Here is a 57,671-nt window from a genome sequence, read left to right on the forward strand (position 1 = left end):
GCCGAGGCTCCGAGCACGGCGTCCGGCCACAAGCACGACACCGGAAACCACTACGTCCGCTACATCGCCGGCGACCTGGTCGACTGGTGGGCGGACAACAACGGCGGAAGTGACGGCGACACCTGGGACTCGTACTACGGTACGCGCAAGTGCTAGCCTCGCCCACCGCTTGAATCAATTACCGTGGTGCGGGGGGAAGTTCACCCCGCACCACGCGTCCCCCACACCAGAAGGCGAACCAGGAATGCGCCATCACCTCACGTTACCGCTGGCCACAGTCGCCCTGACGGCGCTGATGCTGTCGGGTTGCGCCACGACCGAGAGGGAAGCGGAGGGCCCCGCTCCCGGGGCGGAGCGGTCTGCGGACTCCCGTGATGCGATGAGTGATCTGCCGGTCGGAACTCCCACCCCGTATTCCGATCTCAAGGTCGGCATGTGTTCCAACTTCCAGGGAGATGTCCGCTCGGACCAGGAAGTCGGCACGGTGGACTGCGCGACGCCGCATCGATTCGAGATTCTGTCCGAGGCCGAGATTTCCGAAAGCGGGGAAAGTCCGTTCCCCGGTGATCGCGGTGTCATGGATGCCATGCGCACCCTCTGCGCTCCCGTGCTGGACCCCCTCGTTTCGAAGAACAAGGGATCCATGATCGGACTGCTCTTCGTGCCGCTCAACAAGGATTCCTGGGAAGCCGGGAACAGGACCGGCTACTGCTCCATAACTTTCCCCGAGCCCAGAACCGGAAAGATTGGCAAAGCCGCGTGACGCAGGAGCCCGAGCACACCGGGCCCTCCGACGCGCTCGTCCGCTTCGACGACGTCCGAAAGTCCTTCCGCACCGCGCGCGGACGTCGGCAGCAGGCCCTGGACGGATTCTCCATGTCCATTCCCCGGGGTTCGATCGTGGGGCTTCTGGGGCCGAACGGCTCAGGCAAAACCACTGCCCTCAAGACTCTCCTCGGCCTTGTCCGGCCCGACAGCGGCAGTGTTCACGCCTTCGGCCACGCGCTTCCCAAGGACCAGCGGCACGTCGCCGGTCGCATGGGCGCGCTCATCGAAGGGCCCGCGTTCAACGCCTCGTTGACCGGCGAGCACAACCTCCGGCTGATCGGCGAGCTGCACGGCGCGGGACCCACCGAGGTGGCCGAGGCGCTGGAACTGGTCGGGATCGCGCAGGCCGCCCGGCGCGCCTACTCCGGCTACTCCCTCGGCATGAAGCAGCGGCTCGGCGTGGCCGGGGCCCTGATCTCCGGACCCGAACTCCTCGTCCTCGACGAGCCCATGAACGGGCTCGATCCTGAAGCCGTGCGGGACATGCGGGAGTTACTGAAGAGACTGCGCGACGAGCGCGGTATGACCGTGGTCGTCTCCTCCCACATCCTGGCCGAGGTCGAGCTGGTCTGCGACTGGGTCACCATCGTCAGGAACGGCCGTGTCATCTGCGACGCCGGGGTCTCCGAGCTGATCTCCCGGGGGACCGAGCACCTGGTGGTGCGGGTGCACGACACGGTCACCGAGCAGGCCGTCGCCGTACTGGAACGGCACGGCCACACCCTCACCCGGGCCGCAGGCCCGCGCGGCACGGACGAGCTACGGATGCCCGCTCCCCGGCCGCACCCGCACGCGCCCGAAGTGCTGAGGCTGCTGACCGCCCAGAACGTGTATCCGCGCGAGCTGCTGGTGGAGTCCGTCTCCCTGGAGGACATCTACGTCGCGGCGGTCCGGGCCGCCGACGCCGCAGCGGAGGACGGCCCCTTTGATGAACGCCGTTGACCAGGTGCGCGGCTTCGGCGCCCCGCCCTGGCGCCGCCTCGTGCGGGCCGAGCGGCACCGGCTGACCGCCCCGCCGGCCGTACGCCGTGTCGCGGCCGGTCTGCCGCTGCTGGTCCTGGCCTTCGGCCTGTCGAAGCTGTTCACCCACAGCCCCGACACCGGACCGGCGCTGCGCGAAGCGGACGCGCGCTACCAGGAGTTCATCGAACAGGCCGCCCGTACGGGCATGCCGACCGGCAGCATCGGGCCGGACTCCTTCTTCGACGACCCGCGCTACCTGATGGAGTCGCTCTCCTTCGGCGACCTGCGCACCGTCCTGCTCGGTCTCGGTGCGGCGGCCACGGTCTTCGGGATCGTCAGCGGCGGGGCCGACTGGGCTTCGCGCGTGATGCTCACCCTCACCGCCGCCGAACCCGGGCGTGCGCGGCTCTTCCTCACCCGCGGCGTACTGGTCGGCGGCCTCTCCATGGCGGCGACCGCTCTGTGCGGGCTGTTGCTCGTGCCGTGTCTGCTGCTCGCGGCTCATCTACGGGGGAGTACGGGGGGCCTGGACTCCGCGTACTGGGCGGTGCTGGTCAGCCAGTTCCTGCGGGGCATCGTGCTCGTGGGTCTCCTGGCCCTCCTCGGCTACAGCCTGGCCGTGCTGACGCGCCACGTCCCCGCCGCCCTCGCCATCGCCTTCCTCTATCTCGCCGGCGCGGGCCGGGTCTTCGGGGGGCGGGGGCCGCGACTGGCCGAGTACGACATGGACGGCCTCACCTTCGCCGTCCTCAACGAGAAGCCCGTCGTCCCCATGGCGGAGTCCGACTGCATCTCGGGCCCCGGCTGTGCGGCCACCCACGTCGACCTGACCGCCTTCGACGGCTTCACCGGGATCCTCCTGTACCTCCTCCCGGTCCTCGTTCTGGCCCTTTGGCGCTCCACCCGAACGGACGTCGGCTGATGACCCTCCTCGCGAAACCCTCGTCGCCGCCCCTGAGCCGCTTCGTCCGGGCCGAGCTGCACCGGTTACTGAGTCCGAAGCCCGTTAGGTACGGCCTCCTCGCGCTCCCCGCGATCCTTCTGGCCCTTGCCGTATCCACCTTCCTCAGTCATCACACCGATGTGGCGGCGGCGTGGCGGGCGGCCGAAGCGGCCTACCGTACGTACGCGGAGGAAGCGGCGACCCGGCCCGCGGGCTCGGTCGAGACCCTGTCCCCTCGCGAGTTCTTCGACGACCCCCGCTACCTCATGACGAAGGCATCCTTCGTCGACCTGCGCGCCGTGCTGTCGGGGCTGTCGCTGGCCGCCCTGGTTCTCGGTGTCCTCAGCGGGGGTGCCGACTGGTCGTCCCGCGTGATGCTCACCCTCACCGCGGCCGAGCCCCGGCGCACCCGTCTCTTCCTTGTCAGGGGCCTGCTCGTCACCGCGGTCGCCACCGCCACCGCCGTCCTGACCTCGGTCTTCCTCCTGCCCCTCCTGCTGGGTGTGGCCGTCTTCAAGGGGTCCCTGGCCGACGCGGACGGGCGGTACTGGATGGTGCTCGCCGTCATCGTGGCGCGTGGCGCGGTCCTCGTCGGTCTGGTGGCGCTGCTGGGCTACTCCCTCGCCATGCTGACCCGCCGCACGACCACGGCCCTCGGTATCGCCCTCGCCTATCTGGTCGCCTCCGGCCGCATCGTCCAGGAGTACGTCCCGGCACTGGCCGAGTACCAGCTCTCCGGGATCACGTTCGCCGTCCTCAACGAGCGTCTGCTGATGGAGACGGACAGGACCACCTGTGTCGGCGAGGGCGCCTGCCTGGCCATGAGGGAGGGCACCACCGCGACCACCGCCTTCCTCGCCCTGTCTGTTCACCTGCTCCCCGTCGTGGCGGCGGCCTGGTGGCGGTTCGCGCGCCGGGACGTCGGCTGAGGCCGAATCTCCGCGAGGGGGCCTCCCCGGCGACCGGCGCGGCCACCACCAGCAGCTGGCCGAGGAGTTCGATAGTCCATTGGGCCTATGAGCCCACCGAAGATGCGGTCGTCCAGGCCGGACCGAAGCGCTCCCGGACGGCCTATGTCGCTCCTGTCGCACTGCGCACCCCCAGCGGGAATCACCCGACACGACACGGCGGCTCCGGAACAAGGCGAACGCGACATCGCAGCCCTCGTCGGCTGCCCCCGGCACCTGACGCGCACTCACTGAGCAGCACCGACGCACGGAGTTCCGGCGTCCGACCGGCCGGATCAGACGCCGGAGAGCGTCGCGGCCAGCGACTGGGACCATGCGCCGTGGGAGAACGGTCCCGGCGGGCGTTGTGACGGAGACACGCTTCCAGGGCGCGACTGCGCCGCTGCGGGGTGTCATCGGCCGACTGACCCGGATACGCGCGCATCACCTGGTCCAGCTCGCCATACCGCCGGTCGTGTTCGAGGGGCTTCATGGACATGTGCGTGTGACCCCTACAGGTAGACCGGGACGGTCGTGTGGACGAGGAACCCCGCGGACTCGTCGCCTCGCGGCGCAGCACTACGCGCGCCGCGTGTACGTCGACGGGGCCGCGCCCGGCCAGCAGGTCGCCCTCCTCCAGCTGGACCCGGCCCACGGGCTCCTCACGGGACGGTCAGGCTGCCTCAAGGGTGAGGCGGACCCGGGTGTTCCTGGCCAGCCAGCGGTGGATGGCTTGTTCGTCGGCGGTCACCACCTGCTGGGTGGCCCACTGGGTGGTCTCCCTGTCGGGGGACAGGAGGCGGAACGGGTCAGCACGGAGTGCATCCTCTCAAATCACCTCGTCAGGAGCCGGGCTCCTACGGGTGGCAGGCGGTTCAGTAGTCGGCGAAGTTCCAAAACATGCCCACCTCGGTGTCCGAGACGACGATCAGGCCGTAGTCCTCCGCGTACATGCTCAGAGGGCTGTACGCCCAGCTCGACGATGTGAAGTCGAGTGTGCCGCTCACGTGACCGGGCTTGTTGACGTTGGTGTGAAAACTGGCGGTGTCCCCGTAGCGCGTGAGGATTGTGCGCGCCATCGCCCGGAGCTCGCCCTCGCTTTCGGTGAACCGACTCAGGTTGGACAGGGTGCAGCCGTCGTCTGTAAGGGCGAGGAGCAGGTTCTCTGCGCTGTCCCGATCGATCTCCTGGAGGCGGCTCGAGATGTACTCCGGTGGGTGAGCGACGAAGGGGTAGGTGGGGGACGCCTCGCGCTCCGGGTTCTGAGCCGCGTCATCGAGACGGGCCCAGCCGCGGGGGTCCGGGGCCCGTGCCATCAGAGCGAGGACGTCGACAACCCAGTTCTCGTGGCGACGCGGGCCCGTGGCGTCGTACGGGTACGCGTCCTCGTACAAGTGGCGTACCGCGGCTTCCCAGGATGTCTGGTCGACGGACATGTGGTGCCGGCCTTTCTCGGCTTTCGTTAGGGCTTGGAGGGCAATGACGTCATGACAGCGAACGGAGGGTTGCGGCTGCTGCAGTAGCGGATACGCGTGCCGACGCCTCTCACGTCGTACGCCTGGGCTTTCGGGCCGCCCTGCTTGTACTCGGACAGCGCGTGGTCGGGGTCCAATGGCTGCCTGCTCACGCTGCGGCCGCTGGTCTCGCCGCTCGGCACTGTGTCGTAGAACGACTTGACCCCACCGGCCTTGAACTCGGGTGCGCCCCGGAGAGCGAGCCTGATTGGCTCGGGCTCGCTCTTGTGTGTCGGATGGGGAGGCCGCGCCGACCGTTGCTCGAGAAGGCAGTGTCCATCGCTTCGACGCGCGGCTAGTATCCAGCTCTCAGGCACCGGCATTCGTCCGGCCTTCGGCCTGCTGCACGTCTGAATGAGATCGGAAGCCCGGTGAGCAGTGCTCGTTCCGATGGGCGGGTGCTGGCCGCCCGCCCCGGTGACCCCAAGCGCGTCGGCCCTTATCGGATCATCGGGCGCCTCGGCTCAGGGGGCATGGGCACGGTGTACGCCGGCCTCGACGACGCCGGTCTCCGGGTCGCGGTCAAGGTCGTTCACTCCGCTCAGGCGGACGACGCGGAGTTCCGGGCTCGTTTCCGTCGGGAAGTGCAACTCTCCGCCCGTGTCCAGGGCCCGTGCCTCATACCCCTGGTCGCGGCCGACGTCGAAGCCGCGTCGCCGTGGCTGGCCACCGCCTATGCCCCGGGGCTCACCCTCGATCGGCACATTGCCACGTACGGTCCGCTCGCCGGTGGAACCCTGTACGCCTTTGCCGCCGGTACGGCCCAGGCTCTCGCGGCCATTCATGCCGCCGGCGTCGTCCACAGGGACGTCAAGCCGCAGAACGTCATCCTGACTGCGGGCGGCCCCCGGGTTCTGGACTTCGGCATCGCCCATGCCGCCGACGGCACATCCGTGACGCGTACCGGCATCCTGACCGGCACTCCGGGCTGGATCAGCCCTGAGCACTACCGCACCGGTACGACAGGCCCTGAGGGCGACATGTTCGTCTGGGGCGCCCTCATAGCCTTCGCGGCCACCGGCCGTACGCCCTTCGGCGTGGGAGCTCCCGACGCGGTTGCCTACCGGGTCATGTCCGAAGAGCCTGATCTGCGCGATCTTCCTGATGAGCTCCGCGCAATCGTGAGCAGCGCTCTTGCCAAGGAACCGGGTGACCGAGCCGCCGCGAGGGACGCCGCCGAGGCATGTGCCGTCCTCCTTGCAGCTCAGGCCACACAGGTCACCCCGGTCGGTGCGGAACCGACACTGGTGGGCGATCTCGTCGCAGCTCAGTGGGACGTCCCCGCTCTGGACGATCCGAACTGGAGACGCCCTGCCCGTTCCGGCAGACGCCTCATCGGCATCGCGGTGGCTGTGGCCACGGTCATCGGTGGCCTGGCGGCCGGGGTGCCGGCCCTACTGCCCGACAAGGCGGAGACGACCTCGTCGGATGCCCGTTCTCCTGCCGGTGCTCCCCCCACCAATGCCGCTGTCGTGGCGTCTTCCGCTCCACCCGCGGCAAGCTCCCGGACTCCGGTGGGCGCGGAGTCGGTTCCCTCTTCCGGGAACACGGACGAGGCAACGATTGCCACATGGCGCGATGCGCGTCGCGCCAAGGGGGAAGTGGAGATCGAGACCGAGGCCGCACTCGGGCACGATGTCAGCCTCGGTGTGGGCGAGGAGTACAACTACCCCGGCCGGTACGGCGTGGGCTACTCCCCGTCCCGCAGAGAGCTGTACATAGCCGTCAGCGGCCCGGCCGTGGAGCCACGCGTCGTGCAGGGAGTGGCCAAGAGCGCCTGCCTCACCCTGCGCATGATGGCGGACATCTACAAGGACCTCCCTTACGACGAGTACGTGGTGGTCGACAACACCAGGCCCACGGCACCGGTGATCGTGTGGGAGGACGATTTCCGTACCAACACCGGCTGCATCACACAGGCCATCGACCGCAGCGCCCCCGACCCCGGGCCACCCTTGATCGGGCAACCCACGGAACAAGGTCTGGCCGCGGCGCGGATTCCCAGCGTCGACAAGCGTGAAATCAGAGTGGCAACCGAGGCGGTCCGCCAGCTCTTCGTCGACTGGAACGCCAACTCCCGGCTGGTCGACGACCCCCGCTACATCAGCGACGAGAACACCAGCATCGGCTTCGCTCCGCACGAAGGTGTGATGTATTTGTGGGCAACGAAGCCCGAGTGGGACCGGAACACACGGGAGGAATGGGCGGAGGCCGCCGCCGGCGTGGCCTGCCGGACGGTTCTCGCGGAATCGCGCGCGGGGAATGAATGGGGCTACGCCCAGTACGCGGTGGCGGTCCTCGACGGTGCTGGAGGTACGGAGTTCCTCCGCTGGGGAACGGCTGACGGCTGTGCGAGCTGAGCTGTCTCAGCCGAGGATCAGCGGCAGAGTTGCCAGCCCCCGCGTGAGGCGGGTTCGGCGCCAGGTGAGGGATTCTGCGGGGACGGCCAGGCGGGTGTTCGGGAAGCGGGTCACCAGGGTGCGGAGGGCGGTTTCTGCCTCGGCCCGGGCCAGGGGGGCGCCCGGGCAGCGGTGGATGCCGTGGCCGAAGGAGAGGTGGCCGGTGGCGTCGCGGTCGAGGTCCAGGTGGTCCGGGTGGGGGAACTGCGCCGGGTCGCGGTTGGCGGCGCCGGGGGCGATGAGGACCGGGAAGCCTGCCGGGATGTCGGTTCCGCCGATGTTCAGGTTCTCCGTGCTGTGGCGGAAGGTCGCCACGCTCACCGGGGAGTCGTAGCGGAGCAGTTCGTCCAGGGCTCCGGGGATCAGGTCCGGGTCCCGGCGCAGTCGGTCGAACGCCTCCGGGTGCCGGAGCAGGGCCAGGACGGCGTTGCCGATGAAGTGGGTGGTGGTCTCGTGCCCGGCGACGATGAGGAGCGCGGCCAGGGAGACGGTCTCGTCCCGGTCCAGGTCGCCCTCCTCGCAGTCGCGTACGAGGGAGTGGAGCGGGCCTTCGCCGGGGGTGGCGCGGGCCGTGGCGACGAGGTCGGTGAGGTAGTCGCCGATTCGGTGCGATGCCGCGTCGACGATGTTGGTGTCGGTGGCGTCGAAGAGGGCGTGGGACCAGGTCGCGAGTTCGGCGCGGTCCGGTTCCGGGACACCCAGCAGTTCGCAGATCATGGTGATGGGGAGGGGGAGCGCCAGCTCGGCCACCAGGTCGACCTCCTTGCCCGGTTGCCAGGCCGTCGTGAGGTCGTCGACCACCCGGGTGATGTACGGGCGCAGTGCCCGGACGCGTCCGGTGGTGAACAGGGGCGTCGCCACCCGTCGGTGGCGGGTGTGCGTGGGCGGGTCGCTCGCCAGCATGTTGCGGGAGATCGCCGGGTGCAGGTCGCGGTTCGAGGGGCGGTCGGCGAAGAAGCGGGCCGTGTCCTTGGAGAGGCGGGGGTCGGTGAACGCCTCGCGCGCTTCGGCGTGGCCGGTGATCAGGTACGCGTGGTGTCCGCCGGAGCCGGTGGGGATCCGTTGGACCGGGCAGCGTTCGCGCAGTTGGTCGTAGGTGGGGTAGGGGTCGGCGAAGAAGCGCGGGTCACGCAGGGGGTCCTGCCGAGGGCGCGGGGCGGTCATGAGGCCGCTCCCGCGTTCTTGGGTGCTGGGTGGTTCGGTGAGGCTGCTTCCGCGTTCTCCGGTGCCGGGTGGCGCGCGTAGGCCTTCGCCACGAGCAGCAGCCACGCCGTCTCCGCCGGGAGGTCGCCCTTGCGGGAGCGGGTGCCGGCGGCGGGCGGGGCCTCGTCGCCGTCGAGGGGGAGTCCGGTGCGCTTCGCGGCCACGGCCGCGGCGATGACCGCCGCCTCCACCTCGGCCTCGCCCCGGGGGGTTTCGGCCGTGCCCCGGCGGGCGGCCTCGGCTGCGGCGGCGTCCCGTACCGATGTCCGGCGGTACGGGCGCAGGGCCAGTACGCAGTCGTTGATCTCGATGACCCGGCGGTGCAGGTGGAAGTCGAGGTCGTGGGAGTCGACTTCGGTGTTGCCCGGGTCGAGCACGACCTCGGGGACCGCCGATGTGACCTCCCGCCACAGGGGTTCCAGCGCGGTGAACGAGTTCCGTTCCCAGCGGCGGCGGCGCAGTTGGCTGAGCGGCCACAGCAGGGCGGGCAGGGTGAGCCCGACGGTGATGAGGAGTACGGCGACGGCGGGCGCGGTCACGCTGAACGCGCAGCGGAAGGGGGTCAACGGGCTTGAGCACCGGGCGTGGTCGGGAATGAGCCCCAGACCGAGGCCGATGGAGATCAGGGCGAAGAGCTTGTACGCGGCGTAGAGGAGGGCGAAGCCGCAGCCGACCGAGGTCGTGCGCAGGCCCCAGCGCTGACTGCGCCGGGTCGAGCGCTTGGAGTGGGCCCAGGTCTGCAGCAGGAAGTCCTTGGCCGTGTACCCCAGGTAGGAGATGTAGATGAGCACGTAGCACGCGTACAACACCGGGTTCCGTCCGGTGAGTTGTTCGGCGACGAAGAAGGCGGTCATGCCGGTGACGGAGATCGCGAGGGCGATGACGCGCAGTCGGATCTGCCGGTCGGCCCGTTCCCGGTCCAGATTGAGCTGGAAGAGGAAGGCGAGGACCGCGGTGGCCGCCGTCAGGGTGAAGGTGTTGCTGAGCAGCCGGGCGACGTGGGGGACCACCGATTCGACCGCGCGCTCCACGGCGGGGGCGTAGGAGGCGAAGGCGAGGGCGAACGAGGTCAGCAGCGCCGCCATCGCCCAGGTGCCCGTGGGGCGGTGTCCGCCGCGTCCTCGTACCCAGTACGCGGCGAAGCACAGCAGCACGACGGCCGTGCCCGTGAACAGGATGTTGATCATTTCCGGTGGCGTTTCTTCCTGTGTGGCTCGGCGAACAGCGCGTCCCAGCTCTCGGCGCCCCTGGCGGGCCGGCTCGGCGGGCCTTCGCGTCCCCGGTACATGAGTTGGCGAATCACGCTGGCCATCACCTCGGCCTCGCGCTCGTCCTCGCTCGTGTAGCTGGTCCGGCCGGACATGCGCTGTACGAGGGTGGGGTCGAACCCGATCGCGCGCAGCGTGTCCCGGTCCAGTTCCAGGCTGCCGGGATGGTCGCAGACGATGTGGCTGATCTCGTGGGCGAGGATGTGGTTCTGGTGGAGGGGGGAGGTGGCCTCCTCGTAGAACAACAGGTCGGCGTCCGGGGTCTCCAGACGGATGCCGCACGGGGCGTCCAGGGCGCCCAGCGTGCTCAGGGGGCGCAGGATGATGGGGCGTCCGCGTTGTTCGGCCACGGCGTCGCGGAGGTCGCGGGTGCTGAAGCGGTGCGGGAGTCGAAGCGCCTCGACGCGCGCCTCACACGCGGCGCGAAGCTGCTCGAAGTCCATGTCCTCACTTCGGTGACGCCGGTCGGGGGTGGCCGACCGGGGCGGATCCCTCCTGGGTAGCTCTGTGTGAGCGCACCAATGCTGACATGTTCGCGACTCTGCTTCGAGGGCGGGGTGAGGCTGCGAGGCGCTGCGCGGACCGGGATGCCGGGCTTGTCCCGGGAAACGACTGATGCCCCCCTGGCGATGAGCGGCCACAGGGGGGTTTCGTCCCGGGGCGGGGATCGTGCGACCGTCGCCCGGTGCGCGGTTCAGTCGTCCAGGTTCAGGTCCTGCGGGCTGTCGTCGGTGGTGAGCCCTTCGAGTCTCCGGGCCTGTTCGATCACGGTGGACAGCATCTTCAGGCTGTCCACGCTCAGCCCGTTGGCGCGCAGGGCCACCTTGCGGACGTCCTGGTCACGCATGGCGGCGAGGAGGCCGATCTCCGCCTTCGTGCGTTCGGCCGCCTCGCTGTCGACGAAGTAGCCCGCCGGTACGCCGAAGAAGTCGGCCAGGGCCTTGATGGTGTGCCGCGTCGGGTTCCGCTTGGCGCCGGTGCGCAGTTGCTGGATGGCGCTCGCCGTGACCCCGCGCCCCTCCCCGGTCGCGGCCTTACGGATGCCCTCGGCGACCTCCGCGTAGGTGTAGGGCCCCCGGGAAGGGGGGTGCACCTCGCGGAAGAGGTGGTCCAGGAGCTGGGCGAAGGTGGGTGAACGGTCATCCTCCACGTAACACGACCTCCTTGGCGTGATGCCGAGCCTTTGCCCACCACAGTGTTTCTCGAAGCCCGTCGGGCCGGCCCCGGCAACACTTTGGTTGACGCCGGGCAGTCACTCTGGTGTACGTTACCAACGCTTCTTCGCCACTGAAGTGTCGAGGGGGAGGCGGGTGGCCGGGCCGGGGTCGAGCTTCACGGGGGTGAGCTCGGCCGACGGCCCGCACCTCCCGTCTGCCGTGCGGCCACGCGGGGGAGACGGCGGCCCGCACCCCCGCCGGACCCGGCAGCGCTAGAAGCACTCCGGCAGCGCCGTACCGTCCTTGGCGCGTACGGCGGGGAGCCAGGCCGTGGGTGGTTCGGAGCCGGGCGGGAGATGGACCCGGAACCAGTGGGTGGACCGGCGGTCCTCCTCGTCGATGATGGTCTCCCCGTCGGCCACCTGGCAGTCGGCGGTGAGGATGTCCCCGTGCCACACCCTGGTCGCCACGACGTTCTCCGCCGTGTACGGCCGCACGGGATCGATCGCCAGACCCAGGCTGCACCGCGGGTCCCGGACGGACTGTCCCCGGCAGTCCCGCTCCGCGTTGTACACCTGGACCGTGCCGGCGGGCGCCGTGGCCGAGGCCGCCCGTACCGCGTCCGAGCACAAGGCCGCGCCGGCGATCCCGCACAGCGCGGTGGCCAGGACGGCCGTACGGGCCCGGGGGCCGCGCCGCCCCGCCCTCGACCCGGGGGCCTCCCGGTGGGCGGCGATGCGGGCCAGCAGGCTCTCGGCGGTGTGGCGGGCCCGGGCCTCGTGGGTCGGGGCGAGGCAGTCGGCCGCCAGCGCACGCCAGAACGGCGGTACTGCGTGGTCCATGCGCAGCGGCGCGCGCCCCTGGCCGTACTCCTGGACCGCGGCGCCCCGCGCCATGGGCGTGGCCCCGGGGAAGGGCGAGGCGCCGGACGCGAACACCTCGTGGATGACGATGCCCAGCGCCCAGATGTCCGCCGTCGGCCGGACCCGTACGCCGAGTTCGCCCAGCGGCGCCCGCCAGCGCTCGGGCGGGAAGTAGTCCAGGGTGCCCAGGGGAGGAACGTAACCGTGTGTCCCCGTCAGCTCGGTGGCGAGGCCGAAGTCCGAGAGCTTCACGGAACGGTCCCTGCCCAGCAGGACGTTCTCCGGCTTGAGGTCGGCGTGGACCCAGCCCGAGCGGTGGAGATGTGCCAGCCCCTCGCAGATGCCCGCGATCAGTCCGCCGCGATCGTCCTCGGGCACGCCGGCGTCGATCAGGTCCCGCAGACTGCCCGCGGCCCGCTCCATGACCAGCACGTTCGCACCCTCCAAGGAGGGGTGGCCGGGTGCGGTGAGGACGAACGACTCCAGGAGGCCGATCAACCGGGTATGCCCGGCCCTGCTCCCGAGCTCGACCTCGCGGCGGGCGGACTCCACGATCCTGCGCGCCTGGCGCGGCGCGAGTCCGGCGGTCGGCATGATCTTGAGCGCGACGTCGGCGTGGCCCGGAGGCGCGGCGGTCCCGCCGGTACGGTCCGGATGCCCGCCGGTACGGTCCGGCTGCCGGCCGGCCGGTCGCGCCGCGTACACCGTGGACCAGCCCCCGGAGCCGATGAGCCGGGTGACCACCCAGTCCCCGACCCGGTGGCCGGGCGGGAGCGGGTCCGCCCGGTCGCCGTCCGTGGTGTCCGACGGGCCGTGCGGCGGTCTCATCGCGCGGCCTGCCGCTCCCGCCCGCCGGCCCCCGTCAGGGGCGGCAGCAGCGCGAGATGCTCCTCCCGTACGAGCCCGAACCGCAGCGCCAGCCCCACGATCTCCTCCCGCTTGCCGTTGCGGCGCTCTCCCTTGCCCGGCTCGTGGGCGCCCGGGGCGCCGATGCGGAGCTTCTCGTCCGCGAGGTAGTCGATGTGCGAGCTGACCGCCCGCGCGGTCAGCTCACCACCCGTGAGGTGACCGCCGATCCGCTCGACGATCTGGGGCGTGGTGGGGACCGCCACACGCGACTGGTCGCGCAGGCGCGGTTCGCAGAGCGCGACCAGGACGAGGAAGTACGTGGCCGTCTCGTTCAGGGAGTACGCGGTGACCGTGCTGTTCCCCCAGGGGCCGCCCATCGCGTCCGGGTCCAGATAGACGTGGTCGGGCGCGAACACCTGGAAGGAGATCGCGACATCACCGCGCGTCGGCAGCACGACGCGCGAGAACTCGAACGGGATCGGCGCCCCGACCCGCCGCGGCGGCACCCGCAGGTATTCCCCCGCCCCCTCCGGGTTCTCCACGAGATAGCTGTGGGTGGTGCTGTGGTTCGTCAGCTGCCAGTGGTCGTCGCTCACCCGGATCTCCCCGGCGAGCCGGGAGATCGCCGGGTCGTCGAGGCGCAGCTCCACAGGGACCGTCGTGGAGCCCCGTCCGAAGCGGGCCACCTCACCGGGGCCCAGCCGTAACGTCACCGTGTCACCGTGCGGCCGGCCGCCGACGGCGCCACCGCTCCCCTGCGGCAGATGGACGATAACGCCGCTCACCGCGCCCCCCGTTCCCCGCGTCGCTTGTCGGACGAGCGGAACGATACTCATCTGTCGGGGGAATTCACCGGTGCTCTTCGGCCTCATGGCCAAAACCGGCTGCCCCGTGCCGTGAACGCCCCGTGCCGGGCCGGACTCGGTGAGGGAGCGTCAGAGAGCGGGGCTGCCCGACACCAGGGGCGCGACCGTACGGTCCCCGAACGCCGTCCACGGCTGCCATCCGCCGCTCGGCACCGCCTGGACGCGGGTCCGTATCCGGCCTGCGGCGGTGACGGCGAAGACGTGCAGCCGACCGGTGGCGTCGAGCACCGCCGTGGGTGTGGCGGCGAGCCGGATGCCGGGCTCGCCGAACTCCCCGCCGGGATGCGTGTCCCCGCCGGGAGCGACCTGCCAGCGGTGGCCGAGACGCGCTCCGCCGGGCGTGAGGGAGAACGCCTCCAGCCGGCCGTCCGCGTTCACGGCGAGCGCCGGGGCGGCGGCGCTCCAGCCGAACAGCGGCTGCCACGCCTCCCAGCCGCCGCTCGGCACGGCCTGCCGCCGGACGAACGTGCCCACGCCCGACGGCCCGATCGCGGCGACGGTGAGCCGGCCGCTGCCGTCCCCCGCCACCCGGGGCGCTGCCCCGGCCGCGGTGCCGAACCGGTGCCAGGACCCGGTCCAGGGCCCGCCCGGTGCCTCCTGCCAACGGTGGTCGATGGCCGCACCGCCGGGTGCCAGGGCGAACACCTCCAGCCGGCCGTCGGCGTTCGACGCGACCACCGGGGGCGCGCCCGCCGCCCCGCCGAAGCCGGGCTCCCACGGGTCCCAGGTGAGGGACCCGGCCGACCGCTGCCGCCGCCGGGCGAGGGAGGAGCCGCCGGGGGCGAGGGCGAAGACCTCCAGCCGGCCCGAGGCATCGAGGGCCACGGCGGGCGCCGAGCCTGCCGGGCCGCCGAACTCCTCCCAGTCGTGCCAGCCGCCGTCCGGCCGCTGCACCCGGTGGTGCAGGCGGGCGCCGCCCGGGGCGAGCGAGAACACCTCCAGCCGGCCGTCGGGGGTGCGCCCGAGCGTGGGAACCGCACCGGCCGGCCCTCCGAAGGTCTCCCAGGGGGACCAGCTGTCCTTGTACGGGTCGAGCTGGACGCGCCGCAGCATCGCGCGGTCTCCGGCATCGAGGGCGAACACCGTCAGCCGGCCGTCCACGTCGAGGCCGGCCACCGGGTTGTCGGGGCTCTGCCACGGCGGTGGTGTGTCCTGCCAGGACAGCGGAGCCACGTACAGCCCGTTCCGGAACCAGCCCGCAGCACTGGCGTACCAGCTCTCCCCGTCGCGGATCACCTCCACAGCGTGACCCGGCACATGCCCGGCGTACCCGGCGAGTTCGAAACGGAACGGGTCGCGGGACGCGAGGACGTCGGTGCCTTCGTAGCCGTTGCGCGGACCGATGAACAGGTAGTACCAGCCGTCCCGTTCGACGACGTACGGCGACTCGGTGACCGAGACCGTCGCCTCCGTGCTCGTGTCGGTGAACGCGACGGCCGGCTCGCTCCAGTGCCGCAGGTCGGTGGAACGGCGGTACGACACGGCGTGGTTGCCCCCGCCCCCGCTGCCGTCGTCGGCGCCGGTTTCGGAGAGTTCCGTGTAGTACATGACCCACTCGCCGCCGACCCGCAGCACCATCGGGTCGCGGGCCGCGAGCCCCCGGAACAGCGGGCCGGACGGTTCGCGGGTCCAGGTGAACAGGTCGGTCGACGTCGCCAGGTTGATCGCCGCGACGCCTCTGCCGCCCGAGCCGCCTGCACCGCCCGAGCCGCCTGCACCGCCCGAGCCGCCTGCACCGGCCGCGCCGCCTGCACCGGCCGTGCCGCCCGCCGCGTAGAACATCCAGAACCTGCCGTCCGCCTCGATGACGTGCGGCGCCCACAGGTGCTCCTCGCCGAAGTAGGACGGGTCGACGGTGAGCGCGTCGGGGTGGCTGGTCCACGGGCCGTGCGGGCTCGGCGCGGAGGCGTGGGCGAAGGAGATCTCCGCCGCGCTGTCCGGGGATTCGCCGCGCGGCGCGCTGTGCCCGACGATGCCGAACAGGTGCCAGCGGCCGTGAGCCTTGATGAGGGTGTGGTCGTTGAGGTAGCGCGGGCCAGTGGGGGTGGACGGGTCGTAGACGTAACGGAAGGGGCCCGCGCCGATCCTGCGCGGGGGCGGGACCGGTGCGGAGGCGGTGGCGGTGGCCGGGCCGGCGCCCAGGAGGGGGAGGGCGCCGACGCCGGCCGCACCGCGCAGCAGGCTCCGTCTGCTGATCGGAGGCATGGGTTCCTTCGGAGGGGTCAGTCGACGGCGGGGCCGGCGGAGTTGTTGAGCCAGAGCCACTCGGACCAGGTGGCGAAGCCGGTCTGCCACTTGTGGAACGTACCGGCGTGGCTGGTGCCGAAGACCTCGATACGGCCGTCGGCGTTGGTGGCGGCGACGACCTCGGTGCCGCCGGTTCCGAAGGGGGCCCATTCGCTGTAGGGGGCGTTCACCGCGGTCTGCCAGATGTGCAGGGCGGTGGTGCCGTTCATGGCGAAGACCTCGACCCGGCCGTCGGGGGTGCGTTCGCTGGTGAGCTGCGATCCTGCCGGGCCGCCCATGGGCTCCCAGCCGGACCAACTCGACGCACCGGTCTGGTACTTGTGGAAGACGCCGACCGGGCCGGAGGCGAAGACCTCCAGGCGGCCGTCCGCGTTGTGGTCGACCGTCAGGTCGTGCCCGCCCTCACCGAATCCGGCCCACGCGGACCAGCCGCCGTTGGGCGCGGTCTGGTACCGGTGCTGGAAGGTGGTGCCGTTGAGAGCGAAGGCCTCCAGACGTCCGTCGGGCGCCTTCCCCAGCTCCACCCGGCTGTCGGCGGGGCCGCCGCCCGTGGACTCCCACCCCGACCAGCCGCCGTTCGGGGCGACCTGGTACCGGTGGAAGAGGCCGGCCGGGCCCGATGCGTAGACCTCGATACGGCCGTCGGCGTTGACACCGGCCGCGGTGTCCCGGCCCCCGCCGCCGAAGTTCTCCCATCCCGACCAGCCACCGGACGGGCTCAGCTGCCAGCGGTGCTCGAAGGTGTTCCCGTTGAGCGCGAACAGCTCCAGGCGGCCGTCGGCGTTCGGCGCGATGGCGAGTTCGGCGTTGCCGGGCCCGCCGAGCCGTTCCCACTCCGACCAGTCGCCGTTGGCCCGCTGCTGCCAGGCATGGTGGATGCCCTGGGCTCCGGCGGCGAACAGCTCAAGGCGCCCGTCCGCCGACCGCGCCGACACCACCCGGCCCGACTCGGCGGGATACACCGGCGGCCGGGGCTGCTGGACCGCGCCCGGGGTGCAGGGCAGCACCACGCCGCGCTCCGCGAGGTGGACCTCGGGGTCGATACCGTACGAGGTGGACCTGTCCGACCAGATCCGCAGATGGAGATGGGGGCCGGTGGACTGCCCCTCGGATCCCATCAGGGCGATCTGCTGGCCGGCCACGACGCGGTCGCCGACGGAGACGTCCCGCCGGGACATGTGCCCGTACTCGGAGATCCGTCCGTCGGGGTGCAGGACCCGGATCCACTGGCCGTAGCCGGTGTTGTCGTACCCGGAGATGGTCACCTCGCCGTCGCCCACGGCGTGGATCGGGGTGCCGACGGCGTTGGCGATGTCGACGCCGTTGTGTCCGCTGTGGAAGTGCTGGGACACGAAACCGGCGGCCGGGCAGGCCGCGGTGGCGGCGGTGACAGCCGCGGGAGCCATAGCGGCAGGGGTTACGGCGGCGGGGGTCACGGCGGCGGTCCGGGCCGCCCCGGCCGGAGCCGCGGGCAGCAGCGCCGGCAGCAGCAGGGCGGCTGCCGGCGCGAGGACCCAGGTCAGCGCGCGTCGGGAAATCCGTGGAAACACGAGTCCTCCTGCCCCTGGCGATCTCGGGGTGAGTGGGATGGACGGCCGGGGGCCGTGCGGGGACGGGCCGTACGGAAGCTAGCAACCGCGCGGGCCGGGAAGACCCCGGAAGGTTACGGACTGACAGGCGGGAGACTGTCGGCTAAGCCCCGTCCGGCCCTGATCCGCCGGACGCCCAGGGCCTGTTGCCGGATTTCAGCGGTATTTCATCGGTCCTCCCTAGCCTGGCCGCGTCCGGGCGACGGCCCGCACGACAGGGGAGGACGGCGATGGCACGGAGGAGACACAGAACGAGGCTGCCGGCGGCGGTCGTCGCCGCGGTGGCGGTGATGAGCACACTGGCGGCCACCGGGTCGACGGCCACGGTGGCGGCCGCCGCCGGTCCGGGGCCGGACAGGCCGACGATCCGCTACACCGAGTACGGAATCCCGCACATCATCGCCTCGGACTGGGAGGGGCTGGGGACGGGCTACGGATACGCGGCGGCCAAGGACAACATCTGCACCCTGGCCGACACCTATCTGATGGTCAACGCCCAGAGGTCCCGCCACCTGGGCCCCGACGGCCGGGCAAGCCCCGGCCAGAACCAGAACACCACCACCAACCTCAACAGCGACCTGTACTTCCAGCGGATCAAGGACGACCGGGTGGTGGAGCGGCTCCTCGACAAGCCCGCCCCCGACGGGCCGGAGCCGGAGGTCCGCGAAGCCATTCGCGGCTATGTCCAGGGATACAATAGGTACCTGGCCGAGACCGGCGTGAACGGCATCACCGACCCGGCCTGCCGCGGTGCGGACTGGGTCCGGCTGATCACCGAGATGGACGTCTACCGGCACGCGCACGCCGAGATCATCATGGGCAGCGCCGACGCGCTCCTGGACGGCCAGGTGAACGCGGCACCCCCGGGGGCCTCGGCCGCCGCCGTACCGTCGGCGCCCCCGTCCGCGCGTCAGGCTTCCTCGCCGGCGAAGACCGACGCGAAGTCCGCATCGAGGACCGACGCGAAGTCCGCCGCGAGGACCGCGGAGAGGATCCGCGAGGCGATGGCCGTGAGCCGCGAGCAGGGCATGGGCAGCAACGCCCTGGCCGTCGGTTCGCAGGGCGTGTCCGGTGGCACCAGCATGCTGCTGGCCAACCCGCACTTCCCCTGGCAGGGCAAGAACCGGATGTGGCAGAGCCAGCTGACGATCCCGGGAAAGGTCAACGTATCCGGGGCCAGCCTGCTGGGGTTCCCCGCGGTGAACATCGGCTACAACGAGAACGTGGCCTGGAGCCACACCGTCGCCACGGTGGCCCCGTTCGGGCTGTTCGACGTACAGGTGGATCCGCTGAACCCCACCACGTACCTGGTGGACGGCGCCTGGGAGCGGATGACCTCGCAGCGGGTTGCCGTCGACGTGCTGAAGCCGGACGGCTCGCTCACCCAGGTCGCCAGGACGCTCTGGTCCACCCGCTACGGCCCGGTCACCACCTCCATGCAGGGTGTCCCGCTGCCCTGGGTGGTCAGCGCGCACGCGGTACGCGACGTGAACATGCACAACCTGCGGGCGCTGAACAGCTGGTTCCGCCTCGACCAGGCCGAGGACGTCCATGACGTGGTGGACATCCTGGAGACCACGCAGGGCGTCCCCTTCTTCAACACCGTGGCCTCCGACCGCAAGGGCAACGCGCTGTACGCGGACATCCAGGCCGTCCCGAACGTCACGGACGAGCACGCGCGATCGTGCCTCACCCTGACCGGTCAGCTGCTGTTCAACCAGTCGCCGCGGCTGCCGAACGTGCCGCCGATCTCCATCCTCGACGGCAAACGCAGCGCGTGCGACTGGCCCGACGACCCGAACGCGGTCGCGCCGGGCCTGCTGGACCCGCACAAGCAACCCCGCCTGATCCGCTCCGACTTCGTGGGCAACGCCAACGACAGCGCCTGGCTGGCCAACCCCGCGCAGCCGCTGGCCTTCCCCCGGGTGATGGGGGACACGGCGGCGCCCCGGTCGCTGCGTACGCAGGAGCTCATCCTCACCGCGCAGAACCGGATCAACGGCACCGACGGCCTGCCCGGCAAGGGGTTCACCCCGCAGACCATGGGGAAGTTGCTGTTCGCCGACAACAGCAGGGCGGCCGACCTGGCCCTCAACGCCACGGTGACCATGTGCCGGAACGTCCCCTTCGGACTCGTCCTGGTGGACGGCAACCTGGTCAACGTGAGTGAGGCGTGCCCGGTCCTGGCCGCCTGGACCAGCCACGACTACACGACGGACAGCCGGGGCTCCTGGCTCTTCGCGAACTACTGGTCCTTCCTGAGCAACGGGCAGGGGGTCGAGAAGCTGCCGTGGCGGGTGCCCTTCGACCCCAAGGACCCGGTGCACACACCCAATTCGCTGGACACCGGGAGCTCCGCGGTCCGTGACGCGCTCGCTCGTGCCGTGCTCGCCCTGCGTACGGCGGGCATACCGCTGAACGCCCCGCTGTCGGACGCCCAGAAGGTCAGCCGCGGGGGTGAGCAGATCCCGATCCACGGCTCCCTCGGCCAGCTCGGCGTGCTGAACGTGATCACCCCCGGCCAGGTCGACGGGAAGCCGGACATCGTCTTCGGCTCCAGCTTCGTCCAGCAGGTGCGGTTCACGGCCGCCGGTCCGCCGCAGGCGCTCTCCGTCCTGGCCTACTCCCAGTCGGCAGACCCGAGTTCACCGCACCACGCCGACCAGACCAGGCTCTTCTCGGCCGGCGGGTGGGTGACCGAGCGGTTCACGGAGGAGCAGATCGCGGCCTCACCGGAACTGCGGATCAAGGTTCTGAACTGAGCATCCCGACAACGTCACAAGGCACAACGTCACAAGGCACAACGTCGCAAGGGACAGCGTCACGAGGGACAACCGCAAGGCACAACCTCGCAGAGGACAACCTGACAAGGGGGAACACAGTGACAAGAACAGCGCATTGGTGGCGGCTCGCGGTGGCCTGGATGGTCGCGGCGGTGGCCGTGGCCGTGGTCGCGCCGGCGGGTTCCGTACGGGCCGCCGACACGGGCACCGTGCCGCCGCCCATGGCGGACGGGTTCGGTCTGACCCAGGTCGGCTCGTCGGTCGGGGACGCCACCGACTTCTATCTCACCGTGACCACACCCGAGGTCGCGGGCGAGCAGCACATCAAGATCATTCTTCCGAGCGGCTACTACGACGCCCCGGACCGGCGCTATCCGGTGCTGTACTTCCTGCACGGTTCGCCCGACGACCCCGTCCAGCAGACGTATCCGGCGCTGTCGATGTCGGACGAGATGATCACCGTCATCCCGGACGGCGGCGCCCGGGGCTGGTACGCCAACTGGCTCAACCAGAAGACCGCGGCCGGTGCCCAGAACTGGGAGAACTTCCACCTCAAGCAGGTGGTTCCGTTCATCGACGCCAACCTGCGGACCATCGCCACCAAGAAGGCCAGGGCCATCGCGGGCGTCTCCATGGGCGGGTTCGGCGCCTTCCACTACGCCCAGGCCCGTCCCGACCTGTTCAGCCACACCGCGTCCCTGTCGGGGGACATCGATCTGTCGGTCCGGTCCATGGGCCTCCGGCTGGCGGTCGTCGCCTCCCTCATCGACGGGCCGGGCGTGATCTGCGCCCTGGCTTCAGGGAGCTGCGACCCGAACAACTCTCCCTACCGGCCCGGTGTGGACAGCGACGCCGCCTTCGGTTCGCCCTACCCGGTGTTCAACGCCGACCGGCGGTGGAACGAGGTCGACCCGTCGCAGCACATGGACCGGCTGGCGCAGGCCGGAGTCGGGGTCTCCATCTATACGGGTGACGGAGGCGGCGCCATCGGCGAGGCGGAGTTCTGGGTCGCGGGCGCGGCCAAGAACGTCAAGGCCGCCATGGACGCTCTGGGCATGTCCTACTACTACGTCAACTACGGCGACGGCGCCGGCTGGGGAACCCAGTGCAACGGCGGCCACAACGCGGGCTGCTGGGAACAGGACCTGCGGGACCTGATCCCCAGGCTGGAGAGGGAGTTCGCCGCCTGACGGCAAGCGCCCGCCGCCGTCCCGCCCTGCCGCTGACGCGGTCTGCGGGGGACGACGGCGGGCGCGCGCGTCTCGGAGCTCTCACCTCCGGGCGGAGCCGCCCACGAGGCCCTTGGGGGTGGAGGGGCCGGCCACGACGCCCTGAGGCATCGAGGGGCCGGAATCGTTCAGCCAGGCCCACTCCGACCAGGTGGCGAAGCCGGTCTGCCATCGGTGGTAGACGCCGGCATGACTCGTACCGAACACCTCGACGCGGCCGTCGGCGTTGCGGCCCGTACCGATCGACGTGCCGCCGCCCCCGAAGGTCTCCCACTGCGAGAACTCCGCGTTGGGGCGGATCTGCCAGGCGTGGCTCGCGGTGGTGGCGTTGATGGCGAACACCTCGACCCGCCCGTCGACCGACCGTGACGTGGCCAGCTCTGCGTCGGGGATCCCGCCGGTGCCGGTCCAGGCCGACCACGAGGCCGGGCCGGTCTGCCAGCGGTGGAACACCCCGTCGGCGTTGGAGGCGAACACCTCCAGCCGGCCGTCCTGGTTGTGACTGGCGGCGACGGTACGTCCTCCGGTGCCGAAGTTCTCCCAGGCGGACCAGCCCCCGTTGACGCGGGTCTGGTAGAGGTGCTCGAACGTGGAGTCGGACAGCGCGAAGACCTCCAGCCGCCCGTCGGGCGCGTTCTCCATGGCGAGCCGTGCGTTGGCCGGTCCGCCCTGGGTGCCCTCCCAGCCGGACCAGCCGCCGCTGGGCGCGGTCTGCCAGCGGTGGAACACCCCGTCCGGGTTGGAGGCGAACACCTCGATCCGGCCGTCGGCGTTGTGGCCCGCCGCCAGCCGGTGGCCCCCGGTACCGAAGTTCTCCCAGGCGGACCAGCCGCCACTGGGCCCGGTCTGCCACATGTGGTCGAACGTACTGTCCGAGAGCGCGAACAGCTCCAGCCGTCCGTCCGCGTTGGACGCCACCGCCAGCTGGGCGTTGCGCGGACCGCCCGCCGACCGCCACGGCGACCAGGCGCCGTTCGCCGCGGTCTGCCACGCGTGGTACACCCCGTCGGCACCGGCGGCGAAGGCCTCAAGACGCCCGTCCGCGGACCGCCCGGACACGACCTTGCCGGAGGCGTACGGGTGCTTGGGGCCGGTGCTCGTACCGGACCACAACGCGTTGGCGATCAGGGTCGCGTCGCCCGCCTCGATCCCGTACAGGTGGCGCAGATCCTCCCTCGGCTGCTGCACCCGCCAGCAGACCTCACCGATCGGCGCGTTGTTCCACGAGCCACCCGGATACCGCCGCTCCATGTCGTCGAGGAACGCGTTGGTGGCGTAGGCCGGGTTCAGACGCTGCTCCCGGGAGCCCCACCAGTCCTGCTGCTGGAACAGCCCGATGCTGGTGTGGTCGACGGCCTGGGAGTAGTTGTTCATGCTCGTTTCCACGATGATCGTGGCGATGGCGATCGCCGCGGCCCTCGGGTTGAGCCCCCGGTCCTTCACCGCCTGTGTGACCATCCGGGCGCAGGACATCTTGTACGCGGTCAGATAGCCGGCCATCTTCGCGTCGAGCTGCGGATTGAGCTGACCGGCCATGATGCCGTCGGTGGCGGACGGACCCGCCGGATCGCACGGGGCGGTCGGAATGGCCAGGCCCTGAGGCCCACTGAAATACCGGGAGACACCGGACCGGTCGTCGCCCGGCACCGGAACGGGTTCGGGCCGGGCGACGGCGGCCGAGGCGGTCAGCCCGATGACCGACGCCCAGACGCCGACGACCAGCGCCAGTCTCATGAATACGCGGTATAAGCCGCTTCTTGCCATGGTGTGCCTTTCCGTCGTGAACTCGGGATGCGAACTCCGGCTGTGAGGTCCAGCTGTGAACTCTGGCTGTGAACTCCGGTTGTGAATCCGGTCGTTGGCGGCCGACGGTAGAAAGCACCGATGAAATACCGATGGAATCGCCCTCGCCGCGCGTTTCATCGCGATGTCATCGGCCCCTGCCAAGGTTGTGAGCCGTAGGCAGACCACATGGGGAGGAACACATGCGAGCGAAGAGGATGGCGGCCACGTCGGCCGGACTTCTGCTGACGGCAGGGCTTTCGGTGACACAGACGTCCGCGGCGCAGGCGGCGGAGGCGGCTGCTCCGTGCCAGGGCACCTACACGATCGTCGTCGGCGGCACGGGTAGCTCGTGGAACAACGACGGCTTCACCGGCAACATCCAGCAGCACGTCGGGTACCCCACGCAGATTCCCAACGGCGCGAGCGCCCGGGCAGGGGTCAACGAGCTGAACCGGCTGGTGCGCGACCAGCGTGCCGCGTGTCCGAACCAGCACGTCAAGATGGGGGGTTACTCCCTGGGCGCCGCGGTCGTGCACACCTGGGTCACCGAGAACTGGCAGACCTTCGACAAGGTCAACGCCATCCTCATCTCGGACCCCAAGCGCCAGGGCGGCCCCGGCGCCAACGGGGGAGCGGTGCCGTTCGGCGGTATCGTCGGCGCCCCGCTCGCCGGTGCCGACCGGTTCTTCGGCAACGTACCGGTCAAGACGATCTGCCACTGGGACTACGTCTGCGACGAGTCCGCCGGCATCTGGACGTACCCGCACAACCACATCAACAACTACCCGAACGATTTCAACATGGATCACCACAACAACAGCGCCAACGAGCAGTGGTACAACGGCGCCTGGCACCCCGCCTCCTGGTGATCAGAGGCCGGTGCCGGCCCCGGCCGGGGGCATGAGGCCGAGCCCGGCTTCGTCACCGCGCAGAATCATCTGGTGCGCCCGCCGCAGCATCCTGCTCGGGGGAACCCCGAGGTCGTCGGCGAGGCGGCGGCGGGCGCGCTCGAACACCGTCAGGGCTTCGGCCTGGCGTCCGTCCCGGTACAGCGCCCGCATCAGCATCGCGGCCAGCGGCTCGTTGAGGGGGTGCGCCGCAGTCAGGGCGAACAGTTCGTCGATCGCCTCCGCGTCCTGCCCGAGGCGCAGCTGCCATTCGACCTTCCGCCGTACGATGGCGATCCGGCGCTCGGTGAGCCGCAGCCGCTCCAGCTCGGCGAGCGGCCCCGGCAGACCGGCCAGGGGCTCCCCGTGGAACAGCTTCAGCGCCTGGGCGCAGAGGCGGACCGCTTCGAGCGGCTCGCCCGCCCGCCCGGCCTTCCCGATGCCGGTGACCAGCTCCCGCATGTGTGCCACGTCCACGTCGACCGCGCCGGGGACCAGCTGGTAGCCACGGAGCCCGCGCTCGATGACCGGGTGCGGACCACCCTCGTCGTGCAGGGCCTTGCGCAGCCGGTAGACGTACACCGGCACCACGTTCGTGACCGGCGGCTCCATCCCCCATACGTCGTCCAGCAGTTGCTGCTGACTGAGGGACCGTCCCGCGCCGAGCGCCAGGGCCGCCAGGACGGCCTGCTGGCGCAGATGCCCCAGGTCGAGGAGGCGCCCGTCCCGCCACGCCCGCACCGGCCCGAGCAGGGAGATCCGCACCTTCGGCGCCGGTTCCGGCGCTCGCACGGTGACAGTGAGGGCGGCCGGTCCCGCCGACCGGGTGCGGGGGCCACGGCCCGGGACGACCAGACCGCAGTCGAAGGCGTGGACGATCGCGGCGGCCCGGTCACGCAGACCGAGCTTCACCAGGATCCGCGCGAGGTGCTCGGCCACGGTGTCCTCGGGGACGGCGAGCTCGGCGGCGATCTCGTCGTCCCGCAGGCCGCAGCCGATCGCGGAGAGCACCTGGCGCTCCTGATGACCGAGCTCGGTCGCGGCGGGGCGGAAGAGCGTGGTGGCGCGTGGTCGGTCGGTGGTGAGGGCCGTCGGCATCGCTGCTCCCCGGGCTCCGGAGGGGTCGGTCTCGCGGGCGCCGTCGACAAGGTATTCGGGGGAGAGCCGGGCAAGGCATCCGGAACGATCCGGAGTGACATACGGGGCCCGCGTGTCACTCCCGGGAGCGTGTCGGCCGGCCCCACCTCCGTACGTGTTCGCTGAGCCAGGGACGACGTCAGGTTCCGCGAGCCCGCGGCAGGTCCCGGCGAGCTCCGGCCGCCGCCTGTTCCTCTGGGCGGAGCACGTTGTTCAGCCTTTCCGGGGCGGCCAGTTGCCCGATGCTCGGAGGGCCATGTATTCCGCCGTCGGCGGGAAGGTGGGAGCGAAGCGCGCGGCGGATCACGGATTCAGGCCTGTCCGGGTAGGCGACTTCCTTGAGGAACTCGGCCGCCCTCGTCACTACTTCGTCCTTGGCGACCATCTATGGAGCTCCAGTGCGATGTGGGATGCGGCCGGTGTGCGAGACATTTTGCCGCACCCGGCGGCCAGGGCGACCGCGCGATCCGGGCCCCCGTCCGCCGACGGGTCAGGTCGACCAGACCACCCTGCCGTTGTGCACGATGACCACCTTGGCGTCCGGGCGGAGAACCATCTGGGCGCCGCCGAAATTGTGGGTCTTGGAGGCCCAGATCGCGCGGTCGTCGCCGTTGTGGATGACCAGGTTGCCGTCGGGCTGGAAGATCGCCCGGTGGTTCTGACCGAAGGTCATGGCGGCCCAGATGGGCTTGTTCTGCTCGTTGTAGACGACGAGGTTGCCGTCCTGCTGCATCGTCATACGGATGCGGTTCGTGGCCCAGGACTGGCCCACCCCGATGGAGCTGGTCGCGGAGACCGTCTGGGTGCCCCAGTTCGGCTTCGGGGCCGCCTTGGGCTTCGGTTTCGGGGAGGCCTTCGGCTTCGGCTTCTCGGTGGGGGCGCTCGTGCTGGGCTGCGGGGCGGGGACGGCCGGGGCGGGGGCGGCCTTCGGTGGGGTGATCTTCTTCTGTTCGGTCGCGGACGGTGTGGGTTTCACCGCCACGTAGTCCTCCAGGGCCGCCGGAGCCGTCTCGGGGTTGAGGACCGTGTCGGCGCTCCCGGCAACCGGTGCCGTCCCGGTGTTACGGGGCTCCTCGTCGTTCGCGCTGCCCATCAGGAGCACGGGGATCGCGACCAGGGCCGCGCCGACGAACACGGCCCCCGCCAGGACCGGGGTGCGGGGGCGGCCCCTGTCGACCGCCGTGAGTGTCTTGGTCTCCGGCGCGGTTCCGACGGCCGCTGCCAGGGCGGCGCCCTCCGCGTGGGCCTCCTCGGGCTCCTTGGCCGTCCCGGCCGTGGGCGAGGGCTCCGACGGGGTGGCGGGCTCGGCCGGCGCGGCGGGGTCGGGTGTGGCGGGTGCCTTTGCTTCCGCCTCCTCCGCGGCAGAGGCGGCGGGCTTCGGCTCCTCCGTGGCGGAGGGGGTGGGCGCCGTCTCGGCCTTCGGTGGAGCGGCCGGGGTCTCCTCCGCCGGTGCGGTGGGCGGTGGGGGCGCAGGGCTGGACTCCTCCGCGCGGGTGGTGGCTGCCGCGGTGCTGGCGCCGGGGGTGGCGGGCTCGTGGGGCATGCGCTGACTCCTCCTCGGTGGCGCGCCCAACGTAGCCCGTCGCGGGGAGGGCGGGCGGTGTCTCGGCCCTTACGCTCCCGACGCTTTGTCCACCTGCGCCTCACTGGTCCCGGAAAGTTCTTCGTTCGGGCAGCAAACGGGCACGTGGTCAGGCTATTCGGATCTCCTGCCGCACGCCGTCATCGAGGCTCGTATGACATCCTGTTGGCTTCCCGATCCGATCACTGTCGGCGCTACGCGTAGACCGCTCGGCGCTCAAGAATTCGTACGGAGCCAAGAGTTCAGGTGGAGAATCCGACCGGAGAGCCGCAAGAGGGGCCGCAGGGCGCTCCGTTGGCCTTCCCCGATGCCTCCCTGGTGCCGGATGCCGTGAAGGACGCAGCCCGTCGGGCTCCGGGGCACTGGATCGGGATCGTCGATCCGGAGTGGACCGAGGAGCGTACGCCGCCGGAGTGGGCCGTGCTGGGGGAGTGGCAGTCGGACGCGAGCGGGGACGTGGGCGAGTACCGCGCCAACCCGGCGTACCGGCCCTCGGCCCGCGTCCTCGGGTGGCCGGAGCCCACTGATCCGGTCGACGCGGCGGCTCAGCGGGCCGCGACCGGATACGGCACGGTCGACGAGGCGCTGGCCGCTCTCGCGGAGGCGGATGTCACCGTCGTGCGCGGGCCGGACGGTGGGCCGCTCGTGGCCGCCGGGCGGGACGGGGCGCCGGTGCTGCTCCTGTTCACCTCGTCCACACATGAATTCATGTCTGCGGTACTTCACCATGACACGCTGTCCGCACGGGAGCTGGCCAGGTCGGTGACGGCCGCCGGCGCCCTGCTGTCGGTCAACCCCGGTGCCGCGGCACCCCTGCTCATCCCGGCCGACAGCCTTCTCGGGCCCCTGGACCACGCCCCCGTGGCCGGGACGAGCGGCCCCCATTCGACCGAACCCCGGCCCCACACCACAGGGAGGACCCCGTGACGAGTTCGTCGTCGTCCCAGCAGACCCCCGTTTCTCCTGAGGCTCGTACGGAGTCCGGTGCCGAGGGCGAGGGCACGGCCGTGAACTCCGCCGCCGGCGCCGCTCCCGTCGCCTCCGGTGCTTCCGCCGTACCTGATACGGCAGCCGCGCCCGACTCCGAGCCGGCAGAGGCGAAGACCGAAGCGGCCGCCGCCCCGGAGACTCCGGAAGCCCCGGAGACTCCGAAGGCCCCGGAGGGTGAGAAGTCCGGAGCGTCCAAGTCCCCTGAGGCCGCCGCCAGTACCGCAGCCGCCGAGCCCGGGTCCGCGACCTCCGGGGCCCAGGCCGGATCCCCCGGGGCCCAGGCCGGAACCCCCAGGGCCCAGGCCGGAACCCCCGAGTCTCAGACCGGAACCCCCGACTCCGACCCCGACCCCAGTGCCTCCGCCGCCGCCCAGAGCCGGCTCCCCGCCCTCGTACGGACCATGAGCGCCACCGCCATCGGCCAGCCGCAGCAGGAGGCCGGTCCGGTGGGGCGGCCGGGCAAGGCCGCACTCGCGGGTGCGGCGGTCGTGGGCGCGCTGCTCGTGTCGGTGCCCTTCCTCGTACTCGCCGGGAACAACGACGACGGGCCCAAGCAGACGAACGCGGCGGCAGCCGGGACCGTCCTCGACGGGAGCGGGCAGGAGGCGCCGGGCGAGTTCGCCGTCACCGCGCCCGAGACCAGCGCGTCCGCCGAGGACGAGAACGGGAAGAAGGGGGAGAAGAGCAAGGACGGGGAGCCGGAGACGGCCGGCAACCCCGTGCCCGTCATTCCCCCGGCCGCCGCGCCTTCCGGTGGCGGCAAGGACGCGCCGAAGAAGGAAGCCGCCCCCAAGACCCCGCCGAAGAAGGCCGACAGCCCGAAGGCCCAGCCCAAGAAGGCCACCGGCGGGGCGAAGAACCAGCCCGCCAAGGCAGGGCCCGCCGTGACGCTCAGCGGGCCCGTCTCCTTCCGCAGCCATCTCTCCGGCCGCTGCCTCGACGTACCCGGCCACAACTTCAACGACGGCCAGCCGCTGTTCATGTGGGACTGCAACGGCGCCGACGCCCAGAAGTGGCGCTTCGCCTCCGACGGCACCATCCGGGCCAAGGACAAGTGCCTGGACGTCGCCAACGCGAACTTCAACAACGGCTCCCGTATCCAGCTCGCCTGGTGCAACGGCTCCGCCGCCCAGAAGTTCGCCCTGAACGGTGCCCACGACCTGGTCAACACCGTCGTCGGCAAGTGCGTCGACATCCCGAACCACAGCCGGGGCAGGGGCCCGGAGACCTATCTGATCCTGTGGGAGTGCACGGGCCTCGACAACCAGAAGTGGAGCGTCTGACCGGAGCTCCCGGGGACCGCGGGCGCCGCCCCCGGATACCGTACGCGCCGGGACGGGGCATGATGGCAGCGTCGGACTGCTGCCCGCCCCCGGCGCAGACAAGGGGCGTTCGTCGAAGACGCCGCCGTAGCAAGGAGGTTGGTGCGTGTCGCGCCAGGTACTGTCGGTCGGCCCCGGGGACCGCTTCTCGACGATCGGTGAGGCGCTCGCCGCTGCCCGCACCGGTGCGCTCATCAGCGTCCGGCCCGGAACGTACGCGGAGAACCTGGTGATCCACACCCGGGTCACCCTCACCGCCGCCGAGGGCCGGGGCACGGTGGAGATCCGGCCGCGTTCGGGCAGCGTCATCGCGCTGCGCGCCGACGCGGTCATGCTCTCCGAACTCACCCTGCGCGGCGGCGACGCCGAGCTGCCCGCCGTGGATGTGCGGCGCGGGCAGGCCGCGTTCGACGGCTGCGAGATCGTCGGCGCCGCCTGGACCGCGATGCTGGCCGGCGGGACCGGCTCCCTCGCGCTGCGGGACTGCCGGGTGAGCAACCCGCAGGGCGCGGGCATCGTGGTGACCTCCACCACGCCCACCACCGTGGAGTCCTGCACGCTCGAACACCTCGGCACCAGCGGCATCGTCCTCGCCGAGCAGGGCGAGGCACGCATCCGCGACTGCACGGTACGCGGCGCCCGCGGCAACGGACTCCTCGCCAACGGCGAGACCCGGGGCACCGTCGAGGACTGCGACATCTCCTCCACCGACAAGCCCTCCATCGCCCTGGAGGAGAACTCCGCCGTCTCGGTCGTCCGGACCGTCGTGCACGACACCAGCACCGGCGTCCACCTGAGCAGCGCGGGCCGCACCACGCTGGAGGACGTCCGTGTCACCGGCGCCTCCGGCAACGGGATCGCCCTGGCCGGGGGCACCGACCCCGTACTGCGCCGCTGCCGAGTCTCACGCGTGCGCGGCCACGGCATGGTCGTCACCGACCGGGCCCGCGGCACCTTCGAGGACTGCTGGGTCGACGGCGCGCAGGGCGCCGCGCTCCGGGTCGCCGGGGCTTCCTCCCCGGCGCTGACCGGGCTGACCGTCCGCGACTGCGAAGGGGCCGGGCTGCTCCTGGAGGAGGACTCCGCGCCGGAGCTGGACCGCCTGGAGGTGATCGGCTCCTCGCCCGCCGTCGCGCTGCTCGGCGGCGCCAACCCGCTGCTGCGCCGGGCCCGGCTGGTCGAGCCCGCCGGCGACGGCATCGTGGCCACCCGGGACGCCCGGGGCCGCGTCGAGGACTGCGAGATCGTCCGGCCGAAGGGCGCCGGTGTACGGGTGGCCTCCGGCTCCACCCTCTACCTGGCCGGCGGCGGGGTCTCCGACACCGCCACCAGCGGCCTGATCGTGGAGGACGGCGGCAACGTCACCGTCCGCGACTTCCGCGTCGAGATCTCCGGCGAGGAGGGCGTGGTCGTCGCCGCCGGCGGCGAGCTGACCGCCAACCGCACCACCGTGCACGCCCCCAAGGGCCACGGCTTCCTGCTCCACGAGGGCGCGCTCGCCTCGCTCAGCGGCTGCGAGGCCAACGGCGGCGCCCAGGACGGCTTCCGGGTGGAGTCCACCGCACCCGTATCGCTCGTCAACTGCACCGCCCGGGAGAACGAGGGCGGCGGCCTGGTGCAGACCGCCCCCGGCGAACGTCTCGCGGTGGAGGGCCTGAACAGCGTCTCCAACGGCAAGCGGGACGCCTGGGGCAGCGGCAGCGCCGAGAACACCGACCCGGCGGGCTCCGGCGCCGCCGACGGACCCGCCCCCGACCGCGCGGACGGACCCCTCGGCGCCCTCAACGCGCTCATCGGCCTGGAGAACGTCAAGCAGCAGGTCCGCACCCTGGTCAACCTCACCCAGCTCGCCCAGCGCCGCGAGCAGCTCGGCATGCCCGCACCGCCGATGAGCAGACACCTGGTCTTCGCCGGGCCGCCCGGCACCGGCAAGACCACCGTCGCCCGCCTCTTCGGGGCGATCCTGGCCGAGCTGGGTTCGCTGCGCAGCGGCCACCTCGTGGAGGTCTCCCGCGCCGACCTCGTTGCCCAGGTCGTCGGCGGAACCGCGATCAAGACCTCCGAGACCTTCCAACGGGCCCTCGGCGGAGTGCTGTTCATCGACGAGGCGTACACGCTCACCGCCGACAGCGGCAACGGCGGCGCCGACTTCGGCCGCGAGGCCGTGGACACCCTGCTGAAGCTCATGGAGGACCACCGCGACGACGTGGTGGTGGTCGCGGCCGGATACTCCCGCGAGATGGACTCCTTCCTCAGCTCCAACCCGGGCCTGGCGTCCCGCTTCTCGCGGACCGTCGAGTTCGAGAACTACTCCGTGGACGACCTGGTCGCGATCATGGAGAGCATGTGCGCCCAGCACCAGTACGAGCTTGGTGAGGGGACCGCCGAGGCGCTGGCCGCCCACTTCGGGGCGATGGACCGGGACGCCGGATTCGGCAACGGCCGGGCCGCACGCGGGGTGTTCGAGGAGATGGTGGACCGGCAGGCGGTCCGGCTCTCCGCGCAGCCCCAGGTCAGCGAGCGCGATCTGCGGCTGCTGCTCCCCGACGACGTCTCCGCCACCGCCGTCGCGTCGGCCGCCGGGACCGCCGCACCGGCCGACGACCCGCTCACCCGCCTCGGCGACATGATCGGCCTGGCCGAGGTGAAGCGCGAGGTCGCCGACCTGGTCAACCTCATCACCACCGCCCGCCACCGGGCCGCCGCCGGGCTCCCCGTCCCCTCGCTCAGTAACCATCTGGTCTTCACCGGCCCGCCCGGCACCGGCAAGACCACCGTCGCCCGCCTCTACGGCGAGGTGCTCACCCAGCTCGGCGTCCTGCAGCGCGGCCAGCTGATCGAGGCGGCCCGCGCCGACCTCGTCGGCCGTTACATCGGCCACACCGCCCAGTTGACCCGCGAGGTCTTCGAAAAGGCCCGTGGCGGCGTGCTGTTCATCGACGAGGCGTACACCCTCACCCCGCGCGGCGGCGGCGCCGACTTCGGCCAGGAGGCGGTGGACACCCTGCTGAAGCTGATGGAGGACCACCGCGACGAGGTCGTCGTCATCGTCGCCGGCTACACCGACGAGATGGAACGCTTCCTCGCCTCCAACCCCGGCCTCTCCTCCCGCTTCCCGCGCCGGATCTCCTTCGCCGACTACTCCTCCGAGGAGCTGGTCACCATCGTCCGCGCCCAGGCCGCGAACATGGGGTACGAGTGCGGGCCCGGCACCGGCCCGCTGCTCAAGGAGTACTTCGACGCGCTGCCCCGGGACCGCTCCTTCGGCAACGCCCGCCTGGCCCGCCAGGTGGTCGAGTCGATGGTCACCCGCCAGGCGGGCAGGCTCAGTTCACTGGCCGCGCCCACCCTGGACGACCTGCGGATCCTCCTCCCGTCGGACGTCACGGCCGTGGCCCCGAAGGCGGTCCCCCGATGAGGCCGCCCGCGCATGGGACGACACGTCTGCTGTACGGGGCCGGGTTCGCCGCCGCCCTGCTGCTGCCCGCCGCCCCCGCCCAGGCCGAGCCCCCCTCCCGTGCCCCGGCGGCTCTCCCCGCCGCCGACGGGAAGAAGGGCCAGGAGCTGCCCGGCATGCCCACCGCACTCGACCCCCGGGCCGAGACCGTCGCCTGCACGCCCGCCTCCAAGGAGAAGGCCAAGAAGCAGGACTGGTCCCGCCAGCGCCTCGACCTGGACCGGCTGCACCGGCACACCACCGGGGCGGGCGTGACCGTCGCACTGGTCTCCACCGGGGTCGACCCCGGGGCCGCCGGGCTGGAGGGCCGGGTCACCGCCCGGGGCGAGGCCGCCGACGACTGCGTCGGGCAGGGTACGTTCCTGGCCGGGCTGATCGCCGGGACCGGCTCCACCACCCCCCGTCTGGCCGGGGTCGCCCCGGGCGCGAAGATCCTGGCCCTGCGCGGCACCGACCGGCGCGGGCAGCCCGACCCCGTGCTCGTCACGGCGGCGGTACGGGCCGCGACCGCCGCGAAGGCCGACGTCATCGCGGTCGCGGTGGCCCTCCCGCGCAAGGACGCCGCCCTCACCCGGGCCGTCGCCGAGGCCCGCAAGGCCGGGGCGGTGGTGGTCGCCGCCGCCACCCCGGACCCGCCGTCCCGGGGTTCGGGCGACGAGATCCCCTCCCGTACCTACTGGCCCGCCGGTGAGCCCGGAGTCCTCGCCGTCGCCGACATGCTGCCCGGCGGCACCCGCCCGGACGGCGCGCTGCCCACCGGCACCGTCGACCTGGCCGCGCCCGGCGCCGGGGTGGTCTCCGGCGGGCCGCGCGGGAAGGGCCACTACCTCGGGGGCGGCACCGCCGTGGCCACCGCTTACGCGGCCGGGGCCGTCGCGGCGGTCCGCGCCACCCACCCCGACGACCCGGCCGACGCGGTGACCCGTCGGCTCACGGCCACCGCGTACCCGGCGGACATCCCCCAGCTGGACGCCTACGCCGCCGTCACCACGGTCCTGGGTGACTCGGCCGCGTCCGCCGCCGGTGCGGAGCGGGCCGCTGAACCCGTGGCCGTACGCGACACCTCCGCCACCGACCGCGCCACCGGGCGGGCCACCCTCTTCGTGCTCCTCGGGTCGGCCGGCGTCCTCTCCCTCCTCTGGGCCGGTTTCGCCCTCTCGCGGGCGCGCGCCCGGGGCTGGCGCCCGGCCGGGGCCGGTACGACCGAGGGCTGAACGCGTGAGGCGCCCTCCCGTCGGGGGAGGGCGCCTCATCGGCGTAACTCTCCGGCTTACTCCACCAGCGCCGTCTGCACCAGTCGCGGCTTGCGGCGCTGGATGTGCAGGGCCCGGCCCGGCGGCAGGTTGAGCGGCTTCGCGTTGCCGAAGAGGCGGCCCTCCGTGGGCGGGCAGGAGAGCAGGACCGCGGGGTTGTTGGCCTCGTCGAGGCGGCGGATGAGACCGTCGCTCAGGCCCCGGCCCGCGCCCATCGCGCTACGGGCGACGACCAGGTGCAGGCCCATCTCGAAGCCGAGGGTCAGGTGCTCGAAGACCGGCTCGAACGGGCTCTGGAAGGAGTTGCCGGAGACCATGTCGTAGTCATCGACCAGGACGAACAGGCGCGGACCGGTCCACCAGTCGCAACTGCGCATCCGGCCGGGCGAGATGTCGGCCCCCGGCACCCGGGTCTTCATCGCGCGGGCCGCGCCCTCGATGGTCTCGTTGAGGTTGTCCAGCGAGATCACATGGCCGATGCGGTACTCCTCGGGGATGGCGTCGACCAGGGTGCGGCGGTAGTCCACCGCGATGATCTTCGCCTCCGCGGGGGTGTACCGGGTGGTGATGCCCTTGGTGATCAGGCGCAGCAGATTGGTCTTGCCGCTCTCGGTGTCACCGACCGCGATCAGGTGCGGGGTCCGGCTGAAGTCGTGCCAGACCGGCTCCAGCGCGTCCTGGTCGAGACCGAGCGCCAGGCGCATGCCGCCGCCCTCGGTGGCCTCGGGCGCCGGGAGTTCGGAGACCGGGAGGCGGTGCGGGAGCATCCGCACCTGCGGGGCGGACGGGCCCGACCAGTGCCGGGCGACTTCGGCGACCAGATGGGCGACGCCCTCACCGAGGTCCTCCAGGGAACCGCTGCCGTCCAGGCGGGGCAGACCGGCGAGGAAGTGCATCTTGCTGTCGGCGGTGATGCCCCGGCCGCCGGTGCGCGGCACCGAACGGGCCTTACGGGTGTCGATCTCGGAGTCCATCGGGTCACCCATCCGCAGCTCAAGACGGGTCGCGGCCTGGTCGCGGACCTGGGCGGACAGCTCCACCCAGCGGGTGGTCGTGATGATCAGGTGGATGCCGTAGTTGAGGCCCCGGGCGGCGAGTTCGTTGAACTTCGGGATCAGGTCGTCGTAGTCCTGACGGACCGTGGACCAGCCGTCCACCACCATGAACACATCGCCGAACGGCTCGTCGGGGAACTCCCCGGCCGCCCGGCGGCGGCGGTAGGACTGCATGGAGTCGAGCGTGTGGTCCACGAAGAACTGCTCGCGGCGGGCCAGCAGCGTCATCACCTCGGCGACCGCCCGGTGCACCCGCTCCGGGTTGAGCCGCGCCGCGACCCCGCCGACGTGCGGCAGCGCGGCGAGCTGGGAGAGGCCGCCGCCGCCGAAGTCCAGGCAGTAGAACTGGATCTCGGCCGGGGTGTGGGTGAGGGCGAGGGCGGCGATGAGCGTACGGGCGAGCGTCGACTTGCCGCTCTGCGAACCGCCCGCCACGGCCACATGGCCGCCCGCCCCGGACAGGTCCACGATCAACGGGTCGCGGCGCTGGTCGAAGGGCTTGTCCACGAGACCGACCGGGACCCGCAGCCGCCCCGCGCCGGGCCAGCCCGTGGCGATGAGGCCGCGCTCCGGATCGGGGGCGATGCCGGGCAGCAGGGCGTCCAGCGGCGACGGCTCGTCCAGCGGCGGCAGCCACACCTGGTGCGCGGCGGGCCCGGAGCCCTGCAGCCGCTCCAGCGCCACGTCCAGCAGCGCCTCCTCGTCCTCGGCCTCCTCCGTCTCCGGCTCCGGCTCGGGCGGGGTCTCCAGGGTGCGGGGCACCACCCACCCGCTGGTCCACGGCACCACCTGGCTGGCCACCCGGGCCTGCACGACGGCCCCCGTACGACGTCGGTACGTCCCCGAGGAGTACGCGGCGCGGAACCGGGTCAGGGCCTCCACGCCGGACTTCAGATAGCCGCTGCCGGGCGCGGCGGGCAGCTCGTAGGCGTCGGGCACACCGAGGACACCGCGGCTCTCCATCGCGGAGAACGTGCGCAGCCCTATGCGGTACGAGAGGTGGCTCTCCAGCTGGTGCATGCGCCCCTCGTCCAGGCGCTGCGAGGCGAGCAGCAGGTGCACGCCCAGCGAGCGGCCGAGGCGGCCGATCATCACGAACAGCTCCATGAACTCCCGGTGCGTGGAGAGCAGTTCGCTGAACTCGTCGACCACCACGAAGAGGCTGGGCAGCGGTGTGAGGTCCGCCCCGCCGGCGCGGGCCCGCTCGTACTCCAGGGCCGAGGTGTAGTTGCCCGCCGACCGCAGGAGCTCCTGGCGGCGGATGAGTTCGCCGTGCAGGGCGTCCTGCATGCGTTCCACCAGGGCGACTTCGTCGGCCAGGTTGGTGATCACCGCGGAGGTGTGGGGGAGTTCCTCCAGGCCGAGGAAGGTGGCGCCGCCCTTGAAGTCGACCAGGACGAAGTTGAGGGTCTCGGAGGAGTTGGTGAGGGCGAGGCCCAGGACGAGGGTGCGCAGGAGCTCGCTCTTGCCGGAGCCGGTGGCGCCGATGAGCATGCCGTGCGGGCCCATACCGCCCTGCGCGGACTCCTTGATGTCCAGCTCGACCGCGCGGCCGTCCACCCCGACCGCGATCGGCACCCGCAACCGGCCGGAGCCGGAGTGCCGGTCGAAGAGGGTCTGCGGGTCGTGCCGGTGCAGATCGGGGATGCCGAGCAGGGTGGTCAGCTCGACGTCGGTGTCCAGGGGCTGTGCGATGTCGGTGCCCAGGCTCATCCGGCGCGGGGTGAGCAGCCGGGCCAGCGACTCGGCGCCGAGCGGGCCGAGCCGGTCGGGGCGGCCCAGCGGCACCGAGCGCTCCTTGCGGCTGCGGTCGGTCCGCACCAGGCTCACCTGGTCGGCCCCGACGGTCAGCCGCAGCGTGTTGCGGCCGGGCCGCCAGCGCAACGCCCCGGACACGTCGAGGATCAGGGCGTTGCGGTAGCCGTGCCCCTCCCAGCGGTGGCCCTCCGGGACGGTGACGCCGTCCAGCACGACGACCGTGTACGGCTCGTCACGGCCGGGGCGGGCGTCCGGGTCGAAGCCGGGGCGCTCGGCGAAGTCCGCGCCGAGCAGATCGTCCAGCTCGGTGAGGTCGGCGGTGATCCGGCGGGCCTGCCCCGCCCCGTCCTCCTCGTGCGGATCCAGCACATGCGGCAGCCACTTGACCCACTCCCAGTCGGACCGCCGCTCGTCGCTGACGCAGAGCGCGATCCACAGCTCCTCCGGCGCGTGGAAGACCGCGAGCTGCCCGAGCATGGCCCGCACCAGGGCGCGTACGGCGTCGCTGCCGTCCTCGCCTGCCGCCGCGCTCTCCTCACCGGGCGTCTCCTCCGGGCGCAGCAGGATCCGGGCCGAGGAGCGCAGATAGAGGCCCAGGGGCTGTTCCGGGATGGTGGAGTAGGCGCGGATGAAGCGGCGCAGGGCGTGCGCGCAGAGGGGTTCGAGGTCCTCGACCGGGCGGGTGGAGACCGGGTTCAGGGTGAGGGCGAGCTGCTGTTCGCCGACCGCGAGACGGACCTCACCGAAGTCCTCGTCGGCCGGGCGGCGCTCCCACAGCCGGGAGGTGCGGGCCAGCGAGCGGAGCGAGGCGGGCTCCGGGTGGCGCCAGGCCAGCGCCCGCTGCTGCTCCGCGATGGTGGTCCGCACCCGCTTGCGGGTCTGCGCCAGATAGCGGAGGTAGTCGCGGCGTTCGCCCTTGAGCCGCTGCTTGCGCTCGCTGGAGCGGCGCATCAGCTGCCCCAGCAGCATGGCACCGGCGGAGAGCGCCATGACACCCATCGCCAGATACATGAAGACGCCGTTCCCGCCGCCGGGGCGCAGGAACATCAGCATCATCGACACCGACATCAGGGCCATCGGCAGGTAGGTCCACACCGCCGAGGTGTCGGGCACCGTCTCGGCGAGGACCGGAGGCTCCTGGAGGGTCAATTGCCCCTCGGGCATCTCCGGCCCGCGCCTGCGGGCCGGGCGGCGGAACAGCACGACACTCAAGGAACAGAACCTCCGGTTCACTGACTTTCCGGCCCGTACGAATACCGGCCGGCACCCGTCAGGGGGAAAGACCGCACCAGGCGGATTCTCCGGGCCGCACGTGCACCGATGAACGCCGGGTGAATGTTTCGAGCGGATAGCGGGGGAGAGCCAACTTCGGTGATGGGCAAGCGCCTACCGGATTCGAGGTCCGGTCCGCAGCACGACCGGTGGCCGCAGGCAGTAGTCTGCATTCACGGAACGCGACCTGTCCACGCGGGAGTGGTGGTCGCCGGGTGTGCGGGCGCAATTTCCCTGCCCGGCCCCCGGGTTCACGGTCGCGCGGACTTATCCGTACTGTTCGCACATTCCCTCTCCCGGGGAAGTCTCCTGTCAAAGCCTGCACGGAAGACGAGAGTTCTGCTGATGACCGACAGTGCGGTGGCCGAATCGTGCCGCCTGACCGTACGTGCGCCGAGCGTCACCATCGATCTGGCCGTGCCCGCCGACGTACCGGTCGCCGATCTCCTGCCCACCCTCCTGCGGTACGTCGGTGAGGAAGCCGAGGAGGCCGGGCTCGACCACGCCGGCTGGGTGCTCCAGCGGCTCGGCGACGCCCCGCTCGACGAGGAGACCACCCTGGCCCAGGCAGGTCTCTCCGACGGCGCGGTGCTCCATCTGCGCCCGCACACCGAGGCGCTGCCCGAGGCCCGGCTCGACGACCTGGTCGACGGGATCGCCGAGACGGTGGGCCGCCGGCTGCACACCTGGAGCGCCGCGGCGGCCCGGGGCCTGCTGGTGGGGACCGCCGTGGCGACCGTGGTGGCCGCCCTGGTGCTGGTGTTCCGGCCCGGGGTGGCCGATTCCACCGCCGTCCGGGCCGCCTGCGCGGCCATCGCCGGAGTGCTGCTGCTCGCCGGTGCGGGCTCCGCCAGCCGCGCGGTCGGCGACCGGCTCTCCGCGACCGCGCTCGGCCTGCTGGTCGCCCCGTGCTTCGCCCTGGTCGGCTGGGTGCTGCCCGGCGGCGACCTCACCGGCCCCGACGCGGCGGAGGTCGCGGGCGCACGGCTGCTCGCCGCGGGCGCCGCGGCCGCGGGCGGCGCGGTCCTCGCACTCGCCGCCACCGCGGTCGGCGCCCCCGCCCTGCTGGCCACCGCCGTGGTCGCGGTGGCCACCGCCGTCTCCGGGGCCCTGATGGGCTACACCGGCCTGGACGTGCCGGCCGCCGTGGCGCTGGTCGCGACGATCGTCGCGCTGGCCGCCGGGGCGGTGGCACCGTTCGCCTTCAAACTGGCCGGAATGCGTATGCCCTCCCTGCCGTCCTCCGCCGGACAGCTCCAGGAAGGCATCGACCCGTACGCGGGCGACGAGGTCGCCGAGCGCACCGAACTCGCCGGGCGCTGGGTCACCGCGCTCTTCGCCGCCACCGGCACCATCGCCGCCGCCGCCCTGGCCGTCCTCGCCCACACCCCGGACCTCCCCGAGACGCTCACCGCGCTCTCGCTGGCCCTGCTGCTGCTCCTGCACTCCCGGGGCCTGGTCCACATCGGCCAGCGCCTCACCCTGGCGGTGCCCGGGATCTGGGGGCTGCTGCTGCTCGCCCGCGCCTGGGCGGTGGACAGCGACGCCGACGGCCGCGTGGTCGTCTTCGCGGTGCTGCTCGCCGTCGCGGCCGCCCTGGTGACCGCGTCCTGGATCGTGCCCGGCCGCCGGGTGCTGCCGTACTGGGGCCGGGCGGCGGAGCTGGCGCACACCGGCCTCGCCGTCGCGCTGCTGCCGCTCACCCTCTGGGTGGCGGGCCTCTTCGGCTGGCTGCGCGGCCTGTTCGGCTGAGTTCTCCCCGTACGGTCCACCAGGCCGGAACGCCTCCGTACGCCGTTCCATCGAAGAAGAGTTGAGGAGAGGCTGTGCAGTCCAAGCGCGACCAGGTGCAGGCCCACGGTTTCATGATGGGCAGGCTCAGCTCGGGCCTGCTGACGGCCGACCCGGACGCCCCGGAGAGCCCGCTGGGCCGGACCACCCGGGGCGTGGTCTTCGGCCTCCTGGTGACCGTCCTGATCGGCGCGGGAGCCACTGTCTACGGGCTGCTGCGCCCCGGCGGGAACGACACCTGGCGCAAGGGCGAGCACCTGGTGGTCAACCGCGAGACCGGCGCCCGCTACCTGTGGACCGGCACCGACGGCGTACTCCACCCGGTGCGCAACTTCGCCTCGGCCCGGCTGATCGGAGGCGCGCAGCTCAAGGCCGTGGACGTCTCCACCGCCTCGCTGCGGGACGTCCCCGTCGGCGCCCCGGCCGGCATCCCCGGCGCCCCGGACACCCTGCCGGGCCCCGGCCAACTGGACTCCGGTGCCTGGCACATGTGCGTCACCGGACCGGACGGCGCGCTGCCCAGCACCTCCGGGGCCGTCGCGGACTTCGGTGTGGACAGCCCCGGGGCCACCACCGTGGTCGCCGGTTCGCCGCTGGAATCCCAGGGCATCGGCGCCGACCGGGGCGTGCTCGTACGCGGCCCGGACCGCACCGAGTACCTGGTGTGGCGGGGCAGCCGGCTCGCGCTGGACCCCGAGTCCGACGCCCGTAACGCCCTCGGTTACGGCTCCGAGCGGGCGATGCCCGTCTCGGCGGCCTTCCTCGACGCCCTGGCCCCCGGCCCCGCCCTGAAGCCGCCTGCGGTCCCGGGGCGCGGGGAGAAGGGCCCGGTGCTGGGCGGCGAACCGAGCAGGATCGGCGAGCTGTTCCAGGTCAGCGTGGTCGGGGGCGGCTCCACGTACCACCTGCTCCGCAAGGACGGCCTGGTGCCGCTGTCCCGGCTGGAGGCCGCCCTGGTGCTGGGCGACCCCGCCACCCAGAAGGACGCCTACCAGGGGCGCTCGCCCGAGGCCCGCGAGGTCGGCGCCGACGCGCTGCGTACGCACCGGGCGAAGGAGACGGCCGCCGCGGGCTCCTCGGCCGGGGAGCTGCCCCGTACGCCCCCGATCCCGGAGTCCGCACCGCGCGGCACCGCCCTCTGCGCCCAGGTCGACGGCGGCAACGGCGGCGCCCGGATCAGGTCGGTGCTGGTCCCGCTGACCGGCCTGGCCCCTGTCGCGGTGTCGCAGGGAACCGACCGGCCGCTGGTCGCGGCCTGTGCCCGGACGGACGCCACGGTGGTACGGCCGGGGCGCGGCGCCCTGGTCCGTGCCCTGCACGCGAGCGGCGCTGCGCACGCCGGGACCACCTATCTGGTCGCGGAGAACGGGGTGAAGTACCGGGTCCCGGCCAAGGACTCCCTGGGGGCGCTCGGCTACGGGGAGGGGGACATCGGCTCGGTGCCCGCACCGCTGCTCGCGGCCCTGCCGACCGGCGCGGACCTGGACCCCGCCGCGGCCTCCGGCGCTGCTGAGCCCAGGGTCACCGCCCCGAAGTGCGGTGCTCCCGACGCCCCCGGTACGGCCACCGCGGCCGGAGCCGTCGACTCCCGGCCATGATCCTGGCAAACAGCCCATACGGTGCCGAAGAAAGGGAAATGGGAGGCAGGCAAGTAAAGCTTCGAACATAACTCGGGGCCGACGGGGGGTCATTCGGCCCGTCCCGGGCAAGGAGGGAAACCTCAGATAAAGCTCAGAGAATGGGCTGCCCCGATGACCGTTCGGATTCCCCGGCTGCCCGTTTCCCGTCCGTATCGTCCCGCCCCGGCCGACCGGCGGCGGGGCACGTTCATTTAGCCGAAACCTTCGGACAACTCCGTTGGCATGTAAGGATTCCGGCGAACTGACCTATGCTCAAATCTTCCCAACATGCGTTGCGCCGAACGGTGAGTTCTCTTTAGCCTCAGCGGGCAACGGTGCGATGAGAGTCACTCAACGAAGGGAGCGCGACATGGCTGACAGTGGCCAGAGGCGGGCGGACTATGCCAAGGGCTTGGGAGGTGTCTCCTCTCTGGAGTCGGCCCGGGCCGCGGTCGAGAAGATCCAGAACAACGTCGCCGAGATCGCCGCTCGTTCGGGTGTCGGCGGTGACGAGGGCCAGGCCCTGCTGAAGCTGTTCCGCAGCTGGAACGGCGAGGCGCAGAAGGTCGTCGTCCAGATCAGCAAGATGGTCGACGCTCTCCAGGAGAACGTGACGTCGGCCGACCGGCTGGCGAAGGAGAACCAGGACCTGACCGAGGTGCTCAACAGCAAGACCAGCCAAGGCGTCTTCGAAGCACTGCGCTGATCCGCCCCCCACCCGAGAGGAGATGTCATGGCCGACGGCATCATCGATGTGCAGTACTCCACGGTCCGCAACGCGATCGAGGAACTGAAGCAGCAGACCCAGCAGATCATCACCACCCTCAACAACCTGGAGGACGAGCTCAAGCCGCTCGTGACCTCATGGGAGGGTGACGACCAGCAGATGTACCGCGGTGTCCAGGCCGAGTGGGACCAGGCGACCAAGAACATGGCCCTGCTCCTCGGCGACAGCGGCGAGCTGGTCCAGAGCATCCACGACAACCACTCCCGCGACGAGCGCAGGAGCGCCGACAACTGGGGTGGCGTGCGGGCCCGTTAGCCTTCCGGCCGGGGTCCGCCTCCCTGCCGTGCGCGGCGGAGGCGGACCCCGGCTTCCCGCAGCCCCGTTCCAGTGACCCTGTCCGGACCCGATCGCAGGAGGACGTCCCATGGCCGGTGAGCAGGCCGACGTCAAGCATTTCGACCTCAAGCAGATGGAGAACTTCCGCGACAACGAGGTGCACCCGGTCTACACCAAGGCCAAGAAGCACAAGGAGGAGGGCGAGGGCGAGGGCGACAGCCGCATCCGCCCCCTCAGCGAGCTGATCGGCGGCTACACCACGGCCGACAACCTCGACCAGGAGTCGCAGCTCCTGCGCCTCGGACTGATCAACCGGGAGAAGCTGATCTCCGGTCCGACGCTGGTCGAGAGCGTGAAGTCCGTCGCGACCTCCCTCGACAAGCTGCTCGGCGACCAGATGGAACTCTTCAAGGAGCTCAAGGAAGCCCTCACGGAGACCATCGAAGAGGCCAACAAGACCAAGAACAAGAACCTGGACGCGATCGACGCACAGACGCTGCTCCAGACCTTCGAAGAGGTCGACACGCTCACCAGCGGATCCTCCGACCCGGAAGAGTAGTAGCCGACCCCCCGCACTCCGGGGTGCGGGGCGAGAGACGAGAAAGGGCACGCGGTGGCCGACCGGTACGACGAATCATCCGTGGAGAACGTCGACAAGTACGAGACCAGGGACGCGGCATCCACGGACAACTGGGCCGACCTTGTCACGCACATCACCGGCTATCCCGTGCCCAAGCGCAGCGAGATCTTCGACACGCTCCGCTCCGACCACGGCGGCAAGCTCTTCCGGATGGACATCAAGGAGCGCAGCCTCGGCCTCCTCGTCAAGGACTCCGGCTTCCTGCGGGACAAGGGCCAGGACTACGACATCTGGTTCTTCGACAGCGGCAAGAAGCGCTCCATCATGCAGGCCCGGATCGTCTTCGAAGGCCGCGTGAAGTCCGGCGACGAGATCATCTTCGCCGGCACCGACTCCACCGACGTCAACAACGTGTCCGTCCGCGAGGGCAACGAGTTCACGGACTACAACAAGGACAAGTTCAGCACCATCCCGCTGGCCCGGTACATGAACGGACCCCGGGCAGCGCTCATGGCCCTGCTGAAGGGAAACAGCGGCGACGGCCGGTTCAGCGGCCTGGTCGCCAAGGAGTCCGACGTCGTCGACCTGGAGTCCTTCACCAGGGCCGGCCACTCCTTCGACTACGCGGCCCAGTTCTTCAAGTACCACGCGCCGGTGCTGAAGGACTGGGAGGACCGCTTCAGCCGGGACGACGCGAGCTGGAAGGGCGAAGCCGCGGAGGTCTTCCGCAGCCTCATCAAGAAGATCCGCGAGAACTACGACAACTACGTGGAGACCTTCAACGAGACTGCGGGCAGCGGTGACGCCACCGGCACCGGCAGCACCGTCTACTCCCGCGCGCTCTCGCTGGGCCGCTCCCACCTGGAGCAGGCCGCCCGCGACCTGCTGAACAACTGGCTGACCTGGGCCCAGTCCGACTACTACGACCCGCACCGGGTGCTGCGCTACGTCCTGGACGACCTCGCCCAGTGGGTGGACACGGAGAACGTGGCCAGGACGGACATCAAGTCGTACACCACCCGCTACTCCACGACCGTCAGCCACAGCCCGCAGGCCGGCTTCTCCCAGGTGCACCCGGAGTACGGAGACCTCACCGACATCGCCAACTGGGCGAAGGTCGGCGACAAGGCGGTGGACATCTGGAGCCGGGCCGTGGACGACATGCTCGTGGAGCCCGCCCGCGAGGTGCAGTCGAGGCTCAACAACCAGTTCCTCACGCTCTCCAAGGACTTCTCCGAGAACGTACCCGAGCCCAAGTCGACCAGCACGGCCGGCGAGGAGTACGAGAAGAAGAAGCTGGAGGAGGAGAAGGAGAAGATCAACGAGGAGAACGAGGAGAACCGCCGCTACCAGGACGAACTCCGTGAGGAGCAGCGCCTCCAGCGAGAGGAGGACAAGAGGCTCCAGGAGGAGCTCCGCAAGGAGCAGGAGGAGCAGCGCGAGGAGGACAAGAAGTACCAGGACGAGTTGCGCGAGGAGCAGCGCCTCCAGCGCGAGGAGGACAAGAGGCTCCAGGACGAGCTGCGCGACGAGCAGAACAAGCAGCGCGACGAGGACAAGAAGTACCAGGACGAGTTGCGCGAGGAGCAGCGGCGGGAGCAGGAGGAGGCCAAGCGCGAGGCCGAGGAGCAGGCCAAGCAGATGGAGGAGAGCCTCGGCAACATCAACGGTCCGGGTGGCGGGGAGAACCTCGGCAACCTGGACGACCTGCTGAACCTCAAACAGGACATCCCGGTGACCGAGAGCCTCGGTGACCTCGGAGACCTCAACGGCCCCGGCTCCGGCGGCGGGAACAGCCCGAGCCTCGACGACGTGAACAACGCGATCTCGGAGAACCTCGGCAACCTGGGCGATGTGAACAACCCCGGCGGCGAGAACCAGCAGGGGCCCGCGGGCGGCCCGCTCCCGGTCGGCCAGAACCTGGGCAACCTCGGCCAGCTCAACGGCGGCCCGGGCGGGACGAAGAGCCCCACGGACGCGGCCAACGACGCGATCAACCAGAACCTGGGCAACCTCGGCGACCTGAACAGCGGTGCGGGCGGCTCCCTCGACACCCCGACCGGCGGCAAGACGCAGCTCGACGGGAACCAGCTCACCACCGGCTTCCCGGACGGCAGCAGCACCTCCTTCGACCCGGACAGCGGGCTCCTCACCACCACGCACCCGGACGGCAGCGTCACCACGCAGGACCTGGGCGACGGCCTCAGGGTGACCAACCCGGACGGGTCCGTCACCTCCCTCGGCGACGACGGCAAGCTGACGACGACCTTCCCCGACGGTACGACGCAGGTCGTCGACCCGAAGACCGGCCAGGCCACCTCCACCGCCCCCGACGGCACCGTCACCACGGAGAATCTCGGCAGCCTCGGGGGTCTGAACGGCCGGAACGGGATCGGGGACCTGGGCGACCTCGGCGACCTGGGCAACATCAACACCGACCTGCCGACCGAGTCTCCCGGCGACCTCGGCGACCGGGAGACCATCAACGACCTGGGCGACCTGGGGAACCTCAACTCCGGCGACGCGGGCCTGAAGTCCTCGACCGGCAGTCTCACCGGTCTGGAGAACGGGGACTTCGCCACCACGTTCCCGGACGGCGGCAAGAGCGTCTTCGACCCGGACACGGGGCAGCTCACCAGCATCGCTCCGGACGGTTCCAAGGTCACCACCGACCTCACCCACGGGGCCGACGTGACCAACCCGGACGGCTCCGTCTCCTCGCTGGACAACGGCCGGTTCGTCAACTCCTTCCCGGACGGCTCCAGCCACTCCATCGACCCGGACACCGGCATCGCCACCGTCACCGATCCCCAGGGCAGGACCGAGACGGTCACCCTCGACGAGCTCAACTCGCGGGGGAGTGACAACAACAGGCCGGACTTCCTCGACGACTTGAGGGACCTCGGCCAGAACCGTGACCTCGGCAACCTCGGTGACCTCAACGGGAACCGGGACCTGGACGGCCTGAACGGGAACCGGGACCTCGATCTCGACGGGCTCAAGGACCTCGCCAACGGGAGCAGCGGCGGTGGCGGTGGGGGAGGCGACGGGACCACCCGGGACGTCTCCCTCTCGGAGCTGGGGCTGGGCGCCCAGGTCGGCGCGGGCGGCTCCGGCGGCGGCCTGCCCGGTGCGAACCTCCCGTCCTCGGAGACCCTCGGCCAGGTCTCCCCGCTCTCCGACAGCACCACGAACAACGCGACGGTGCCCGGAGGCGGCTCCGGCGGCGGCCCGGGAGCCCCCGGAGCCCCGGGCACGCCCGGCTCCCCCGGCATGCCGATGGGCGGCGGCATGGGCGGCATGGGCGCGGGCGGCGAGAAGGGCAACGGCGAACGCGTGCGGGCCGTCCTGGTCGACGCGGCCGAGGAGAGCGAGCGCCGCAACCGCCGCAGGCGCAGCCCGTGGAACCGCCAGGAGGACAGCGACACCTTCCTCACCCCGGCCTCCCGGGTGGCGACCACCGGCGGCGGCGACTCCCCGGCGGAGGAGCAGGAGCAGGGGCGCAGGCCCGTGACCTCCGCCGACTACCTGGAGGAGGACGCGGACGTCTGGGGCACCGAGGAGGGCGGCACCCCGGCCGTCATCGGCAGGTGACGTTCGCTCAGGCGCCTGTCACCAGGCAGGATGAGCGGGCCGGGCGCCACGCCCGTACCGACATCCGTACGTACGTGAAGACCGAGGCAGAAGGAGGGGAGCGGGCGTGACGGAACCGCTGGAGAAGCGCCTGGAGAAGGCCATGGCCGAACTGCAGGCGGCCCAGGAGGCGGTGGCGCGCACCGAGCGCGAGCTGCGGTCGGCGTCCTTCGCTGCGCTCTCCTCCGACCGTGCGGTCCGCGCCACCGCGGGCCCGCAGGGTGAGCTGACCGGGATCGAGTTCCTGGAGAACAAGTACCGCGACATGTCCCCGCAGGAGCTGGCCGCCAGCGTGCTGGAGGCGGCGAGCGCGGCCCGGCTGAAGATGAACCGCCATGTCATGAAGGCGATGGCCCCCTTCACCGAACCCAGCAGCGACCTGCCGGAGCTGAAGGGCTTCGAGCTGGACTGGGAGCGCATCTTCGGCCCCGAGGTCCTGCGCGAGGACGACGAGGACACCGCGCGCGGCCCGGCCGCCCCCGCCTGGCGGGACGCGCTCGGCGACGAGGGAGAGGACTGACGATGGGACAGCGGTACTACGTCGACCCGGAGCGCATCGAGGCCCTGGCGCGGCAGTTGGAGGAGATCGGCACGCTCACCCGGTCCATGACCGAGGAGTTCCTCGACGAGCTGGCGCCCACGGTGAGCTGGCCCGGCACCAACAGCGAGTTCTCGGAGAAGGCCAAGCCGCAGGAGCAGAAGGAGCGGCAGACCACCAAGGACACCATGCTCTCCATCCGGGACGCGCTGGTGGGCATCACCGACGCCACGATCGGCAACGTCCGGATGATGAAGGACACCCGCGACCGCAACATCGACGAGATCGAGCACGGCAACAGCCGCCTGGAGACCGATGGACTCGGCGGCCCGGGCGGGCATGGCCGGCGCTGACCTCCGCACCGCAGGCCGCTCCCGTACGGATTCGGGAGCGGCCGCCGAGTCCTGCCCGCACGGCCTCCGCGGCGGCCGTCGGTGAGCATCCAGGTATCGCCCGAGGTCAACGCCATGATCTTCATCCTCACCGGGGAGAGGCTCATGGACGCCGACGAGGACCTCGCCTTCGAGAGCCGCCGGCCCTACTCCGGCCTCGGGCGCAAACTGGACCGGCTCTCCTCGCTGATCGACAAGTCGATCCACGACATCGGCGAGTCCATGCCGGACGACCTCGCGTCGTCGTACGCCAAGGCGATGGGCATGCTCATCGACGACGGCGGCAAGAACTACCTCCGCGACTTCTCCGACCAGCTCGACAAGATCGCCGAAGGCCGCCGCAAGACCTCCATGGACATCATGGAGTCCAAGTGGCAGGTGATCGCCGAGATCATCCGGCTGCTCATCGAGATCGCCATCTACCTGGCGATGTCCTTCTTCACCGGCGGCGCCTCGGCCAGCCAGATCATGATGGCCAAGCTGCGCAGCCGCTTCTTCATCCTCACCACGCTCAGCCATCTGCTCCAGCGGCTGCACCTGGCGCCCTCGCTGACCGAGGCGTTCGCCGAGGCGTTCACCACCTTCGCCGTGCGGCTGGCGATGATGAACTTCGCCCCGGACGGCCGCCGCCCGGACGGCATCGACTGGAGCGACATCGGCAAGGCCGCCGCGTTCGGCGCGGCGGCGGGGTTCTTCACCAGCGTCTTCGAGAAGTTCGCCAAGGACATCGTCCGCAGCTTCGACGGCAACTTCCTCAAGGGGGGCCCGGATCTCGACTTCAAGAACCCCAGCTGGCGGGAGACGCCGAACGTCGACATCAAGACCAACGGCCCCACCCCCAACCCCAAGCCGGGCCCCGACCTTCCCGACCCCCCGAAGGACCGACCCGACCCGAACCCGTACGGCAACACCCCCGGCCCCACCCCCTCGCCCGGCCCGGTGCCCGTCACCTTCCGGGACGGCCCGCTCTCCTTCCGCAACAACCCCGAGCTGTGGCGCAACAGCCAGATCCTGCGCCTCAACCTCGACCGGCCGGGCGCGCTGGCCGGGCACTACGCCCTCAAGGGGACGGCGGACTTCATCGCCGCCGGAGCCGGCGAGGTGGTCGCGGAGATCCTGATCAAGGGGGCCTTCGAGGGGGACTGGTCCTCCAGCTGGACCACCTTCTTCGGCGCGGGCATCAGCAGCCGGGTCGAGTCCTCCCTCATGGGTGCCGCACTGAACAGCGGCGCCGAACTCCGCCACGCGATCGACAAGTTGCGCAACCAGCCGCCGCCCACCGTTTCCGGCGGAAACGGCAACGGCAACGGCAACGGCTCGGAGGCGGGCGGCTCCGACCGTACCGAGGGCCCCTCCCGCACGGACACCACCGGCGGGGGCAGCCCCGGACCCGGTCTCTCCTCACCGCCGCCGGTCGTCCAACAGACGTCGAGCCAGGGCGACTTCACCGGCAGCCAGTCGCCGCCGCCCTATGTGTCGCAGGACCCGCCGCCCTACTTCTCCGCAGACCCGCCCCCGTACACGCCGGGCCCGCTGCCGGTGACCGCGGCCGAGAACGCGCTGTGGCAGCAGGTCCACCAGGGCCCCGCCGAGGTACGCGAGCAGGCGCTGCGGGACCTTGCCGCTCTCCGGGGCTCCCAGCCGCCGGGCCCCGCCGAGATCGGCGTACGCGACGGGGTGCACGACCGGCTCTCGCAGCTGCCCGAGGTGCGGGTGGTGCCCTCCGGCAACAGCCCGGCCGGTCAGGTCGACACCGACGAGGTGCGCCGGGCCCTGGAGGGCTTCGGCACGCCGGTGACGGTGGATACGCCGATCCTGGGGGAGAGGCCGGGGGCATCGCCCGGGTCCGGTACGACCGGCGGGGCGGGCAACGTGAACTCGCCTGGTACGGAGACCTCCTCCGGCCCCGCCGAGCAGTCCGGCCAGCGGAACCAGCCTGGCCCGGACGGCCGCACCACCGCCCCTCCCGAGGTGAACACCAGCGGTTCGTACGGCGATGAGCGCGCTCCCGGAGAGGCGGGCGGCGGCCCCGAGACGCGCGGAGTCGAGGGCGACACCTCGACCACCGCCGACGGCCCCGGCACCGGTGCGCCCCCGTTGACCGTCGTCGTCTCCGAGGGGCCGCCGCCGGTCGCCGGATCGCCGGAGGCGGCCGAGCTGCTGGACGGCGCCGGGGTGGACCGGGCCGTGGTGCTCGGTCCGCCGACCGGCTCCGACGCGACGGGGCAGCCGGTGCGCGAGGCGGTCGAGCTGACCCGCGAAGGGCCCGGTGCGCCGGTGGAGGTCCGCCCGCTCACCGGACCCGGGTTCACCGCGACGCCCGACAGCGGGGCGGACACGGCGTTCCCGGGCTCGAACGTGCTCCTGCCGCTCGCCGACGCCCTGGGCGTGCCGCCCGTCATGCCGGCCGCTCCACCGCCCGCCGCCTCGACCACCGCGTCGGGCAACCCTGCCCCCGCGTCGGCGGCCTCGCCGCCGCGTTCCGTCGCGCAGGGCGGTCCGTCGGGCGACACCGGCGCGGCACAGCCTGCGCCGGGCGAGCAGGCGGCGCAGACGCAGGAGACGCAGGAGACGCAGGAGACGCCGGACGCGTCCGCCGACACCGAGTCCGGTCCGGCCGACACCGAGTCCGGTCCGGCTGACCCCGGGACCGCACCCCGCCGCACCGAGTCCGGGCAGTACGACACCGACCTGTCCTCCGTGAAGGTGGTCTCCGGCGAACCGGCTCCCGCCACCGCCGATCTGCCGGGCCCGGACCCCAAGCCGACGGTGATCACCACCACCGGCTCCGAGCCCGCCCCTGACGTCAAGCCGCCGCTCACCACCACAGCCCCCGAGGCCGCCCCGGACATCAAGCCGACGGCCATCCCGACATCCTCGGCCCCCTCGGCCACCCCCATCGACGTGTCCGCCGCCTCCAAGCTGGCCGCGGACACCCGCCCCTGGGCCGAGACGGCCACCGACCTGCACCTGGAGTCGGGCCGTGGCGACGGGAACACCACTGCCACACCCTCGGCCGCCCCGCCCCCGTCCGGGCAGATCACCGTGCGGCCCGCGGACCCCGCACAGGACCAACCCCCGCAGACGCTCCGGGACTTCCTGCCGGAGGACCAGTGGTGGACCTTCTACATCGACCCCAAGAACCACCAGGCCGCGCTCGACGCCTTCCCGGACGACCCCGGCTCCTACTACGACCACGACCGCTCACCGGGGTTCCAGCAGGGCATGGTGTCGGCGTACACGCAGTTCCTCGGCGACCCCGACACCGTCGCGACGCCCATGGACTCGACCTCGTACCGGACCATGCACGGGCTGGCCACCGGCCACCTCGGCCGGACGATCGGCTGGTCCGGCGGCGGTGCCACGCAGTTCCCGCTGCGTGGTGAGACGCTCGCCGACGACATCTTCGACGAGCGCGTCGGCGATCACCTGCTGGTCTACGACACGACCAGCCGCGACTGGTCCAAGCCGCTGCCCACGCCCCGGCCCATCACCATCCTGACCCGGTTCCTGCACAACAACCCGTCCCTGGCGACCAATTACGGCAAGAGCGCCGCGCCCGGCCGCGTCGACACGCTCTTCCAGCAGCACTACGCCCGCGTCTCCGACCCCGACGCCGACGACGCGGCCAAGCTCGCCTCCATCGTCCGCACCATCCGGGCGCTGCACGTGGTCCACCCGTTCCAGGACGGCAACCTCCGGTCCAACGTGCAGATCCTGCTGCCGAAACTCCTGCTGGAGCAGGGCCTGCGCCCCGTCGTGCCCGACAACATGTACAGCCTGTTCCAGGGCGGCCGCTCGGTACCGCAGATGGTCGACTCCCTGATCCGCAACGGTGCCCTGGACACCGGGGGACCGCGCCCGCCGCAGGGCGAGACCGCCGCCGACCCGCACCTGGAGTCGGGGCGGGACGGCGACATGGACACGAGCGACACCCCGGTCGCCCCGATCACCACGAGCACCACTGACGGCGACGGCGACGGAACCACGCCGGCCCCCACGACCGGGCCGTCCGTCACCACGCTCGACCGGAAGAAGGTGCCCTTCAGTGAGCTCCGGCGCTTCGTGCCGCAGACGGCGCTCACTCCGCAACCCGGCGTCGCCGTGCAGACGGTGACCATCTCGCAGGGCCCGGCCGAGGACGGTACGGGGCAGAGCGCGGGCCGTGAGGCGCTGCTCGGCCAGGACACCTTCCGCGGGGTGCGCACCACCTCGGCCGAGCCCCCGCCCTCCGGAACCTCCGAAGCCCCGCCCGCTCCCCGTACGGTCTTCACCGGCCCGCCCACCGCACTCCCCGGCTCGGGCACCGAGCGGGGCGCCGACTACTTCGTGGGCCACGGCACGCCCCGTACGGTCACCCTCGGGACGGACAATCCCGCGTACCCCACCGTCAAGGTGAGCGGTGTCCAGCTCGGCGAGGTGCTCAAGTCCTGGGCTCAGGAAGGGGACCGGGACCGGCCGCTGGTGCTGTTCTCCTGCGAGACCGGGCAGCAGCCGAGGATCGCGGGGCTGCCGGTCGCCCAGCACGTGGCGAACCGGACCGGGCGCCCGGTGTACGCGCCGACCACCGAGGCGGGCACCGCCAAGGACCGGGACGGCAACGTCACCGCGGTGCTCGGCGAAGGTCCGGACGGGCCGGGCCGGTGGCGGCTGTTCACCCCGGAGCCCGCCGGAACCGAACTGGACGACCTGGCCCGCGACGCCGGACTGCACACGGGCCCGGACCCGGCCGACGCCTTCGCCCGCGCCCGTACCCTCCAGCAGCTCCGCACCCTGCGCGAGGTCCTCGGCCCGGACGCCGAACAGCAGCCGGGCAACCGGGAGTTGCTGGCGGCGCTCGCCTACGTGGACGGGCTGCGCTGGCGCGATCCGGGCACCGCGGCCCGGTACGGCGACGGCCGGATGACCCCGGACCTGCTGGACCGGATGGTCACCGACTGGCACACCGCCACCAACGCCGGGAACGTCGACCCGGCCACCGGTCCCACCGAGGGGCAGTACACCGCGTTCCTGGAAGCGGCCGCCGGGCTGCGGTCCGGTGCGACCCCCACGACCACGCTCGACCGGCTGCTGCCGCCCCCGCCGCCCGCACCGGCACCGGACACCCTGGTCTCGCGGGCCGACGTGCTGGGCCTCTCCTACGCGCGGTCCGCTCAGATCACCTGGTCGCTGTCGGACGCCCCGCTGCCGCTCTCCGAACTGGGCCTCGGCCCCGACGACACCGCCGAGCTGGCCCGCCGCCTGCACCGCCCGGAGCCCGCGGCCCCGCCCACCCCGGCCGTCGACCCGGATGCGCCCGTGTCCGAGGGAACGCCGTCTCCGGTGCCGCCCCCGGTGAACTCCCTCGTCGTCAACGCGTACACGGCCCGGCACACGTACGGCATTCCGGAGAAGAACTTCAACAAGTTCCGTGATGTGGCGCGGGACCGGAATGTGGTCGTGGATGTGCGGCCGACGAATCCGTCGGCGCCGAAGTGGCTGGATGCGGGGGCGATGCCGAAGCCGCAGGACATCAAGGCGAAGACGGTCTCCGATGTCGATGTTCTGCTGGGCGCCGATGCGGGGAACGTCGGGCTGGTCGGTTACTTCAAGCCGGTGTTGCCGGATCAGGGTTCCGTTCCGGTGGATGCGTGGGACCGGGTGCTCTCCCGGTTCAACCAGCGGTCCACGGAATTCCATGAGCTGGCCGGGAAGATGGCCCAGTACGAGGCGGACGGGAAGTTCACCGTTCACGACGGAATCGTGTTCGGTTTCGATGGTGAGGGCGGTCGTCGGCCGATCACCGGAGACCATGACCTGTTCGATGTGTCGGCCCCGGACGGTTCCCGCGTTTCGCTTCCCGAACATGACGCGCTGATCGAGGAGATGCGGGCCAAGGACATGGCCGTGGCGCACGGCGCGCACATGTTCTGGAATCCGCCGACGGCTTTCGACAAGTCGGTCTTCGACAAGATCGTCAGCTCCCACGAGGGCTCGTCCGGCGAACCGCTGCTCCGCTTCAGCCCCGGCAATGACCACGCCGTGCTCGTCCACCCCGAGCCCCGCCCGTCCTCCGTGCCCTCCCCCTCCCCGTCCGGCCGCCCGGAGAGCATCGCCGAGGACGTGGACCTGTTCAGCAAGGGCACCGGGACGCCGGGCCTCGCGGAGACCGTCCACGTGGACGGGCAGGCCCTCCGCAGGCTGCGCACCCGGGCCGACGGGGACTGCCTCTTCCGGTCGCTCCTCGACACCGCGCGCAGCCACGACGTTCCGCCCGCCTGGGCCGCGCGGAACGTCGCCGGCCTCCGCAGCCTGCTCCGCGACCGGCTCACCGGCTCCGAACTGCTGGCCCCGGACGTCGAGGCCACCCCGGACCCGGTGCTCGCCGTCGTCGACGACCTGCGGATGACCGCCCTGGCGGGGGTACGGAACCCGGAGGCGCGGGAGCGGATCGGGCAGCGCTGGGACCGGATCGAACAGGCGGTCGTCAGCGGCGGCGACGGACGCCGGTGGCGGCGCATCCTCCGGGACAGCGGCTACCCCCACCTCGCCGACGTGGCGCCCACCCCCGCCGACGCCCGGCGCCTCGGCACCGACGGGCTGATCCTCGCGGCGGCCGAGCTCCCGGCCCTGTGGTCCTCGCCCTTCGCCGACGCGCTCCCGCTCGCGCTGGCGCACACCCTCGACATCGAGCTGCGGCTCGTCGGGCCCGACGCGTCGGCCCCGGCGGGCACCTCCGTCACCCCGCTCAACCCGGGCGGCCACGGCGGCGCCCTGCACCTCGCCTACAACGGCTCCGACCACTTCGACGCCCTGGTCCCGGCCGCAGCCGTGCCCGCCCCCACCCCGACTCCGACTCCCACCCCCGCCCCGGCCACCCAGGACCCGGCCGGCACCGACGTCTTCGGGGAGTGGCTGCGGAGCATGGGCGGAGTCACCGACCTGGACGCACCGGCCGAGGAGACCCCGGACCGGGGCGACCCCGTACCGCTGGAGACCCAGCTGGAGCGGCACCGCCCGGCACGGCTGCTGACCGGTGAGGACGCCCGGCCGCCGGGCCCCGCCCCCCGCACCGTCACCTTCGACGACGGCAGCCGGCTGCCCACCGTCCTGATCAGCCCGGACGCCGATCCGGACGACGGCTCCACCGGTCCGGGCGCCCGGACCGACGGAACCCCCAAGGCCGGGCTCCTCAACGGCCTCGGTGTCCTCACCCTGCGCTCGCCCGAGCAGGTGGCCAATGAGGTCTTCGACCAGCTGCCCAAGAAGCTCCGGGCCCAGTTCGACGAGGCGGAACTGCTGCGGCTGCTGAAGGACCAGCCCGGCGCGTTCACCGCCCCGCGCGGCGCCCGTTTCGTGGGCCGGGAGAAGTCCGGCGTCGGCCACGAGATGGTCGTCGAGGCCGTCCCGTACCACCGCTGGGAGCGTTTCGGCGAGGTCGGCGGCGCCACCGTCCGGCTGGACACCATGCGGCGCGGCCAGTCCGGTACGGGCGGCGGGCGCAGCGTCGGTGTCGGCCGCCGGGTCGCCGCCGCGCTGGGCATGGGACCGCCGCTCAACTGGATGCTGAAGATCGGCGTCTCGCTGGGCTGGACCCGTAGGACGGACTACACCCAGGGCACCCAGGCGTACCACCAGAGCGAGTACCGGGCCTGGGAGGGGTCCCACCTGCATCTGGACGATGTCCACTACCGGGTGCGCGTCGAGCGGGTCACCGAGGCCCCGAAGACCCCCGCGCCGACGCCCCCCGGGCCGGGCACCGCGCCCGCCGCCACCCCCCGCTGGCAGCGCAGCGAGGTGCACTCCGCCGCCTTCGCCATGCGGGACGGGCTGAGCTGGCGGCTGCCGGACGACCTCACCGTGCCCTTCAAGGGGCCGAAGCGGGCGCCGGAGACGCTCACCTTCCCGGACGGGGCCGAACCGCGGATCACCGACACGACCGCGCTGCACCTGACGGACCCGCCGGAGGACGTGGCGCTCGCCATCTCCGGTGCGCGCCCCGGGAGTTCGGCCCACCGCACCCTGGTCTCCTACGTCCGGCCGGGACGGCTGCTCGGCCTCTTCGGGCGGTTCGCCGGACCCGTCAGCGGACCCGAGCTGACCCGGGGCAGCGGGCAGCACCCGCTGGGCCATCTGATCGTCGAGCGGTCGATCCCGCACCGGGCCACCCTGGTCACGGAGTCGGTCAAGGCGGAGGTCCGCGACCTCGCCCAGACCACGTACCAGAACCAGCGCGCCCACGTCCGTGACACCCGCCTCGGCGTCCAGGTCACCGCCGGGCCGAACTACACCCTCATCGGCCCCGAGACCGACGTACGCCTCCAGGGCGGCCCCCTGGTCCGCACCGACCTCAGCACCGGCCGGGGCCACTACCTCGGCGCCGACGCCGCCCGCAAGGTGACCGGCCGCGTCCGCAACCACCCGATGGCGCTGTACCGGGTGGAGCGCACCCTGATGGTGCGGAAGGCCGGTCAGCCCGCCTCCGCCGCGCAGCCGGTCCGGGTGGTCAGCCTCGACTGGTACTCCACCCAGGACGCCCGCCGCCTCGCGGGCTGGGACAGCCGTACGCCCGGAGCGACCGGCCCGAACCCGGACGCCGAGCCGCCGGTGCCGTGGTACCTCACCCGTCAGGACCCGGTGCACCTGGGCGGTCAGGTCCGAGCCGAGGGCTTCGTGCCGGACCGGCGGCCCGCCGCCCAGCCCGCCCCGGCCACCACGACGACGGCCCCCGCCCCTGCCCCCGCGCCCGCCCCTCAGGACCCCCTGAAGGCCTTCACCGACACGGTCCTGGACACGCTCCACCGCGCGTACCCGTCGCTCTTCGTCCCGCCGTTGATGCTGCGCCACCCCCACCTGGCCAAGCTCTGGTACGGGGACGGGCGCATGCGGACCGCCCTGCACAACGAGCGCCAGGTGCGCGAGGCGCTGAACCGGCCGAGCCTCGCGCAGAGCCTGGACGACCTGACCACCACCGGAGTGCCCGTCACCCTCACCGAGGACGGCAAGGTCCGCCGGGGCCACCACACGCTCATCCTGCGCGCCCGTCTCACCGACCGGCAGTTCGAGACCACCCTGAGCGAACGCTCCCTGCGCAACGCGGTCGTCGGCACCGAGGTCTCCGGCCAGGGGCAGCAGGAGTCCACCACCCTCTCCGCCGGTGTCGAGCTGGGCATCTCGCCGCGCGACCACGACAAGGACCCCGCAGCCGGGGTGCCCCGCCAGGCGGGCAACGTCTCCCTGGGCGCCCGCTACGCACAGACGCGGGCGCGGGCCACCAAGAACACCGTCGCGGTCGCCCACGACCAGCTGACCTTCCAGAACGGCGCCGATCTCTACAGCTACCAGGTGGAGTTGGGCGCCACCTTCGAGGGACACCGCAGGCCGCGCGGCTGGACCCGGCTGGTCACGGTGGGGCTGCTCGGCGCGGGCGTCTTCGTCAGCAAGGTCACGGAGCGGCCGCTGTTCACCCGGGGGACCGAGACGGTGGGCCGGGTGGAGCTCGCTGTCCCCGCCGCCCACGGCTCCGACCGCCACACCCCCGCCGACCCTCCGGCCACCGGTCCCGCACCGGCGCCCGCGCCCACCCCCGTACCGCGTCCCCTCGCCTCCACCGAGGCGGACCAGCTCCTCGACGGAACACGGCCGTTGCCCCGGACCGCCGCGTCCGACCGGCAGCTCGTGAACAAGCTCCTGAGCGCCCCGCACGTGGTCCTCAGCACCGAGGGCGGCGAGCAGCGGCAGCGGCTCGTCCAGGACACCGCCGACCGTGCCACCGGCGCCTCCTGGCACGTCAGCGCCCCCGGCACCCCGATCCGCACCGCCCTGCGCCGGGCCATGGCCAACCTCGGCGTCGCCGGTCAACTCGGCCAGTACCTCGGTCCGTTCGGCTCCCGCATCACCGGGCTCACCGGCGCGGGCCCTTTCTCGACC

At 71.9% G+C, this 57,671-nt stretch carries 35 protein-coding genes and 1 pseudogene (2 of these 36 running past the window's edge); 22 read left to right on the forward strand and 14 right to left on the reverse strand.

All coding sequences use genetic code 11. The features are described from left to right. The 5 genes from IE264_RS32315 to IE264_RS32335 form a co-directional block, all read left to right on the forward strand. A protein-coding gene (locus IE264_RS32315; protein WP_032757149.1) for a hypothetical protein crosses the window boundary here: on the forward strand, positions 1–156 show its 3' portion. The gene continues 144 nt to the left of window position 1, outside the view; only the last 156 of its 300 coding nucleotides appear in the window; the start codon falls outside the window, past its left edge; the stop codon is at positions 154–156. Positions 157–244: 88 nt separating this feature from the next. Then, positions 245–763 (forward strand): septum formation family protein, encoded by a 519-nt coding sequence (locus IE264_RS32320; RefSeq protein ID WP_032757150.1) that lies wholly within the window; start codon positions 245–247, stop codon positions 761–763. Further along, a complete protein-coding gene (locus IE264_RS32325) occupies positions 760–1,770 on the forward strand; it encodes an ABC transporter ATP-binding protein (protein WP_032757151.1) in 1,011 nt (336 codons plus the stop codon). The genes IE264_RS32320 and IE264_RS32325 overlap by 4 nt, the downstream gene beginning before the upstream one ends. After that, complete coding sequence (locus tag IE264_RS32330) at positions 1,757–2,713, forward strand: hypothetical protein (protein ID WP_032757152.1); 957 nt, start codon at positions 1,757–1,759, stop codon at positions 2,711–2,713. The genes IE264_RS32325 and IE264_RS32330 overlap by 14 nt, the downstream gene beginning before the upstream one ends. After that, on the forward strand, positions 2,713–3,663 hold the full coding sequence (locus IE264_RS32335) for a hypothetical protein (RefSeq protein ID WP_032757153.1): 951 nt from the start codon (positions 2,713–2,715) through the stop codon (positions 3,661–3,663). Before IE264_RS32330 ends, IE264_RS32335 begins: the two co-directional genes overlap by 1 nt. A 530-nt stretch (positions 3,664–4,193) precedes the next feature. Here IE264_RS32335 and IE264_RS38195 read toward each other — a convergent pair. Together IE264_RS38195 and IE264_RS32340 are read right to left on the reverse strand one after the other, a co-directional pair. Continuing rightward, positions 4,194–4,477 (reverse strand): annotated as a pseudogene (locus IE264_RS38195) (RNase A-like domain-containing protein). Positions 4,478–4,556: 79 nt separating this feature from the next. Further along, positions 4,557–5,117: a hypothetical protein gene (locus tag IE264_RS32340; protein ID WP_032757154.1), complete on the reverse strand. Its 561-nt coding sequence runs from the start codon at positions 5,115–5,117 to the stop codon at positions 4,557–4,559. A gap of 449 nt (positions 5,118–5,566) precedes the next feature. Between IE264_RS32340 and IE264_RS32345 the strand changes: the two genes are divergently transcribed. Continuing rightward, the gene (locus IE264_RS32345) at positions 5,567–7,555 is read left to right on the forward strand and encodes a serine/threonine-protein kinase (protein WP_032757155.1); all 1,989 of its coding nucleotides are present in this window, start codon (positions 5,567–5,569) and stop codon (positions 7,553–7,555) included. Between the two features lie 6 nt (positions 7,556–7,561). On the opposite strand, the gene IE264_RS32350 is transcribed toward IE264_RS32345, so the two are convergent. The 8 genes from IE264_RS32350 to IE264_RS32385 form a co-directional block, all read right to left on the reverse strand. Further along, a complete protein-coding gene (locus IE264_RS32350; protein ID WP_032757156.1) occupies positions 7,562–8,758 on the reverse strand; it encodes a cytochrome P450 family protein in 1,197 nt (398 codons plus the stop codon). Further along, positions 8,755–9,984: an MAB_1171c family putative transporter gene (locus tag IE264_RS32355; protein WP_032757157.1), complete on the reverse strand. Its 1,230-nt coding sequence runs from the start codon at positions 9,982–9,984 to the stop codon at positions 8,755–8,757. Before IE264_RS32355 ends, IE264_RS32350 begins: the two co-directional genes overlap by 4 nt. Continuing rightward, on the reverse strand, positions 9,981–10,508 hold the full coding sequence (locus tag IE264_RS32360; RefSeq protein ID WP_015611977.1) for a M48 family metalloprotease: 528 nt from the start codon (positions 10,506–10,508) through the stop codon (positions 9,981–9,983). Before IE264_RS32360 ends, IE264_RS32355 begins: the two co-directional genes overlap by 4 nt. A gap of 251 nt (positions 10,509–10,759) precedes the next feature. After that, positions 10,760–11,215: a helix-turn-helix domain-containing protein gene (locus IE264_RS32365; protein WP_015611978.1), complete on the reverse strand. Its 456-nt coding sequence runs from the start codon at positions 11,213–11,215 to the stop codon at positions 10,760–10,762. A 279-nt stretch (positions 11,216–11,494) separates the two neighbouring features. Beyond that, positions 11,495–12,913: a serine/threonine-protein kinase gene (locus IE264_RS32370; protein WP_032757158.1), complete on the reverse strand. Its 1,419-nt coding sequence runs from the start codon at positions 12,911–12,913 to the stop codon at positions 11,495–11,497. Then, on the reverse strand, positions 12,910–13,719 hold the full coding sequence (locus tag IE264_RS32375) for an FHA domain-containing protein (protein ID WP_015611980.1): 810 nt from the start codon (positions 13,717–13,719) through the stop codon (positions 12,910–12,912). Before IE264_RS32375 ends, IE264_RS32370 begins: the two co-directional genes overlap by 4 nt. A gap of 150 nt (positions 13,720–13,869) precedes the next feature. Beyond that, entirely contained in the window at positions 13,870–16,005 is a 2,136-nt protein-coding gene (locus tag IE264_RS32380) for a DUF8189 domain-containing protein (RefSeq protein ID WP_032757159.1), read from the reverse strand. Between the two features lie 17 nt (positions 16,006–16,022). Next, on the reverse strand, positions 16,023–17,597 hold the full coding sequence (locus tag IE264_RS32385) for a DUF8189 domain-containing protein (RefSeq protein ID WP_051821823.1): 1,575 nt from the start codon (positions 17,595–17,597) through the stop codon (positions 16,023–16,025). 269 nt (positions 17,598–17,866) lie between these two features. Here IE264_RS32385 and IE264_RS32390 point away from each other — a divergent pair, with 269 nt between their 5' ends. Both IE264_RS32390 and IE264_RS32395 read left to right on the forward strand, forming a co-directional pair. Beyond that, positions 17,867–20,398: a penicillin acylase family protein gene (locus tag IE264_RS32390; RefSeq protein ID WP_032757160.1), complete on the forward strand. Its 2,532-nt coding sequence runs from the start codon at positions 17,867–17,869 to the stop codon at positions 20,396–20,398. A 119-nt stretch (positions 20,399–20,517) separates the two neighbouring features. Next, positions 20,518–21,609 carry an alpha/beta hydrolase gene (locus tag IE264_RS32395; RefSeq protein ID WP_032757161.1) on the forward strand — a complete coding sequence of 364 codons (1,092 nt, stop codon included), beginning with the start codon at positions 20,518–20,520 and terminating at the stop codon, positions 21,607–21,609. Positions 21,610–21,690: 81 nt separating this feature from the next. Here IE264_RS32395 and IE264_RS32400 read toward each other — a convergent pair whose 3' ends face one another. Beyond that, positions 21,691–23,412 carry a PLL family lectin gene (locus tag IE264_RS32400; RefSeq protein WP_032757162.1) on the reverse strand — a complete coding sequence of 574 codons (1,722 nt, stop codon included), beginning with the start codon at positions 23,410–23,412 and terminating at the stop codon, positions 21,691–21,693. A 221-nt stretch (positions 23,413–23,633) separates the two neighbouring features. Between IE264_RS32400 and IE264_RS32405 the strand changes: the two genes are divergently transcribed. After that, positions 23,634–24,302, forward strand: a complete 669-nt coding sequence (locus IE264_RS32405; RefSeq protein ID WP_015611986.1) for a cutinase family protein — start codon at positions 23,634–23,636, stop codon at positions 24,300–24,302. On the opposite strand, the gene IE264_RS32410 is transcribed toward IE264_RS32405, so the two are convergent. Further along, the gene (locus tag IE264_RS32410) at positions 24,303–25,418 is read right to left on the reverse strand and encodes a BTAD domain-containing putative transcriptional regulator (RefSeq protein WP_032757163.1); all 1,116 of its coding nucleotides are present in this window, start codon (positions 25,416–25,418) and stop codon (positions 24,303–24,305) included. It abuts the gene before it with no gap. Positions 25,419–25,947: 529 nt separating this feature from the next. Further along, on the reverse strand, positions 25,948–27,000 hold the full coding sequence (locus IE264_RS32415) for a mannose-binding protein (RefSeq protein ID WP_190167742.1): 1,053 nt from the start codon (positions 26,998–27,000) through the stop codon (positions 25,948–25,950). Positions 27,001–27,333: 333 nt separating this feature from the next. Here IE264_RS32415 and IE264_RS32420 point away from each other — a divergent pair, with 333 nt between their 5' ends. The 4 genes from IE264_RS32420 (at position 27,334) to IE264_RS32435 (ending at position 34,022) form a co-directional block, all read left to right on the forward strand. After that, entirely contained in the window at positions 27,334–27,966 is a 633-nt protein-coding gene (locus IE264_RS32420) for a type VII secretion system-associated protein (RefSeq protein ID WP_106973103.1), read from the forward strand. Further along, entirely contained in the window at positions 27,963–29,312 is a 1,350-nt protein-coding gene (locus IE264_RS32425) for an RICIN domain-containing protein (protein ID WP_032757166.1), read from the forward strand. Before IE264_RS32420 ends, IE264_RS32425 begins: the two co-directional genes overlap by 4 nt. Positions 29,313–29,457: 145 nt before the next feature. Next, positions 29,458–32,769 carry a right-handed parallel beta-helix repeat-containing protein gene (locus tag IE264_RS32430; RefSeq protein WP_015611996.1) on the forward strand — a complete coding sequence of 1,104 codons (3,312 nt, stop codon included), beginning with the start codon at positions 29,458–29,460 and terminating at the stop codon, positions 32,767–32,769. After that, on the forward strand, positions 32,766–34,022 hold the full coding sequence (locus tag IE264_RS32435; RefSeq protein WP_032757167.1) for a S8 family serine peptidase: 1,257 nt from the start codon (positions 32,766–32,768) through the stop codon (positions 34,020–34,022). The genes IE264_RS32430 and IE264_RS32435 overlap by 4 nt, the downstream gene beginning before the upstream one ends. 56 nt (positions 34,023–34,078) lie before the next feature. Here the strand turns inward: IE264_RS32435 and eccCa are convergent, their stop codons facing one another. Continuing rightward, positions 34,079–38,086 (reverse strand): type VII secretion protein EccCa, encoded by a 4,008-nt coding sequence (gene eccCa, locus IE264_RS32440; RefSeq protein ID WP_229887862.1) that lies wholly within the window; start codon positions 38,084–38,086, stop codon positions 34,079–34,081. Between the two features lie 405 nt (positions 38,087–38,491). On the opposite strand from eccCa, the gene eccD reads away from it, so the two are divergent. The 9 genes from eccD to IE264_RS32485 form a co-directional block, all read left to right on the forward strand. Continuing rightward, positions 38,492–39,898: a type VII secretion integral membrane protein EccD gene (eccD, locus tag IE264_RS32445; RefSeq protein ID WP_015611999.1), complete on the forward strand. Its 1,407-nt coding sequence runs from the start codon at positions 38,492–38,494 to the stop codon at positions 39,896–39,898. A 74-nt stretch (positions 39,899–39,972) separates the two neighbouring features. Next, positions 39,973–41,535, forward strand: a complete 1,563-nt coding sequence (gene eccB, locus IE264_RS32450) for a type VII secretion protein EccB (protein ID WP_015612000.1) — start codon at positions 39,973–39,975, stop codon at positions 41,533–41,535. 391 nt (positions 41,536–41,926) lie between these two features. Next, a complete protein-coding gene (locus IE264_RS32455; protein WP_003970669.1) occupies positions 41,927–42,262 on the forward strand; it encodes a hypothetical protein in 336 nt (111 codons plus the stop codon). Positions 42,263–42,289: 27 nt separating this feature from the next. Next, positions 42,290–42,598 (forward strand): WXG100 family type VII secretion target, encoded by a 309-nt coding sequence (locus IE264_RS32460; protein ID WP_003970670.1) that lies wholly within the window; start codon positions 42,290–42,292, stop codon positions 42,596–42,598. Between the two features lie 109 nt (positions 42,599–42,707). Next, positions 42,708–43,178 (forward strand): type VII secretion system-associated protein, encoded by a 471-nt coding sequence (locus IE264_RS32465; RefSeq protein ID WP_015612001.1) that lies wholly within the window; start codon positions 42,708–42,710, stop codon positions 43,176–43,178. 54 nt (positions 43,179–43,232) lie between these two features. Further along, complete coding sequence (locus IE264_RS32470; protein ID WP_032757169.1) at positions 43,233–46,793, forward strand: AAWKG family protein; 3,561 nt, start codon at positions 43,233–43,235, stop codon at positions 46,791–46,793. Positions 46,794–46,899: 106 nt separating this feature from the next. Beyond that, a complete protein-coding gene (locus IE264_RS32475) occupies positions 46,900–47,352 on the forward strand; it encodes a YbaB/EbfC family nucleoid-associated protein (protein WP_015612003.1) in 453 nt (150 codons plus the stop codon). Between the two features lie 2 nt (positions 47,353–47,354). Next, the gene (locus tag IE264_RS32480) at positions 47,355–47,723 is read left to right on the forward strand and encodes a hypothetical protein (protein WP_015612004.1); all 369 of its coding nucleotides are present in this window, start codon (positions 47,355–47,357) and stop codon (positions 47,721–47,723) included. Positions 47,724–47,837: 114 nt separating this feature from the next. Next, positions 47,838–57,671, forward strand: the 5' portion of a protein-coding gene (locus IE264_RS32485; RefSeq protein ID WP_373301943.1) for a lonely Cys domain-containing protein. It continues 16,161 nt past the right edge of the window; the window shows 9,834 of its 25,995 coding nt (coding positions 1–9,834); its start codon is at positions 47,838–47,840; its stop codon lies beyond the right edge, outside the window.

It is taken from the genome of Streptomyces microflavus (assembly GCF_014650075.1).
Taxonomy (GTDB): Bacteria; Actinomycetota; Actinomycetes; order Streptomycetales; family Streptomycetaceae; genus Streptomyces; species Streptomyces microflavus.

Coding starts and splice junctions, on each gene's coding strand:
- IE264_RS32465 (WP_015612001.1), top strand. CDS start 42,708: ATGGCCGGTGAGCAGGCCGACGTCAAGCATTTCGACCTCAAGCAGATG.
- IE264_RS32370 (WP_032757158.1), bottom strand. CDS start 12,913: ATGAGACCGCCGCACGGCCCGTCGGACACCACGGACGGCGACCGGGCG.
- IE264_RS32390 (WP_032757160.1), top strand. CDS start 17,867: ATGGCACGGAGGAGACACAGAACGAGGCTGCCGGCGGCGGTCGTCGCC.
- eccD (WP_015611999.1), top strand. CDS start 38,492: ATGACCGACAGTGCGGTGGCCGAATCGTGCCGCCTGACCGTACGTGCG.
- IE264_RS32340 (WP_032757154.1), bottom strand. CDS start 5,117: ATGTCCGTCGACCAGACATCCTGGGAAGCCGCGGTACGCCACTTGTAC.
- IE264_RS32330 (WP_032757152.1), top strand. CDS start 1,757: ATGAACGCCGTTGACCAGGTGCGCGGCTTCGGCGCCCCGCCCTGGCGC.
- IE264_RS32435 (WP_032757167.1), top strand. CDS start 32,766: ATGAGGCCGCCCGCGCATGGGACGACACGTCTGCTGTACGGGGCCGGG.
- IE264_RS32350 (WP_032757156.1), bottom strand. CDS start 8,758: ATGACCGCCCCGCGCCCTCGGCAGGACCCCCTGCGTGACCCGCGCTTC.
- IE264_RS32380 (WP_032757159.1), bottom strand. CDS start 16,005: ATGCCTCCGATCAGCAGACGGAGCCTGCTGCGCGGTGCGGCCGGCGTC.
- IE264_RS32455 (WP_003970669.1), top strand. CDS start 41,927: ATGGCTGACAGTGGCCAGAGGCGGGCGGACTATGCCAAGGGCTTGGGA.
- IE264_RS32355 (WP_032757157.1), bottom strand. CDS start 9,984: ATGATCAACATCCTGTTCACGGGCACGGCCGTCGTGCTGCTGTGCTTC.
- IE264_RS32360 (WP_015611977.1), bottom strand. CDS start 10,508: ATGGACTTCGAGCAGCTTCGCGCCGCGTGTGAGGCGCGCGTCGAGGCG.
- IE264_RS32405 (WP_015611986.1), top strand. CDS start 23,634: ATGCGAGCGAAGAGGATGGCGGCCACGTCGGCCGGACTTCTGCTGACG.
- IE264_RS32410 (WP_032757163.1), bottom strand. CDS start 25,418: ATGCCGACGGCCCTCACCACCGACCGACCACGCGCCACCACGCTCTTC.
- IE264_RS32460 (WP_003970670.1), top strand. CDS start 42,290: ATGGCCGACGGCATCATCGATGTGCAGTACTCCACGGTCCGCAACGCG.
- IE264_RS32400 (WP_032757162.1), bottom strand. CDS start 23,412: ATGGCAAGAAGCGGCTTATACCGCGTATTCATGAGACTGGCGCTGGTC.
- IE264_RS32335 (WP_032757153.1), top strand. CDS start 2,713: ATGACCCTCCTCGCGAAACCCTCGTCGCCGCCCCTGAGCCGCTTCGTC.
- IE264_RS32480 (WP_015612004.1), top strand. CDS start 47,355: ATGGGACAGCGGTACTACGTCGACCCGGAGCGCATCGAGGCCCTGGCG.
- IE264_RS32320 (WP_032757150.1), top strand. CDS start 245: ATGCGCCATCACCTCACGTTACCGCTGGCCACAGTCGCCCTGACGGCG.
- IE264_RS32415 (WP_190167742.1), bottom strand. CDS start 27,000: ATGCCCCACGAGCCCGCCACCCCCGGCGCCAGCACCGCGGCAGCCACC.